55 protein-coding genes and 2 tRNA genes are annotated in these 55,159 nt (G+C 59.3%); 37 read left to right on the top strand and 20 right to left on the bottom strand.

Annotated elements, in window-relative coordinates:
• Nucleotides 1-77 precede the first annotated feature (77 nt).
• The 5 genes from ACK9YZ_RS07165 to ACK9YZ_RS07185 all read right to left on the bottom strand — a co-directional run bounded on the left by ACK9YZ_RS07165 (nt 78) and on the right by ACK9YZ_RS07185 (nt 2,872).
• A complete protein-coding gene (locus tag ACK9YZ_RS07165; RefSeq protein WP_416066827.1) occupies nt 78-452 on the bottom strand; it encodes a thermonuclease family protein in 375 nt (124 codons plus the stop codon).
• A 181-nt stretch (nt 453-633) separates the two neighbouring features.
• Nucleotides 634-1,362, bottom strand: coding sequence for an SOS response-associated peptidase family protein (locus tag ACK9YZ_RS07170; protein WP_416066126.1), 729 nt, complete (start codon nt 1,360-1,362; stop codon nt 634-636).
• A 328-nt stretch (nt 1,363-1,690) separates the two neighbouring features.
• Complete coding sequence (locus tag ACK9YZ_RS07175; RefSeq protein ID WP_416066127.1) at nt 1,691-2,005, bottom strand: hypothetical protein; 315 nt, start codon at nt 2,003-2,005, stop codon at nt 1,691-1,693.
• A 59-nt stretch (nt 2,006-2,064) separates the two neighbouring features.
• Entirely contained in the window at nt 2,065-2,454 is a 390-nt protein-coding gene (locus ACK9YZ_RS07180) for a hypothetical protein (protein WP_416066128.1), read from the bottom strand.
• Between the two features lie 178 nt (nt 2,455-2,632).
• Entirely contained in the window at nt 2,633-2,872 is a 240-nt protein-coding gene (locus ACK9YZ_RS07185) for a hypothetical protein (protein WP_416066129.1), read from the bottom strand.
• 72 nt (nt 2,873-2,944) lie between these two features.
• On the opposite strand from ACK9YZ_RS07185, the gene ligD reads away from it, so the two are divergent.
• From ligD to ACK9YZ_RS07200, 3 genes are all read left to right on the top strand, one after another.
• The gene (gene ligD / locus ACK9YZ_RS07190) at nt 2,945-3,985 is read left to right on the top strand and encodes a non-homologous end-joining DNA ligase (RefSeq protein ID WP_416066130.1); all 1,041 of its coding nucleotides are present in this window, start codon (nt 2,945-2,947) and stop codon (nt 3,983-3,985) included.
• Between the two features lie 89 nt (nt 3,986-4,074).
• Nucleotides 4,075-4,950, top strand: a complete 876-nt coding sequence (locus tag ACK9YZ_RS07195) for a DUF2971 domain-containing protein (protein ID WP_416066131.1) — start codon at nt 4,075-4,077, stop codon at nt 4,948-4,950.
• A gap of 235 nt (nt 4,951-5,185) precedes the next feature.
• Nucleotides 5,186-5,259 (top strand) — tRNA-Cys (locus ACK9YZ_RS07200).
• Nucleotides 5,260-5,332: 73 nt separating this feature from the next.
• Here ACK9YZ_RS07200 and ACK9YZ_RS07205 read toward each other — a convergent pair.
• The gene (locus ACK9YZ_RS07205; protein ID WP_216757812.1) at nt 5,333-5,623 is read right to left on the bottom strand and encodes a poly-beta-1,6-N-acetyl-D-glucosamine N-deacetylase PgaB; all 291 of its coding nucleotides are present in this window, start codon (nt 5,621-5,623) and stop codon (nt 5,333-5,335) included.
• A 472-nt stretch (nt 5,624-6,095) separates the two neighbouring features.
• Here ACK9YZ_RS07205 and ACK9YZ_RS07210 point away from each other — a divergent pair, with 472 nt between their 5' ends.
• From ACK9YZ_RS07210 to exoR, 6 genes are all read left to right on the top strand, one after another.
• Nucleotides 6,096-6,761, top strand: a complete 666-nt coding sequence (locus ACK9YZ_RS07210; protein ID WP_216757813.1) for a protein-L-isoaspartate O-methyltransferase family protein — start codon at nt 6,096-6,098, stop codon at nt 6,759-6,761.
• A gap of 231 nt (nt 6,762-6,992) precedes the next feature.
• Nucleotides 6,993-7,883 (top strand): DUF2497 domain-containing protein, encoded by an 891-nt coding sequence (locus tag ACK9YZ_RS07215; protein ID WP_416066132.1) that lies wholly within the window; start codon nt 6,993-6,995, stop codon nt 7,881-7,883.
• Nucleotides 7,884-8,000: 117 nt separating this feature from the next.
• Nucleotides 8,001-10,844: a valine--tRNA ligase gene (locus ACK9YZ_RS07220; RefSeq protein WP_216757815.1), complete on the top strand. Its 2,844-nt coding sequence runs from the start codon at nt 8,001-8,003 to the stop codon at nt 10,842-10,844.
• A gap of 390 nt (nt 10,845-11,234) precedes the next feature.
• Complete coding sequence (locus ACK9YZ_RS07225) at nt 11,235-12,515, top strand: outer membrane protein transport protein (RefSeq protein ID WP_416066133.1); 1,281 nt, start codon at nt 11,235-11,237, stop codon at nt 12,513-12,515.
• A 229-nt stretch (nt 12,516-12,744) separates the two neighbouring features.
• Nucleotides 12,745-13,209 carry a hypothetical protein gene (locus tag ACK9YZ_RS07230; protein WP_416066134.1) on the top strand — a complete coding sequence of 155 codons (465 nt, stop codon included), beginning with the start codon at nt 12,745-12,747 and terminating at the stop codon, nt 13,207-13,209.
• Nucleotides 13,210-13,228: 19 nt separating this feature from the next.
• Nucleotides 13,229-14,032: an exopolysaccharide production regulator ExoR gene (gene exoR / locus ACK9YZ_RS07235; protein WP_216757818.1), complete on the top strand. Its 804-nt coding sequence runs from the start codon at nt 13,229-13,231 to the stop codon at nt 14,030-14,032.
• Between the two features lie 75 nt (nt 14,033-14,107).
• Here the strand turns inward: exoR and xth are convergent, their stop codons facing one another.
• Together xth and erpA are read right to left on the bottom strand one after the other, a co-directional pair.
• Nucleotides 14,108-14,899, bottom strand: a complete 792-nt coding sequence (gene xth / locus ACK9YZ_RS07240; RefSeq protein WP_216757819.1) for an exodeoxyribonuclease III — start codon at nt 14,897-14,899, stop codon at nt 14,108-14,110.
• A gap of 120 nt (nt 14,900-15,019) precedes the next feature.
• Nucleotides 15,020-15,352, bottom strand: a complete 333-nt coding sequence (gene erpA, locus ACK9YZ_RS07245; RefSeq protein WP_183729790.1) for an iron-sulfur cluster insertion protein ErpA — start codon at nt 15,350-15,352, stop codon at nt 15,020-15,022.
• Between the two features lie 220 nt (nt 15,353-15,572).
• Between erpA and ACK9YZ_RS07250 the strand changes: the two genes are divergently transcribed.
• From ACK9YZ_RS07250 to ACK9YZ_RS07310, 13 genes are all read left to right on the top strand, one after another.
• The gene (locus tag ACK9YZ_RS07250) at nt 15,573-16,790 is read left to right on the top strand and encodes a deoxyguanosinetriphosphate triphosphohydrolase (RefSeq protein WP_216757820.1); all 1,218 of its coding nucleotides are present in this window, start codon (nt 15,573-15,575) and stop codon (nt 16,788-16,790) included.
• Between the two features lie 62 nt (nt 16,791-16,852).
• A complete protein-coding gene (gene argS, locus ACK9YZ_RS07255; protein WP_416066135.1) occupies nt 16,853-18,610 on the top strand; it encodes an arginine--tRNA ligase in 1,758 nt (585 codons plus the stop codon).
• Nucleotides 18,611-18,671: 61 nt separating this feature from the next.
• On the top strand, nt 18,672-21,977 hold the full coding sequence (locus tag ACK9YZ_RS07260; protein WP_416066136.1) for an SPOR domain-containing protein: 3,306 nt from the start codon (nt 18,672-18,674) through the stop codon (nt 21,975-21,977).
• 108 nt (nt 21,978-22,085) lie between these two features.
• Complete coding sequence (gene nagZ / locus ACK9YZ_RS07265; RefSeq protein ID WP_216757823.1) at nt 22,086-23,099, top strand: beta-N-acetylhexosaminidase; 1,014 nt, start codon at nt 22,086-22,088, stop codon at nt 23,097-23,099.
• Nucleotides 23,100-23,124: 25 nt separating this feature from the next.
• Nucleotides 23,125-23,985 (top strand): segregation and condensation protein A, encoded by an 861-nt coding sequence (locus tag ACK9YZ_RS07270; protein ID WP_216757824.1) that lies wholly within the window; start codon nt 23,125-23,127, stop codon nt 23,983-23,985.
• Nucleotides 23,986-24,005: 20 nt separating this feature from the next.
• Nucleotides 24,006-24,689, top strand: coding sequence for an SMC-Scp complex subunit ScpB (scpB, locus tag ACK9YZ_RS07275; protein ID WP_416066828.1), 684 nt, complete (start codon nt 24,006-24,008; stop codon nt 24,687-24,689).
• 183 nt (nt 24,690-24,872) lie between these two features.
• Nucleotides 24,873-25,064, top strand: a complete 192-nt coding sequence (locus ACK9YZ_RS07280) for a twin-arginine translocase TatA/TatE family subunit (RefSeq protein ID WP_132651313.1) — start codon at nt 24,873-24,875, stop codon at nt 25,062-25,064.
• 51 nt (nt 25,065-25,115) lie between these two features.
• On the top strand, nt 25,116-25,742 hold the full coding sequence (tatB, locus tag ACK9YZ_RS07285) for a Sec-independent protein translocase protein TatB (RefSeq protein ID WP_416066137.1): 627 nt from the start codon (nt 25,116-25,118) through the stop codon (nt 25,740-25,742).
• A complete protein-coding gene (gene tatC, locus ACK9YZ_RS07290; RefSeq protein ID WP_216757827.1) occupies nt 25,739-26,566 on the top strand; it encodes a twin-arginine translocase subunit TatC in 828 nt (275 codons plus the stop codon). Before tatB ends, tatC begins: the two co-directional genes overlap by 4 nt.
• 94 nt (nt 26,567-26,660) lie before the next feature.
• A complete protein-coding gene (gene serS / locus ACK9YZ_RS07295; protein ID WP_216757828.1) occupies nt 26,661-27,944 on the top strand; it encodes a serine--tRNA ligase in 1,284 nt (427 codons plus the stop codon).
• A 6-nt stretch (nt 27,945-27,950) separates the two neighbouring features.
• Nucleotides 27,951-28,724: a 5'/3'-nucleotidase SurE gene (gene surE, locus ACK9YZ_RS07300; RefSeq protein WP_416066138.1), complete on the top strand. Its 774-nt coding sequence runs from the start codon at nt 27,951-27,953 to the stop codon at nt 28,722-28,724.
• On the top strand, nt 28,721-29,374 hold the full coding sequence (locus ACK9YZ_RS07305) for a protein-L-isoaspartate(D-aspartate) O-methyltransferase (protein ID WP_216757830.1): 654 nt from the start codon (nt 28,721-28,723) through the stop codon (nt 29,372-29,374). The genes surE and ACK9YZ_RS07305 overlap by 4 nt, the downstream gene beginning before the upstream one ends.
• Nucleotides 29,375-29,537: 163 nt before the next feature.
• Nucleotides 29,538-31,175 carry a peptidoglycan DD-metalloendopeptidase family protein gene (locus ACK9YZ_RS07310; RefSeq protein ID WP_416066139.1) on the top strand — a complete coding sequence of 546 codons (1,638 nt, stop codon included), beginning with the start codon at nt 29,538-29,540 and terminating at the stop codon, nt 31,173-31,175.
• Between the two features lie 106 nt (nt 31,176-31,281).
• Here ACK9YZ_RS07310 and ACK9YZ_RS07315 read toward each other — a convergent pair whose 3' ends face one another.
• Nucleotides 31,282-32,154: an ATP-binding protein gene (locus ACK9YZ_RS07315; protein ID WP_416066140.1), complete on the bottom strand. Its 873-nt coding sequence runs from the start codon at nt 32,152-32,154 to the stop codon at nt 31,282-31,284.
• A 208-nt stretch (nt 32,155-32,362) separates the two neighbouring features.
• Between ACK9YZ_RS07315 and yajC the strand changes: the two genes are divergently transcribed.
• The 5 genes from yajC to ACK9YZ_RS07340 all read left to right on the top strand — a co-directional run bounded on the left by yajC (nt 32,363) and on the right by ACK9YZ_RS07340 (nt 37,048).
• Nucleotides 32,363-32,710 carry a preprotein translocase subunit YajC gene (gene yajC, locus ACK9YZ_RS07320; RefSeq protein ID WP_007813582.1) on the top strand — a complete coding sequence of 116 codons (348 nt, stop codon included), beginning with the start codon at nt 32,363-32,365 and terminating at the stop codon, nt 32,708-32,710.
• A 42-nt stretch (nt 32,711-32,752) separates the two neighbouring features.
• Nucleotides 32,753-35,269, top strand: coding sequence for a protein translocase subunit SecDF (gene secDF, locus ACK9YZ_RS07325; RefSeq protein WP_416066141.1), 2,517 nt, complete (start codon nt 32,753-32,755; stop codon nt 35,267-35,269).
• Nucleotides 35,270-35,273: 4 nt separating this feature from the next.
• Nucleotides 35,274-35,660, top strand: a complete 387-nt coding sequence (locus tag ACK9YZ_RS07330; RefSeq protein ID WP_216757834.1) for an Mth938-like domain-containing protein — start codon at nt 35,274-35,276, stop codon at nt 35,658-35,660.
• Complete coding sequence (locus tag ACK9YZ_RS07335) at nt 35,657-36,511, top strand: phytoene/squalene synthase family protein (protein WP_416066829.1); 855 nt, start codon at nt 35,657-35,659, stop codon at nt 36,509-36,511. Before ACK9YZ_RS07330 ends, ACK9YZ_RS07335 begins: the two co-directional genes overlap by 4 nt.
• Before the next feature lie 69 nt (nt 36,512-36,580).
• The gene (locus ACK9YZ_RS07340) at nt 36,581-37,048 is read left to right on the top strand and encodes a hypothetical protein (RefSeq protein WP_216757836.1); all 468 of its coding nucleotides are present in this window, start codon (nt 36,581-36,583) and stop codon (nt 37,046-37,048) included.
• Nucleotides 37,049-37,066: 18 nt separating this feature from the next.
• On the opposite strand, the gene trmFO is transcribed toward ACK9YZ_RS07340, so the two are convergent.
• The 5 genes from trmFO to ACK9YZ_RS07365 all read right to left on the bottom strand — a co-directional run bounded on the left by trmFO (nt 37,067) and on the right by ACK9YZ_RS07365 (nt 39,844).
• Entirely contained in the window at nt 37,067-38,500 is a 1,434-nt protein-coding gene (gene trmFO, locus ACK9YZ_RS07345) for a methylenetetrahydrofolate--tRNA-(uracil(54)-C(5))-methyltransferase (FADH(2)-oxidizing) TrmFO (protein WP_216757837.1), read from the bottom strand.
• Between the two features lie 76 nt (nt 38,501-38,576).
• The gene (locus tag ACK9YZ_RS07350) at nt 38,577-38,891 is read right to left on the bottom strand and encodes a hypothetical protein (protein ID WP_216757838.1); all 315 of its coding nucleotides are present in this window, start codon (nt 38,889-38,891) and stop codon (nt 38,577-38,579) included.
• Between the two features lie 4 nt (nt 38,892-38,895).
• Nucleotides 38,896-39,135 (bottom strand): hypothetical protein, encoded by a 240-nt coding sequence (locus tag ACK9YZ_RS07355; protein ID WP_216757839.1) that lies wholly within the window; start codon nt 39,133-39,135, stop codon nt 38,896-38,898.
• 124 nt (nt 39,136-39,259) lie between these two features.
• Nucleotides 39,260-39,403, bottom strand: a complete 144-nt coding sequence (locus ACK9YZ_RS07360; RefSeq protein ID WP_112568191.1) for a DUF1127 domain-containing protein — start codon at nt 39,401-39,403, stop codon at nt 39,260-39,262.
• A 294-nt stretch (nt 39,404-39,697) separates the two neighbouring features.
• Nucleotides 39,698-39,844, bottom strand: coding sequence for a DUF1127 domain-containing protein (locus tag ACK9YZ_RS07365; protein WP_003558908.1), 147 nt, complete (start codon nt 39,842-39,844; stop codon nt 39,698-39,700).
• Nucleotides 39,845-40,699: 855 nt separating this feature from the next.
• Between ACK9YZ_RS07365 and ACK9YZ_RS07370 the strand changes: the two genes are divergently transcribed.
• The 5 genes from ACK9YZ_RS07370 (at nt 40,700) to ACK9YZ_RS07390 (ending at nt 45,787) form a co-directional block, all read left to right on the top strand.
• Nucleotides 40,700-41,803 (top strand): DUF2157 domain-containing protein, encoded by a 1,104-nt coding sequence (locus tag ACK9YZ_RS07370; RefSeq protein ID WP_416066142.1) that lies wholly within the window; start codon nt 40,700-40,702, stop codon nt 41,801-41,803.
• Nucleotides 41,800-42,390: a GDYXXLXY domain-containing protein gene (locus tag ACK9YZ_RS07375; protein WP_416066143.1), complete on the top strand. Its 591-nt coding sequence runs from the start codon at nt 41,800-41,802 to the stop codon at nt 42,388-42,390. The genes ACK9YZ_RS07370 and ACK9YZ_RS07375 overlap by 4 nt, the downstream gene beginning before the upstream one ends.
• Nucleotides 42,391-42,543: 153 nt before the next feature.
• A tRNA-Leu gene (locus tag ACK9YZ_RS07380) sits at nt 42,544-42,628 on the top strand.
• A gap of 187 nt (nt 42,629-42,815) precedes the next feature.
• Nucleotides 42,816-44,312, top strand: a complete 1,497-nt coding sequence (tig, locus tag ACK9YZ_RS07385; RefSeq protein WP_216757842.1) for a trigger factor — start codon at nt 42,816-42,818, stop codon at nt 44,310-44,312.
• A 104-nt stretch (nt 44,313-44,416) separates the two neighbouring features.
• A complete protein-coding gene (locus ACK9YZ_RS07390) occupies nt 44,417-45,787 on the top strand; it encodes an IS1182 family transposase (RefSeq protein ID WP_216755122.1) in 1,371 nt (456 codons plus the stop codon).
• 187 nt (nt 45,788-45,974) lie between these two features.
• Here ACK9YZ_RS07390 and ACK9YZ_RS07395 read toward each other — a convergent pair whose 3' ends face one another.
• The 5 genes from ACK9YZ_RS07395 to map all read right to left on the bottom strand — a co-directional run bounded on the left by ACK9YZ_RS07395 (nt 45,975) and on the right by map (nt 51,898).
• Nucleotides 45,975-47,756: a B12-binding domain-containing radical SAM protein gene (locus ACK9YZ_RS07395; RefSeq protein WP_416066144.1), complete on the bottom strand. Its 1,782-nt coding sequence runs from the start codon at nt 47,754-47,756 to the stop codon at nt 45,975-45,977.
• A gap of 313 nt (nt 47,757-48,069) precedes the next feature.
• The gene (sthA, locus tag ACK9YZ_RS07400) at nt 48,070-49,476 is read right to left on the bottom strand and encodes a Si-specific NAD(P)(+) transhydrogenase (RefSeq protein WP_216757844.1); all 1,407 of its coding nucleotides are present in this window, start codon (nt 49,474-49,476) and stop codon (nt 48,070-48,072) included.
• Nucleotides 49,477-49,574: 98 nt separating this feature from the next.
• Nucleotides 49,575-50,165 carry a dual specificity protein phosphatase family protein gene (locus ACK9YZ_RS07405; RefSeq protein ID WP_416066145.1) on the bottom strand — a complete coding sequence of 197 codons (591 nt, stop codon included), beginning with the start codon at nt 50,163-50,165 and terminating at the stop codon, nt 49,575-49,577.
• Nucleotides 50,166-50,237: 72 nt separating this feature from the next.
• Nucleotides 50,238-51,053: a RadC family protein gene (gene radC, locus ACK9YZ_RS07410; protein WP_216757846.1), complete on the bottom strand. Its 816-nt coding sequence runs from the start codon at nt 51,051-51,053 to the stop codon at nt 50,238-50,240.
• An 8-nt stretch (nt 51,054-51,061) separates the two neighbouring features.
• A complete protein-coding gene (map, locus tag ACK9YZ_RS07415; protein WP_416066146.1) occupies nt 51,062-51,898 on the bottom strand; it encodes a type I methionyl aminopeptidase in 837 nt (278 codons plus the stop codon).
• Nucleotides 51,899-52,146: 248 nt separating this feature from the next.
• Here map and ACK9YZ_RS07420 point away from each other — a divergent pair, with 248 nt between their 5' ends.
• The 3 genes from ACK9YZ_RS07420 (at nt 52,147) to ACK9YZ_RS07430 (ending at nt 53,426) form a co-directional block, all read left to right on the top strand.
• Nucleotides 52,147-52,806, top strand: a complete 660-nt coding sequence (locus ACK9YZ_RS07420; RefSeq protein ID WP_416066147.1) for a TetR/AcrR family transcriptional regulator — start codon at nt 52,147-52,149, stop codon at nt 52,804-52,806.
• A 120-nt stretch (nt 52,807-52,926) separates the two neighbouring features.
• A complete protein-coding gene (locus ACK9YZ_RS07425; RefSeq protein WP_216757849.1) occupies nt 52,927-53,100 on the top strand; it encodes a hypothetical protein in 174 nt (57 codons plus the stop codon).
• Entirely contained in the window at nt 53,097-53,426 is a 330-nt protein-coding gene (locus ACK9YZ_RS07430) for a DUF6105 family protein (RefSeq protein WP_416066148.1), read from the top strand. The genes ACK9YZ_RS07425 and ACK9YZ_RS07430 overlap by 4 nt, the downstream gene beginning before the upstream one ends.
• Here the strand turns inward: ACK9YZ_RS07430 and ruvX are convergent.
• Entirely contained in the window at nt 53,366-53,857 is a 492-nt protein-coding gene (ruvX, locus tag ACK9YZ_RS07435) for a Holliday junction resolvase RuvX (RefSeq protein WP_416066149.1), read from the bottom strand. The genes ACK9YZ_RS07430 and ruvX overlap by 61 nt on opposite strands.
• 167 nt (nt 53,858-54,024) lie before the next feature.
• Between ruvX and ACK9YZ_RS07440 the strand changes: the two genes are divergently transcribed.
• A complete protein-coding gene (locus ACK9YZ_RS07440; RefSeq protein WP_216757852.1) occupies nt 54,025-54,729 on the top strand; it encodes a metal-dependent hydrolase in 705 nt (234 codons plus the stop codon).
• A 125-nt stretch (nt 54,730-54,854) separates the two neighbouring features.
• Nucleotides 54,855-55,142, top strand: a complete 288-nt coding sequence (gene gatC, locus ACK9YZ_RS07445; RefSeq protein ID WP_216757853.1) for an Asp-tRNA(Asn)/Glu-tRNA(Gln) amidotransferase subunit GatC — start codon at nt 54,855-54,857, stop codon at nt 55,140-55,142.
• Nucleotides 55,143-55,159 lie beyond the last annotated feature (17 nt).

Here is a 55,159-nt window from a genome sequence, read left to right on the forward strand (position 1 = left end):
ACTCAGCATCTGAGACAATTCCAAAGGCGCCAGCCACCGCAAATTAGTCTCGCTGCGCGGTCGCTGTGCGACAGGGCTTAGTCGCCACACCAATCGTTTCTATGATCCGGTCGCCACTCTCGAGCAAAGCCCTCATTGAGCAGCTTGGCCCCGATCTCTTCCCCATTCGTTCGGTAGATGTTGATCAGCGGGCGGTGTTTCGGGGTGTTGTCATAGCCCTTGATTTCGATCAGCAGGCCGCGTTCTTCCAAAAGCTCTTTCAGCCTTCCCTTGGCGATCAGCGCCAGCTTCCGTTCCTTGATGCATTTCGCGTGCGATCCGATTTCCGGTGTATCTATACCCCATTGGAACGGCACTCCCCCTCCTAGCAATCGCATAAGCTGTCCGTCGCAGCGCACGGTGTCGCCGTCGACGGCCGTCAGGCTGGCGCACATCATCATAGCCGCGATCATTGCGGTTTCACCGGGCCGTTTCTCGGCTCCTTGAATGGGTAATGTCCCCAGCACCACCAGCGCGTCTCCTGCGCCTTTCCGGTAGAGAATCCGAATCCACCCCATTTGCGGCAGCCGGCAACAGTGCAATAGTGCTCGACGATAATGTTGGCGCCAGGCGCCGTTGAATGTCCCTCGATACTCACGCCGTTACCTGCTCAGGCGGCAGCAGCACAAGTTGGTCGTCGCGCAACGGGCGCTGCAGCTTGCGGGCCTCCTCCCAAGGGGCGGTTAGCCACACTTCGATCTCATCGCTGGTCGTCAGGATCACCGGCATGGCCTTCTGATGGACTGGCTCAACGATGCCGTTGGGCTCGGTTGTAAGGAAGCCGTAGAGGTCATTGACCGTCAGCCCCTCCTTGACTTTCCTCACGCTCTCCCACTGCGGCACCCATATGCCGGCGAAGAACATCAGTGGACAGCTTGGGTCTGCGGCAAACCATGCGTTGGGCGTCCGGCCACCTTCAGGCTTGTTGGCTGGGTCTGGCTCTGCAAACGAAGTGACGGGGACGACGCACCGGAACTCGACGCCGTGCCAGCGCTTCCAATGCTTGCTCTCGACATTGCGGACGTTCGTCGTGCCACCATCAGGCTCCATCTTGAGGAGTTGTTGGAAGTCCACCTCCTTGCCCTTCTTGCGGAGGCCATCGGCTCTCTTTGTGGCGGCCTGGTATATCGCTTGAGATGAACTCGGCAGACCCCACCGCACGTTGGCAAGCTCGCGTCCAGATGGCGTGTTGCGGACGATCGGTGCCTTATAGTCTGGCCAGACTTCGGTGACGGGCTCCATATTACCCGTGCTGTCAATCATCGCCCTCGTAATTGAGCGAATGGCCTCCTGGTTGCTCATCATCCGGTAGAGATTACACACATCGCCCTCCTTTGGTGTCCACGCGCCCTCACGGCTTACCTCATCTACGTCAATAAACTGGCCGTGCCATCTGTCCCTAAACTGCCTAGCAGCTCCTCGATTGCTAAAGCAGAACACAAGATACTCGTCCCACTCAATCCAAGCGCTAAAGTTTTTCGAGTCCTTTTCAAGGCGTATTGCACAGGCAAGGATTTCGCCTCGCTGTCGGAGGTCATGGGCCTGCTCTCCTGTCTGATAGTTTCCCCACCAGATGGCGACATGGTGTGGCAAAAGACGATTCAAATTCGCCCAGGTGTAAGAGCTCTTTCTCCGGTCAGCCATCTTAAACCTATAGTGTCTCGTCCCGCCAAACCGGCATCCTCACTTCCTTAATGCCAGCCAAGCGGCGTACAGGAAGCTTGCCGATCTCCGACCGAGAGGGGACGTAAACGGTCACATCCATGTAGTCGCGTTTATTGCATTTCAGGCAGATGAACTTCAGGCGGTTGATGGTTGTGTCCTTGCGGAGTTTGAGGATGTCGTCGGGCAGGAAGCGCCGCGTCGTGTTGCAAAGACCGCACCGGACGACGAGGATGTGCCCGACCGCGCTCGCGTCTGTCAAAGACCAGCGCGCGAGCTTCTTCGAATGGTTCATTTCCGGCATGGTAGAGTTGGCGTCGTCTCTTAGGCTGCCAGCAGCTCGGGAAGCCGCGAGGGCGGTGACTAGGTCAGGTATCCTCTTTCCCTAACGCGGTCGTACAGAGCTTTGAAGGCTAGATCGATGTCTTCCTCGAAGGCGAACCACATCGGCTCCTTCGCGCTTATGTCGCCGCAGTCACTGTAGACCCCACAGGCACGGTCGTTAGCCTCGCCAGAGGCAACCACGAAAATCCCCATCGGGGCGCAGGTTTCCATATCGAAGGCGTGGGCCAGGTGGAGTTCGAATTGCCCCATATTTTCAAAGCCAGTTCCGACGGCCAGGGATATCGCGGCGCGAACCGCAGGGGGAAGCTCATGAACGCTCACTGGGATAGGCGGCGTCCAGTAGGTGCCAACCGGGTTCCTCTCGAAATCGTCTTCTTGGCGCAGTTCATCGATCGGCAAATTACCCATAGCCGTCATCCTTTGGTCCGAGTGGTGATGCCTGAGAGGAGGCGCTAAGGGCCGCGCGGCATTCTTTGGTGTCTAACAAGGAGGTAGCCGCGCCGTCCGTCCTATCCCTTGGGATGTTCTTATTATGTTCTCGTTTTCGACGGAGTCAAGGACGAAGATTCTGGAACGCTAAAACCAGTCAGAGGAAGCCTCGTCGTTTCAGGACGTTCAAAGCGGCCTCGACTTCTGCGTTGGCCTCCATCATCAGCGCCTGATTATCGGCAAGTTCGATCAACGAAACCAGAACCTCTTCCGGCTTCCATCCCGCCTGAACGGCCCGATCGACGAGATCCTGAAACTCGATGTGCAATGCGTCCTGGCAGCGCAGGAAGCGATCGGGGTCTTTCTCGGGAATGGTCGGCGGTGGGATCTTGCTCATCGCTTTAAACTTGCCTCCTTGCCCATCGTATCGATAGGCGGCATTTTAAGCATTTGCTGATGGAGTGGTCGCATGACCAAGCCTCCGAAGTCAACGCCGCTCCTTCACGCCGACAAGCCGCTGCGCTCGCGAGCGCGCAAGCCACGCGACCCGTCGCAGCCAGGTCTTCCCCTCGACCCTATGCCGGCGCGGATTGAGCCTTGTCTCGCACTACTGAAACCAAAGCCGCCAAAAGGCGATCAGTGGACTTTCGAAGTGAAGTGGGACGGGTACCGCGTTGCGGTCCACATCGAGCCGAAGGGTATTCGCATTCTGACACGCGGCGGCCATGACTGGACACACCGCTTCCCGACGATTGCTGCCGAGGCGCAGCAGCTCGGCGTGGCTACAGCGATCATCGACGGTGAAGCCGTAGTGCTTGATGAACGAGGCCGGTCCGACTTCAACCTGCTGCAGCACTCGCTCGGCGGCCGCGGCGGCAAGCTGAACTCCGGCGCATCGGTCTTGATGGCCTTCGATCTTCTGTATTTCGATGGTCACGATCTGACGCAGACCGAGCTTTCCACACGCCGGCACCTGCTCGAAGGCCTGATCGTTACTGGCCGGGAAAGCGCCATCCGGCTTTCGGAGGAGGTCGAGGCGGATGGCGAGCAGCTCCTGAAGGCAGCATGTGAGCACGGCCTCGAGGGAATCATCGCGAAAGATCGCAACAGCACTTATCGCGCCGGTCGGCTTGGCGACTGGCTGAAGATCAAATGCATCCAAAGCGACAGCTTCGCGATCGTCGGCTGGGAAAAGTCGATGGTGGCCCGGGGCCATATCGGCTCCCTGCTGCTCGGGGCAAAGAAGGACGACAAGCTCGTCTATGTCGGCTCGGTCGGTACCGGCATCAAAGACAGCGAGGCATGGAAGCTGCGCGGGATCATGGACAAACTGAAGGCGGCGAGGGCGCCGGTGGCCTATAGCGGGCGCCGGAAAGATATCACCTGGTTGAAGCCGAAGCTCATTGCTGAGATCGAGTACCGAGCGTGGACGAGCGACGGTAAGCTGCGGCATGCGTCTTATAAGGGGCAGCGCGAGGGAGAAGACGCTGCGGTTATCTTAGAGCTTTGAACAATTGAAAGTCTGTCCGCCTTGCAAATTGCTTACCTGGTCTTCTTAATTGCTGTCAGAGACTCAATAATTTGACCGCGGCGTTGCAGATGGCATTTTTCGACTACCGTCCTACTACAACTCTTTATCATTATTGCTCCGGGGGGAGTTTCGAGGGGATAACAACGAACGGCTCCATTTGGCTAAGCGACCTGCAATATGCAAACGATCCAAAGGAGCTTCAGCTTGCGGCGATCATAGATCGGGTCATGACCGAGATGATTCGTGACGCAACCTCATTCCGAGACCGCGAAGCATACGCTCGTCTTAAGGTGGAGTTGCAAAAGCTCAAAAACAGGCTCTGGATGCATTCATTCAGCGTTTCAACGAAACCTGATCAACTGCCAATGTGGCAGGAGTATACAGACCGCGGAAGAGGTTTTTGCATTGGGTTCAAGCCGTCCGCATTTGATGACATGTCGGTGCGTGTTCAGAAAGTTCGGTACGTGACTCCGGAGAATTTATCTGCATTACACTCTGCGATCGCTGTGATAGCGGCACCCCTTGTGGGGCATGTCAACGATCACTTCAAAAGAATTGACTGTACCACGCAACTCCTCAGTCTGATTACGGCAACGAAAGACCACTCCTGGGCACACGAAAACGAAATAAGACTGATCTTTTCCAGCATGACGCGCCCTTCGATTGACGGCCGTGTCAACGTTCCTGTCGGGATGTTGAAGGATGGGACGGAGATAATGCCCAGCGATCCGCTTATGCGGCGTCGCGGTGAAGTTGATGTGCCGTATTTCAACATGAAGTTCGGTAGATATAGACGCGGCAATTGGAATCCATACGGTGCGATAGCCGAAGTAATCGTAGGGCCCAATAGCTCCCTAACGCTGGATGAAGTGTCGGCTAATTTGCGGTCGAAAGGGTATTTAGGCGTGGCGGTACGCTCGTCTCAATGTTCGTTCAGGCCGTAGAGCCAGTACCAAACTTCTGGGGGAAACAAGCCGTTCGGGGCCGCCACTCGTTTTTGTCAGAGGTGACCTGACGTTGAAGCCTTTCGATCATAACCATGGAACGAAGGAACGTTCTGGAAACAGTTATTCAGAATGAAAAAAGGACCGAATTCAGAATGAAGCCTCTTGCGCTTCCGTTAGGATCATTCTAAATCCGCGCCACCACACGATATTTAGACATATCGGTCAGAGGTGAGGCCTCGTGGCGGAGTGGTGACGCAGAGGACTGCAAATCCTTGTACCCCGGTTCAATTCCGGGCGAGGCCTCCAACATTTTCTCACCATGACATAGAAATCCGGCCGCTTTATAGACGAGGCGCGGCACCGCTGCGTCAGTCTCGTATCACCAGATGCCGGGAACCTTTGCGAAATCGAATTGCGCTGGTGTGATCCCGGTCAGGCAATAAAGCGCCCGCAATCCACCGCTGCGCAGGCCAGCCAGATAGTTGGCATCGTCTTCTGCCGTGTCGTTCTCTATCCGCACATCGGGGCCGAGCAGCCGCTGCAGCGCCTGCGCCGAGATACGTGTGAAATTGCAGATGGCGCCGCTTTTGAACTTCACAAGCAGCAACCGCGCCTCCGGATTATAGTGAAGCGCTTCGATATCTGGCGATCGGATGGCGAAGGTTTGCATGCCGCTAACCTAGCGAAAGCCGCGACTGGCGCAACAACATGGTTGATATAGAGTTAATGATGCAATCGGCCGTGCCAGTTTGATCCGGCTGGCTGCCGAAATCCATTTCTCCGGCGCGCCGAGCAAGCGGCCAAGCAACTTTTACTGAGAGAATACGATCTGTTCAGGTCGATTTGCCGTCCAGCAGCCCGCAGCAGAATATGCCGACGAGCACTGCAGCGATGAAAATGTCGAACAGCGTGAAATATTCCAGAACGGCAGACATGGCCTGCTCCTCCTCATTTCCTCCGATTAGAACAATATCCTGAAATCGCAATTTGTTCCACGCAGAAGTTGCGGCAATCGTTTTTCAGCTGTTGCATGCGGGGAGGGGTTTCCGGGATTCTTCAAACGCGCATCCGGCAAGCCTTGAAAGCAATCGTGCCGGAGATTAAGAGACGGAAGACTGAACCGCTTTCATCGGCGAGAGGATATGATGGATTTCGAAGCAGCACGCGTAAAGATGGTCGACAACCAGGTCCGCACCACGGACGTTACCTCGCATTCGGTGCTGACGGCCTTCCTCACCGTCCCGCGCGAGACATTCGTGCCGGAGAAAGCGAAGGCGCTGGCCTATATCGACAATGATATCGAAATTGCTCCGGCTGCTGCCGGCAATCCCGGCCGTTTCCTCATGGAGGCGTCGCCGCTCGCCAAGCTGCTGCAGCTCGCAGCCATCACTAAGGATGACGCCGTTCTCGAAGTCGGCGCCGGCACCGGTTACGCGTCCGCGCTGCTGTCGCTGATCGCAGGCTCTGTTGTGGCGCTCGAATCGGACGAGACCCTTGCTGCTGAAGCCAAGGCAAATCTCGCTGGTTATGCAAATGTGCAGGTCGTAACTGGCCCGCTCGATAAGGGCAATGCCGCCGGCGCTCCTTATGATCTGATCTTCATCAACGGTTCGGTGGAAGAAGTCCCAGCGGCACTTCTCGGCCAGTTGCAGGATGGCGGCCGTCTTGTTGCCGTGCAGGGTTATGGCAATGCCGCGCGCGCGAAGGTCTTCGTCAGCGAGCGCGGCGCTGTTTCCGAAAACGTCTTCTTCAATGCGTCCGTCAAGCCGCTGCCCGGTTTCGCCAAGGCTCGCGAGTTCGTATTCTAAGGCGTTTCTGCCGCCGATTTTTTGAGCGGGCGCCATCGGCGCCCGTTTTCTTTTCGGCTGTCAAAAAAGCCTTCACAGACTTCGCTTACACTTGGGTAACAAAACTGTGCACGGCTGCATTTGTTTGATTCGCGCTGATTTTTTTCCCCTTTGGGGTATTCTAAGGTCATGGTGATTCGGATGCATACTCCACGCCGTCCGATCGTTGTTTAAGGGATAACGGGGATAGATATGGCTCAGCCAGGTGTAGTGCGTGAACCGTCCATGGAAGAGATCCTGGCCTCCATTCGCCAGATCATCGAAAGCAATGAGCCAGGCGCGGGAAAGGCGATATCCGCCTCGCTTCCCCCTGTTTACGGTGCGGAAGAGGAAAACGACTCCGAAATCCATCTGACGGTTGACGACACCTATGCTGGCATCGAGTTCCCGGAGCCTCCAGCGTTGCGTGGCGATCCGCGTTTCGTCGCTGCAAATTCCGCCGGTAGCGCTCCGGAGCCGGAAATGCCTGCTCGCGCCATGTCGCTTGCCGATGTCGCAGCCCGCGTCCGTGCCGCTTCCGAGCGCAGCGCTGTTCAGGCCGGCCAGGCTCTCCGTGACATGCCCCAGCCGTCCCGCGAACCGCAGCCGCAATTCGAGTCGCAGCCAGCCTATGAAGCGCCGCGCGCCGCTGCCGCTCCGCGTCCGGTCGAGCCAGCTACGGCTCCCCGCGTTGTTCCGATTGTTCCCGTCGCCCAATATGCTGCCGAGCCTGCACCCGTCTTTGCCGAGCCGCGCCTGCCCGAGGTTCCGCAGCCTGCGCTCGTCGAGGAGTCACCCGTGCTTCCCGCTGTTGAACTGCGCGTCGAGCCGGTAGCCTTCCAGCCCGCCGAGCTTGCGCCTGCGCGTGTCGAAGAAGCGCAGCCGTCACTTCTGTCCCAGAACACCGGCCTGCAGGTTGCCCGCTCCTTCGAAGAGCTTGCCGCTGCCATCGATGGTGCCGCCGAACGCCGCTCTCTTGATGAGATCGCCGAAGACATGCTGCGTCCGATGCTGCGCGAGTGGCTGGACGACAACCTGCCGACGCTCGTCGAACGTCTCGTGCGCGAAGAGATCGAACGCGTGGCGCGCGGCCCGCGCCGCTGATCGGACCGCTTTTCCAGGCAAGAGCCGCTCCGGTCTCCGGGGCGGCTTTTTTATTGACTTGGCCGTAGCCATCCTATTTACAAAACGCCCATCCTCGAACCTCGAATTGGTCAGAAAATGCTCGAAAAGACCTACGATTCCGCCGCCGTCGAACCGAAAATCGCTGCGAAATGGGATGAGGCCGATGCCTTTCGCGCCGGCGTCAACGCAAAGCCGGGTGCTGACAGCTTCACCATCGTCATCCCGCCGCCGAATGTCACGGGCTCGCTGCACATGGGTCATGCGCTGAACAACACGCTGCAGGACGTCATGGTGCGGTTCGAGCGCATGCGCGGCAAGGATGTTCTCTGGCAGCCGGGCATGGACCATGCCGGCATCGCTACGCAGATGGTCGTCGAGCGCAAGCTGATGGAGCAGCAGCTTCCCGGCCGCCGCGATATGGGCCGCGACGCTTTCATCGAAAAGGTCTGGGAGTGGAAGGGCGAATCGGGTGGCCTGATCTTCAACCAGCTGAAGCGCCTAGGCGCCTCCTGCGATTGGTCGCGCGAGCGCTTCACCATGGATGAGGGCCTGTCGCAGGCCGTTCTCGAAGTCTTCGTCACGCTCTATAAGGAAGGCCTGATCTATCGCGACAAGCGTCTGGTCAACTGGGATCCGAAACTGCTGACGGCAATTTCCGACATCGAGGTCGAGCAGCACGAGATCAAGGGCAATCTGTGGTACCTGCGTTATCCGCTGGAGCCGGGCGTCACCTATCAGCATCCGGTTGCTTTCGATGAAGAGGGCAAACCGACCGAATGGGAGACCCGCGATTATCTGGTCGTCGCCACCACACGTCCGGAAACTATGCTCGGCGATACCGGCATTGCCGTCAATCCAGAGGACGAGCGCTATAAGGCGATCGTCGGCAAGCATGTCATCCTGCCGATCGTTGGCCGCCGCATCCCGATCGTTGCTGACAGCTACGCTGATCCGACTGCCGGCAGCGGCGCGGTCAAGGTTACACCGGCGCATGACTTCAACGACTTCGACGTCGGCAAGCGCACGGGCCTGCGTGTCATCAACATCATGAATGTCGACGGCACGATCACCATCAAGGACAACGAGGATTTCCTCGAAGGGCTCGACCATCCGGCGGCACTGCACGGCGCCTGGGATCGCCTCGAAGGGCAGGATCGTTTCCAGGCCCGCAAGATCATCGTCGAAATCTTCGAGGAAGCCGGCCTGCTCGACAAGATCGAGCCGCACAAGCACATGGTTCCGCATGGCGACCGCGGCGGCGTTCCGATCGAACCGCGCCTGACCGAGCAATGGTATGTCGATGCCAAGACGCTGGCTGAGCCGGCGATCGCCTCCGTTCGCGAAGGCCGCACCAATTTCGTGCCGAAGAACTGGGAAAAGACCTATTACGAGTGGATGGAAAACATCCAGCCGTGGTGCGTTTCGCGTCAGCTCTGGTGGGGTCATCAGATCCCTGCCTGGTACGGTCCGGACGGTCAGGTCTTCGTCGAGAAGACCGAGGAAGAGGCGCTGCAGGCTGCTATCCAGCATTATCTCTCGCACGAAGGCCCGATGAAGGCTTTCGTTCAGGACAAGCTGGAAAATTTCCAGCCCGGTGAGATCCTGACGCGCGACGAAGACGTGCTCGATACCTGGTTCTCTTCGGCCCTCTGGCCGTTCTCGACGCTCGGCTGGCCCGACAAGACGCCGGAACTGGCGCGCTACTATCCGACCAGCGTTCTCGTCACCGGCTTCGATATCATCTTCTTCTGGGTCGCCCGTATGATGATGATGTCGCTGCACTTCATGAAGGATGAGGACGACAATCCGGTCGAGCCGTTCCACACCGTTTATGTCCATGCCCTGGTGCGCGACAAGAACGGCCAGAAGATGTCGAAGTCCAAGGGCAATGTCATCGATCCGCTCGAACTGATCGACGAATATGGCGCGGACGCGCTGCGCTTCACGCTGGCGATCATGGCCGCGCAGGGTCGCGACGTGAAGCTCGATCCGGCCCGCATCGCCGGCTACCGCAATTTCGGCACCAAGCTCTGGAATGCCACGCGCTTTGCGGAAATGAATGGCGTGAAGAGCGATCCGCATTTCGTGCCGGAAGCCGCCGAACTGACGATCAATCGCTGGATCCTGACGGAACTTGCCCGCACGGAACGTGACGTGACGGAAGCTCTTGAATCCTACCGCTTCAACGATGCCGCCGGCGCGCTCTATCGTTTCGTCTGGAACCAGTTCTGCGATTGGTATCTCGAGCTTCTGAAGCCCGTCTTCAGCGGCGAAGATCAGGGCGCAAAGGCTGAAGCTCAGGCCTGCAGCGCCTATGTTCTGGAGGAGATCTACAAGCTGCTGCATCCCTTCATGCCCTTCATGACCGAGGAGTTGTGGGCGCATACGGCGGGTGAGGGCGCCGAACGCGACGGTCTGCTCTGCCATGCCGAATGGCCGGCGCCGGCTTACGCCGACAATGCTGCGGCCGATGAAATCAACTGGCTGATCGACCTCGTTTCGGGCATCCGCTCGGTCCGTTCGGAAATGAACGTGCCGCCGTCGGCAACCGCGCCGCTCGTCGTCGTTGGCGCCAACAGCCTGACGCGTGAACGGCTGTTCCGTCATGACGCCGCCATCAAACGCCTGGCCCGTGTCGAGGTCATTTCGCTGGCTGAAGCTGCACCGAAGGGTGCCGCTCAGATCGTCGTCGCAGAAGCGACCGCCTGCCTGCCGCTCGGCAATCTGATCGATCTTGCGGCGGAAAAGAGCCGCCTTGAGAAGGCGATTGCAAAGGCCGATGGCGAAATCGCGCGCATCGACGGCAAGCTCTCGAATGAGAAGTTCGTCGCCAATGCCAATCCGGAAGTGGTGGAAGCCGAGCGCGAACGCCACGCTGAGCTGACGGGCCAGATCGAGAGCCTGAGGACTGCTCTGGCGCGAGTTAGCGAAGCGGGATAATCGCGGCTAACGAGTATAATATTCCTGAAGGCGCGTTCCCCGTGAGCGCGCCTTTTGTGTTTTAAAAGTATGATGATTCGTAAGAAACACGCTTTTTTAACCCTTTGGCCTGTGGATATCACCCATTTGAGGGATGCTGAACGCGAAAACTGCCACTGTTGTCACTTAGATACAGCTCCCATCCCTCGTGGAATGGGAATCTAATAAACCCCTCAAGATTGACGGATAGAAGAATAGAATTTTATCTATCTAATTTTTTGACGTGCCCGTCAATTATTTACGTAAATTAGCCATAACGCAACTTCGCGTCGCAGCGGAGCGCTTCGTTGCGATTTATTAAGTTCACTAGCACAGTGTGATTACTTCAATTGCTTGAGTGGGGGAGACACAATGGCAGCGCGTATGTTTTCCAGGGGCGTAACATCGCTCATCATTGTTTCGGCACTCGCTTCGCCCTCCTTTGCGGGCGGTCTGGAGCGCGGTGGTTACAATATCGATCAGTTGTTCGATACGTCGCCTTTCTCGTTCCAGTCGGGCATTATCTATGTCACGCCCCAGCGCAAGCTGAAGAATGCTCGCGATACGGATACCTCGGTATCTCCAGGGGGCGGCAATCTGAACAGCCGTTCGAGCACAGCCGACGATACCGCGAATTATACGGTTCCTTATATTGGCTTCAAGGCCGGTTTCGGCGATGCGATCGACTGCCTTGTCGACTATTCTGAGCCCTTCGGTGGGCATTCCGATCCCGGTTTGAACTGGGCTGGCGCCAACAACAATATCGAGACGGAGATCAAAACCCGCAATTATGGCGGCACTTGCTCCTATCGCTTCGATGTCGGTCCGGGGCAGCTTCGCTTCATCGGCGGCGCCTTCTATCAGGAAGTCGAGGGCTTCAAGGAGCGTCTGGTTTCGACGGTTCCGCTTCTGGTTGGTACAGGTAATGGCATCGGTCGCCTCGATCTCGAAGACAATGGTTGGGGCTGGCGCGCTGGTCTCGCATACGAGATCCCGGAATATGCGATGCGCGCGAGCCTCGTCTATAACAGCCGCGTCAAATACGACAACCTAACGGGCACGGTAGATCTGACCCAGGTTACCGCACCTTTTGCGCCGCTGAATGCTGCGCCTTACGGACGCGTCACGCCCGTTTTCGGTTCCGCCGAAGCGCCGGATTCGCTGGAACTGAAGCTGCAGAGCGGTATCGCTCCGGATTGGCTCGCTTTCGGTTCGGTCAAGTGGACGAACTGGAGCATCCTGCAGTCCGTGCCCTTCTGCCCGACGTCGACAAAGGGCCTTGTCGCCTGCACCTCCGGCGGGGCGACGGAACTGACCTCGCTCGACCTCCTCTATCGTGACGGCTGGACCATCACGGGTGGTGTGGGCCACAAGTTCAACGACCAATGGGCAGGCGCGGTCAGCCTGACTTGGGACCGTGGCACCAGCCAGGGCTACGGCTCTCAGACCGATAGCTGGACGCTTGGCGTCGGCGCTGCATTCACGCCGACCGAGCATATCGAATGGCGCGTCGCCGGTGCTGTTGGCGTGCTGACAAGCGGTTCGTCGGGCGTTGTGACCCAGGATGGCGTCACGTTTGGAGATGATGTCTCCTATTCCTTTGGCAACGATCTGGTTGCCGCGCTGTCGACCAGCATAAAGGTCAAGTTTTAATCCTTGATTTGAAGAATTGAAGAGTCCGGCTCAGTCGGACTCTTCTTTATTTACCGCCGTTAATCATCCCATCTTCTCGTCCCGTTTTGTGACGATTCAGCAACACTTTTTTACGATGGTTCGCGTATGGTGTCGGCGGGGCGAATTTGTCCATTTCCCGCCACAAAGAGGGAGCAGCGATATTGGCGGGCGAGGAGATGGCAAGTGTAGGGTATGCGTAAGCAGTAGCATGGGTCGAATTTTTTCCGGTAACGCCAGACAGTACGATAGCAGCGGCGAGAAGCCAGCGGCAGCAGCCGTTTTGCTTTCCGTCAAAGGCATTTTCGGCCGGAAATCCGCACCTTCCGCAGTGTTGCAGATTCACGTCTTTCCATCATTTTCTGTCCCCCGGCATGAAGCTTCGTTCCCCAGGGAAGGGCGCGATACCGGTTTGGTCACATTTGCTGTTTACGAAGACGATGAAGGCGGACGGGTGGCGACCTGGATCGCAGACGAAGTACCGCAGGCATCACATGCGGGCCGTGCCGGAAGCCGGATGGTTTGCATGGATGTTCTGGTTTTGAATGAGGGGCATGGGGCTGGAAGCGACGCGGGTAAAGGGGCCTTGGAGCCCGCCGCGGGATCGCTCGCCTGGAAGGAATGCATCCGCGCGGGCAGAACGGCGAACAAGGCCGCCGCCAAGCGTCTGGGATGAACGAAAGAAACCGGTAAAGATGGTAACGTCCGAGTTCAGATTGTTCAAATTCATGCTGCTCAGCATGTCGATGGCCGTTTCCCTGGCTTTAGCCTGTCCGGTCCTGGCATTCGACATCAAGACGGGCGTTACGAAAGAATCAGGCCCCTTCGATCTCTTCAAATTCGGTTTCAAAGCGTACAAGAACGGTCAGAAGGAAGAGGCTGTCGAAGCCTATAAATATGCCGCCGAAAAGGGCCACACCGGTTCGCGCTGGGCGCTCGCCAACATGTATGCCGACGGCGACGGCGTGGCGCAGGATGATTTCGAAGCCTTCAAGATCTATAGCGAGATCGCACAGCAGGGCGTGGAACCTGGTTCGGAGGATACCGGCTTCTTCATCAACGCACTGCTGTCGCTTGCCAGCTATTACAAGCACGGAATTGCCGGCAGCCCGGTGAAGATCGATCTCAATCAGGCCCGCCAGCTCTATTTCCAGGTCGCTTCCACCTTCGGTGTTCCCGAGGCGCAGTTCCAGCTTGCGCAGATGATGCTCGCAGGCGAGGGCGGCAGCGCCAATCTCAATCAGGCCAAGAAATGGCTCAATCAGGCCCGCAAGAGCGGCCACCCGGGCGCCATGTCGGTCTTCGGCAACATCCTTTTCGATGAAGGCCAGTCTGCCCGCGGTCTGGCGCTGATGACGGCGGCTCTCGACCGCTGCAAGCCGAAGGATTGCAGCTGGATGCAGTCGCTGCAGGAAGATGCTTTCTCGATCGCCAGCGAGGCGGATCGGCGCGCGGCCGTATCCCTGTCGCATACGATTGCGACCGGCTCGGACGACTGAGCTTTCGAGCAATTCCAGCAAAAGTGCGCAGCGATTTTGCGACCGGAATCGCGTAAAACGGAAATGCTTTAAAGCTCAGGCAGCAAACTCGAAGTAAGCCACGACAGGCACGTGGTCGGACGGCTTTTCCCAGGCGCGCACATGCTTTTCGATCGCCGCCGACGTCATGCAGTCGGCTGCTTCCGGCGACAGCATCAGATGGTCGATGCGGATGCCGTTGTTCTTCGGCCAGGCGCCGGCCTGATAATCCCAGAAGGAATAGAGCGCTGTCGCATCGGTTGCCGAGCGCACTGCATCGACGAGACCCAGATTTTCCAGTCGGCGGAAGGATTCGCGCGTTTGCGGCAGGAAAAGCGCATCGCTCGCCCAGACCTTCGGGTCAAAGCAGTCATGTGGCTCGGGAATGACGTTGTAGTCGCCTGCGAGAATGAAGATTTCCTCGAATTCGAGGCGTTCAGCCGCGAATTTGCGCAGACGCTCCATCCAGGCCAGTTTGTAGGGGTATTTTTCCGTTTCCGGCGGGTTGCCGTTCGGCAGGTAGAGGCAGCAGACGCGCGCCACCTTGTTGCCGGGCAGCGAGAACACGGCTTCGAGGAAACGCGCCTGCTCATCGAGTGGATCACCTGGCAGGCCACGATTGACTTCGGAAGGCGAGCTCTTGGAAAGAATGGCGACGCCGTTGAAGCCTTTCTGCCCATGCGTTTCGACATGGTAGCCAAGCGCCTCGATTTCCAGCCGCGGGAAGCCTTCATCGACGGTCTTTATTTCCTGCAGGCAGACGATATCAGGGCCGGAATCCTTCAACCACTGTGTCAGGTTGTCGATGCGCGCCTTGACGCCGTTGATGTTCCAGGTCGCGATCTTCATGGCTTGCATCCTAGCTCCGTGTGAGCGTTCTTTTATCGCGCTCCGGCGCCGGCGGACAAGACAGGAAACCGACCGAAGGAAAATCTCCGGCCGGTTATATGTGGAAAGCAAGTTGTCGGATCAGATCGCGAAGCTGGTGCCGCAACCGCAGCTTGCCACCGCGTTCGGGTTGTTGATCTGGAAGGACTGGCCGAGCAGGTTGTCGACGAAATCGATTTCGGAGCCGGCCATATAAACCAGCGAGAGACTGTCGATCAGCACTTTGGCATTGTTCTTCTCGACGACGATGTCGTCGTCAGCGGCAGCATCCACAAGATCGAACTTGTAAGAAAAGCCCGAACAGCCGCCGCCCTCGACGGAGACGCGCAGCGCGCTCTTGCCGGGATCGCTGCCGACAATAGCGGCAATACGCTTTGCCGCGGCATCGGAAAGGGTTACATTTGCTTCAGTCATTATTCCTCCTGCCGGGGTCAAGATCCGGAGAGAACCCATTTTAGACGTTTGATGTTCAAACGCATGATATCAAAGAAACTTATCATGATCTTCCCATAAAGGACAGGATCTGGCGAAGCGGTCGACAAAGCGCCTCTTTGCCGTTTCTGTAAGCTATAGGTATGAAGAGCGGAAAGCGGCGTCAATGGGCAGAGCCGCAACGCATTGGTGATGGTGAAGAATGAGCTTCGACAGGCATACATTGGGTTTCGGTTATGGCGAACGGGCGGTCTATGCGGCAGATCCATGGAACTCGCGCGGGCGCCTCTATCCAGAGAGCGGCAGCCCGACGCGCTCCGATTTTCAGCGAGACCGCGACCGCATTGTCCATACGACGGCCTTTCGCCGGCTGAAGCATAAGACACAGGTTTTCATCGCTCAGGACGGCGACCATTACCGCACACGCCTGACGCATACGATCGAGGTGGCGCAGATCGCCCGCGCGCTTGCCCGCGCCCTGAAGGCCGATGAGGACTTGGCCGAGGGGGTGGCGCTCGTCCACGATTTCGGCCACACGCCCTTCGGCCATACCGGCGAGGATGCGCTGCATGAAGAACTGCTGCCCTATGGCGGCTTCGACCACAATGCCCAATCCTTGCGCATCGTTACCAAACTCGAGCGGCGTTATGCCGAATTCGACGGCATCAACCTGACCTGGGAAAGTCTGGAGGGTCTCGTCAAGCATAACGGCCCGCTGCTGACGGCCGATGGCGTTGGCACGCGCGGACCGGTGCCGCAGCCGATTCTCGACTATTGCGAGTTGCACGATCTCGAGCTTGCGAGCTATGCAAGCCTCGAAGCCCAGGTCGCCGCCATCGCCGATGACATCGCCTACAACACGCATGACATCGATGACGGCCTGCGCTCGGGTTATCTGAGTTTCGAGATGCTGGAGGAAATTCCGTTCCTCGCCGGGCTGATGGCCGAGGTGAGAGAACGCTACCCGCATCTGGAGCCGAGCCGTTTCACGCATGAAATCATGCGCCGTCAGATCACGCGCATGGTCGAGGACGTCATCGGCGTGGCGCAGAAACGCCTCGCAGAGCTGAAACCGCAGAGCGCCGATGATATCCGCAAAGCGGATCATGTGATGGCAACATTTTCGGACGAGATGGCCGAAACAGACAGGCAGATCAAGGCGATGCTCTTCAAGCGCATCTACCGGAATCCCGACATCATGCGCATCCGCGCCGGTGCCGCCCAGATCGTCAAGGATCTCTTCGGCGCCTACATGGCCAATCCCAAGGAGATGCAGAGCCATTATTGGGTAGACCATATCGCCGGTCTCTCCGATGCGCCGAAAGCCCGCCATGTCGGCGATTACCTTGCCGGCATGACGGACACTTATGCCATCAGTGCCCACAGGCGATTGTTTGACCACACTCCGGATTTGCGATAGGCAGCGGGCGCCCGGCAGCCGCCGGCAATCCTATTGGCACAGCCTGTGCATGGAAGAGTGCGATGAACCTTTTTACCGATTTTGAAGCCAGGATTAAAAACGCCCTTGAGCAGCTCGATCTGGTCAAGGAAAAGCGATCCGAGCTCGATTTCGGTCGTATCGCCGTCGAGCCGCCGCGTGATGCGAGCCACGGCGATGTGGCGACCAACGCTGCCATGGTGCTTGCCAAGCCGCTCGGCACCAATCCGCGTGCACTGGCCGAAATCATCATCGCCAAGCTGCAGGAAGATGCCGACGTCGCCGAAGTTTCGGTCGCCGGTCCGGGCTTTATCAACCTCAGGCTTTCCGTCGGTTACTGGCAGCGCCTGCTTGGCGCGATGATCCAGTCGGGCACCAGGTACGGCCGTTCCGGTCTGGGGCAGGGCCGCAAGGTCAATGTCGAATATGTCTCGGCCAATCCGACCGGCCCGATGCATGTCGGCCATTGCCGCGGCGCTGTTGTCGGCGATGCGCTGGCGAACCTGCTCGCCTTTGCCGGTTACGATGTCGTCAAGGAATATTACATCAACGACGCGGGCTCGCAGATCGATGTGCTCGCGCGGTCCGTCTTCCTGCGCTACCGCGAGGCGCTCGGCGAGAAGATCGGCGAGATCCCGTCCGGCCTCTATCCGGGAGACTATCTGGTCCCGGTCGGGGAATCGCTTGCTGCCGAATATGGCGTGCGTCTGCACAATATGCCGGAAGAGCAGTGGATGCCGATCGTCAAGGATCGCGCCATCGAGATGATGATGGCGATGATCCGTGAGGATCTGGCCGCGCTCAACGTCCATCACGACATCTTCTTCTCGGAGCGCACGTTGCATGCCAATGGCGCAGCCGCGATCCGCACCGCCATCAACGACCTGACCTTCAAGGGTTATGTCTACAAGGGTACGCTGCCGCCGCCGAAGGGTCAGCTTCTCGAAGACTGGGAGGACCGCGAACAGACGCTCTTCCGCTCGACCGAAGTCGGGGACGATATCGACCGTGCGCTCATCAAGTCGGACGGCTCCTATACCTATTTCGCCGCCGACGTCGCCTACTTCAAGAACAAGTTCGACCGCGGCTTCGACGAGATGATCTATGTGCTCGGCGCCGATCATGGCGGCTACGTGAAGCGTCTCGAGGCGGTCGCACGCGGCGTTTCGGACGGCAAGGCGAAGCTGACGGTGCTGCTCTGCCAGCTCGTGAAGCTGTTCCGCGACGGCGAACCGGTGAAGATGTCCAAGCGCTCGGGCGATTTTGTCACATTGCGCGATGTGGTGGAGGAGGTCGGACGTGATTCGGTCCGCTTCATGATGCTTTACCGCAAGAATTCCGAGCCATTGGACTTCGATTTCGCAAAAGTAACGGAGCAATCCAAAGATAATCCGGTCTTTTACGTGCAGTATGCGCATGCCCGCTGCATGTCGGTCTTCCGGCAGGCGAAGGAAGCCTTCCCGGATCTTGCTCCGACGCCTGAGATTTTGGCGCAATCCGTTGCAGGCATTAGCGATTCCGCCGAATTGCAGCTGATTGCCAAGGCCGCGGAATTCCCGCGAATCGTTGAAAGTGCAGCCCAGTCTCAAGAGCCGCATCGCATCGCTTTTTACCTCTATGATCTTGCCAGCGCTTTCCACGCGCACTGGAACAAAGGTAAAGATCAGACTGAATTACGATTTGTTAACGATAAGAACCGAGAATCGAGTATTGCCAGACTTGGGTTGGTGTACGCCGTCGCGTCGGTTTTGAAGTCGGGACTTGCCATTACAGGCACTGCCGCACCGGACGAGATGCGATAACGTCACCATTTCCCCACAATGCGCTGGCATTGAAGTGTTTGCGTTTTTGAGTGGGATGGGCATGGCTGATAAACGACTTGCGTATGACACGCGCGGTAAAGACGATATGTTTGCCGACGATGATCCGTTGGCTGAACTTGCTCGTATCGTCGGCTTTGAACCCCGAATTGCGGCCAATACTGTAGACGAACCTCAGCGGCAGGAGCCGGTTCTCAATCTCGAGGACGAGCTTCTCCGCGAGTTCGAGAGCTATGATGCGCCGCGTCCCCTGGCTGCCTCCGATCATCAGGTGGGGCCAGTCGCTCAACAACAAGTCGAAGCCGACGACTATGTCGAGCCGGTTCAGGAGGACGTTCCCTCGATTGGTGAGGAACTTGTTCCGACGGTCGTGTCCGATTTCGAGGCGCCTGTTGTCGAGCCGGAGTTCCCGGAAGCAACTGCCGTTGCTCCCGAAGTGGCTGCTCCCGAACCGGTGGCGGTCAATCGGGAGGCACCTGGCGCTGACGATTGGGCTCCTGTTTCGACGAAGCCCGTTGCCGTTTCTGCCGATCCTCCGTCCACATTTACGACATATGGCGGCGCCCGTGATCTGATCGAAGAGCTGGAGCTCTCCATCGGCGGCGCCCTTCCTGCCGCTCCGTCCATTCAGCCGCCGGCGAAGGCGCCGCAATGGTCGGCCGCCAGCATTCGACTGCCGATCGCCAATTTCCACGCGCCGCGTCGCGAGGAACCGGTTCTCACCGAGTTGGCCATCGAGGCGCCCGTTGTTGAGCCGGCTCCCGTGGAAGCCTTTGCTGCCGAACCTGAATTTGTTGCCGAACCGGTGTCCACGGTCGAACCCGAAGTGGCTGTGCCTGATGTCGCCGAAGAGCCTCTGCCGGTCGCCGCCGTTGAAGCTGCGGATTTCGAGCCGGTTACCGCATCCTTCGGTTTTCCGGCAGAGATCGATCGCCACGAAGACGTTGCCCTTCCTAAAGAGCCCGTCGCGTCGTTCGAAGATATTGCTGCCTTTGAAGAGCCTGTTGAGCCCGCTAACTCCGGTTTCGACCTGATCGCGGCTGCAGCCGAAGGCGATGTCCATCCCGATGCTGCGCTCACCGAAGCGTTGCCGGAGCCCGCCTTCGATGCGGAAACCTTTGATCTCGACGATCTGCTGGCTGATGTCTCCCGTTATCCGGTACCGCAGCGCGCTGCATCGTCCGTTGCGTCTGAGCCTGTCGCCGCTGCACTCGAGCCTGTCGTTGCGTCGCCGGTACCGCAACCAGCGCCGGTTCCTGCTGTTCCTGTTTTCGAGGCGCCCGTCTTCGAGGCGCCGGTATTCGATACGCCCTTGTTCGCAGCGCCCGTTGCTCGCGCATCCGTGCAGCCAACGGTGATTGCACCTGTGCCGATGAGCCGTGCGACGCCCGTCCTTCGTCAGCCCGAAGCGCCGAAGCCGGTCGTTCGGGCTCCGGTGGAGCCGGTCTCGCAGCCTATCGCACCCGCGCCTGGTGTCGCGCGCCAGCCGGAACTGGAGGCTGAAGATCCTTTTGCCGGCCACGATTTCGAGCTGGATCTCGCCGGTATCGAACTGGAGCTCGCCGATCTCGACTTCGCCGAGCCGCAGTCGAAGCCTGAACCCGAACCCGTACGAGTTGCGCCTGTCATTACAGCACAGCCTGCGCCGCGTACGCAGCCGGCACCGGTTTTCGTGCCTGAGCCGCAGCCTGCTCCGGTCAGCTATGCCAAGCCGGCACCGGCAAGTGAATCCACCGACGATCTGCCCTTCGATCCGTCGATGATCTCCGATCCGGAAGATCGTCCTGAGACGGTCGAGGACATGCATGTTCCGACGCTGCCGCCTGTCGAGCATCCGGAACCGGTCGCCAAGACCGCCGACTTCGATTTCGATCTCGATGCCGAGATCGCAAGCTTCTTCGAGCCCGCCAAGCGGCAGGAGAAAGCACCGGTTGCCCCGGCTTGGGCATCCCCGGTCACCGCTGCAACGGCCACTGCTGTGGCCAAGCCTGCGAACTCCGTCTTTGCCGACGGGCTTGATGATTTCGAGCGCGCGCTGGAAGAGGATTTCCGCCGCAGTGTGCGCGAGCCGGTCGAGCGCCGCGAGAATGTTTCCGAAGTCCATATCGAATCCGCAAGCCAGACCGCGGATTTCAACCGCGCCCGCTCCATGCGCCGGCTGTTGGCTGCAGCAGCCATGCTGGTCGTTTTTGCCGGCGGCGCATATGGGGTCTACACTTGGGTTTCCAACGGTCCCGGCCTTGGCATCGTCAGCTCCGGCGAGCCGCGCGTCATAACCGCCGACAAGGATCCGGTGAAGGTCGTTCCCGAAAATCCGGGCGGCAAGACCGTGCCGAACCAGGACAAGGCTGTCTATGACCGGGTCGCAGGTGCTGCCGAAGAGCCGAAGCAGAAGGCGCTTGTTTCCTCCGATGAGGCGCCGGTCGATGTCGTTCAGCGCACGTTGACGCCGGAAGTTTCGCCCGATGACAATGAAGGTAGTGCCGATCAGGTCATGCCGACCGCCGTCGGCGAAACGCAGGATCCGCGCCTGCTGCCCGATCACGACAACACTGTGAATGCCTCCGCTTCCGACGACGATGCGGTACCGTCCGTTTCGCCTCGCAAGGTCCGCACGATGATCGTCAAGCCAGACGGCACGCTCGTCGCTCGCGAAGAGCTCGCGCCTGTCGAGCAATCCGCGCCGGCCAATGACGTGGCGGCGGCAACCCCTGCAACCCAACCGGCTGCGACGCCATCTGCTGCAAGTTTCCCGGCAAGCGCCGGCAATCAGGTCGCTTCCGCAGCAATTCCGCCTGTCGGAACTGCGCCTGCTGCTCAGGCTACGGCAAAGGTGGCTGAGGTGAATGCCGCCAACCAAAATCAGGTTGATCCGCCGGTTCGTGCAGTGAAGACGACGCCGATTGCCGACGCTGCCTCTGCCGTGGCGACCGACACGGCGCCTGTCCCCACCGCCCGCCCGGCCGAGCAGCCGGTCAATGTCGTCGGCACGGTAACCGAGAACGGCAATATTCGCCCGACGGCTCAGCAGAAGCCGACGCAGGTCGCTTCTGCACCGGCAGCAGCCGCTGCCCAGCCGGCACAGCAGGCTCCGGCCGCTGCAAGTGGTGGCTACGGTATCCAGATCGCATCGCTGCCGTCAGAGGATGAGGCGAAGAAGTCCTACGCCAGCCTGTCGAAAAAGTTCGCAGGTGTGCTCGGTGGCCGCGCCTACGAAATCCGTAAGGCAGATATCGCCGGCAAAGGTACTTTCTACCGCGTCCGCATCCCGGCCGGCTCGAAGGACGAAGCTGCCGCCCTTTGCGAGCAGTATCGCTCCGCCGGCGGAAGCTGCCTCATCTCGCGCTGAGCTTTCTGAATAATTTTATCGGAACGGCGGGCTTGTCCCGCCGTTCTTTTTTGTGGGATTGCGCTTGACCTTGCTCGCAATTCGCGGAGCGGCCCTTATGATTCGAATATGACCGAATCAAAAGCGATGATCCTCGGCTGCAGCGGCCTCAAGCTGACCGACGAAGAGAAGGCCTTCTACAAGGCTGAACGCCCTTGGGGCTTTATCCTCTTCGGGCGGAACATTTCCGAAGCCCGGCAGATCAGTGATCTCGTTGGCGAGCTGCGTGAATGCGTCGGCTGGCATGCGCCTGTGCTGATCGATCAGGAGGGCGGTCGCGTTCAGCGCATCCGTCCGCCGATCCTGCAGCACTATCCGCCGGGACAGGCGCTTGGCGATCTCTATCGCCGCGACCGCGCGCTTGGGCTGCGCGCCGCCTGGCTGATGTCGCGCCTGCATGCCTTCGATCTCCAGAGGTTCGGCATCAATGTCGATTGCCTGCCGGTGCTGGACGTGCCCATCGAAGGCAGCAGCAACGTCATCGGCAACAGAGCCTATGGCGGCGATCCCGTCACTGTCACGGAAATGGGCCGGGCTGCTTGCGAGGGGTTGAAGGCTGGTGGTTTGCTGCCGGTCATGAAGCACATGCCGGGCCATGGGCGCGGCTTTGCAGATTCGCATCTGGAGCTGCCGGTCGTCACGGTATCGCGCGAAGAACTGCAAGTTCACGACTTCCCGCCCTTTATCGCCATGAAGGATGAGTTGATGGCCATGACCTGCCATCTCGTCTTCACGGCAATCGATCCGCACAATCCGGCCACCACCTCCCGCAAGGTGATCGACCAGGTCATCCGCACTGAGATCGGCTTTAAGGGCTTGCTGCTGTCGGACGATAGCTCGATGAATGCGCTTTCCGGCACGATCGGCGAACGGGCGGCGAATATTATTGCGGGCGGTTGCGATATCGTGCTGCATTGCAATGGCCATATGGACGAGATGCTTCAGGTCGTGGCAAATGTTCCGCCGCTGGCAGGTCTTGCGCGAGAGAGAGCACGGCTGGTTGAGGACGGCTTCCCGACCGCCGATGCTGTAGACGAGGCGACGATAAGGGCGGAATTCGACGCCATGTTTGCGACGGCTTGAGAAGGGGCCGGAAAGGCAGGGTAGGGTGAACACGATCAAGGGCACGGAACGGTCCCAAGCGGCTTCAACGCCGATGGACAAGCTGTGGCAGGAGAACGGTTCGGAACGCGCCACCCATGAGCCGGCGCTGGTGATCGATGTCGCCGGCTTCGAAGGTCCGCTTGATCTTCTGCTCTACCTTGCCCGCAACCAGAAGGTCGACCTGTCGCGTATTTCGGTTCTGGCCCTTGCCGAACAATATCTGCAGTTCGTCGAAAGCGCACGGCGTATCCGCATCGAGCTTGCCGCTGACTATCTCGTCATGGCGGCCTGGCTTGCCTATCTGAAGTCGCGATTGCTGATCCCGCAGCAGATCAAGGACGACGGTCCCTCGGGTGAGGAAATGGCCGCAACGCTTGCTTTTCGCCTGAAGCGGCTGGAGGCCATGCGTCAGGTTGCCGATGGTCTCGTCAACCGCAACCGGCTCGGTCGCGATATCTTCGCCCGCGGCGCGCCGGAGCATATCCCGGATCGCCAGCAGTCCGCCTACGACGCCAATCTCTACGACCTTTTGAGCGCTTATGCGGCCTTGCGTCAGCGCCATGCGATCACTCAGGTAACAATCGAGCGCCGAAATGTCTGGTCGTTGACCGATGCTCGTGAACTGTTGACCCAGATGATCGGCGATATCGTCGACTGGACGGCGCTCGAGCAATATCTGCTGCGCTACCTCGCTAGTCCCGCCGAACGCGTCACTGCCGTCGCCAGTGCCTTTGCCGCCTCGCTGGAGCTGGTGCGCGAGGGCAAGCTCGAAATACGCCAGGATGGCGCTTTTCAGCCGATCTACATGCGCCGCGGCCCGAAACATGCCACACTGCAGGTGGTCGAACAGGAGCAGTCGGATTGATCGATGCGGAAGACGATGACATGGAAGGCGAGGGCGCTTCCCGCGATCTGCAGGCCGAGATCGAAGCGGAGCGCATAGCCGAAGCGCTGGTTTTCGCATCCGCCCAGCCAGTATCCGAAGGTTTCATCATCGAACGCCTGCCGAAGGGGTTTGATGCGCACGAGATCATGCTGCGCCTGAAGGAGCAGTATGCGCCGCGCGGCGTCAATCTCGTGCAGATCGACAGCGCCTGGGCCTTCCGCACCGCCGCCGATCTTTCCTTCGTCATCCGCCGCGACGAGAACGAGGTCAAGAAGCTCTCCCGCGCTGCGCTGGAAGTGCTGGCGATCATTGCCTATCACCAACCGGTGACGCGTGCCGAGATCGAGGATATCAGAGGTGTGCAGACCTCGCGCGGTACGCTTGATGTACTGATGGAGGCGGGTTGGGTACGTTTCCGCGGCCGCCGTCGCACACCAGGCCGGCCGGTGACGCTCGGCACGACGCGGGATTTCCTCGATCATTTCGGCCTTGAGGAATTGCGCGACCTGCCTGGTCTTGAAGAACTGAAGGGCGCCGGCCTGTTGTCCGGCCGGATACCCGCCAATTTCAACATTCCATCGCCCCTCATGAACGACGAACTGACCGACGACGAGGATCCAATTACACAACTGGACCTTGAAGAGCTTGGACTGCTCGCCCCGGGTGGCGCCTCCGAGGAATGATGAAGGTTGGTCTTGCTTTTGCCACGCCCTCGCAAAACAATGTCGATCACAACTTTTCGATGGATGAATGGCTTGTCACAAAGGCCGATACCGTGACATTAAGCTCAGTCCAGAAGGATTGATGTTGGAAACCGGATCGGAAATTCTTACATCGAGGGAATACCGAAACAGGGAGTATGCGTAATGGGTTCTTTTAGCATGTGGCACTGGTTGATCGTTCTGGTCATCGTGCTTTTGTTGTTCGGTCGCGGCAAGATCCCGGAACTGATGGGCGACGTTGCCAAGGGCATCAAGAGCTTCAAGAAGGGCATGAACGACGAAGACGCGCCTGAAACCGCAAAGACCGTCGATCACAAGGCCGACGAAACGAAATAACCACGTACGGGAAGAGGCGCAGCCCCCGCGCCGCCCGTTCAGGAGCCTTGCATGTTCGATATTGGCTGGACCGAACTCTTGGTTATCGCGGTCGTTCTGATCGTGGTTGTCGGTCCGAAGGATCTGCCGCCGATGCTGCGCGCTTTCGGCAAGATGACGGCACGTGCCCGCAAAGTGGCGGGCGATTTCCGCGCTCAATTCGATGAAGCGTTGCGCGAAGCCGAACTTGACGATGTGCGCCGCACGATCAGCGACGCCCAGAGGCTGAACCCGGTCAACAGTCTGCGGGAGGCGATGAACCCGCTGCGCCAGATGGGCAACGAGATCAAGTCCGATCTGCAGAACGCGACGAAGGTTGACAAGCCGGTCGAGCAGGGCGCTGAAAAGAAGACGGAAGTGCCGCTTGCGGAAGTCTCTGCACCGGCGCCGTCCCTGAGCTTGCCGGAAACGCCGCCAGTCGTTCCCGCGCCGCAGCCGGTTGCCGCCGCAGCCGTTGCGCCGGTCGTCGCTGCTGAAAAGCCGAAGACGGCGCGCAAGCCGAGGGTGAAGGCAGCAGACAAGGCCGATGCGGTGGCCCTTGTTGCCGCACCTATCGAAAAACCGAAGCGCGCTGCTGCAACGAAGAAGCCGACCGAGGTCAAGAAGCCGGCCGTAAGAAGAAAGAAGGATGAGGCATGAGCGGTGATATCGAAGACAAGCCGCAGCCGTTGATCGAGCACCTGATGGAGCTGCGTAAGCGGCTTATCTGGTCGATCGGGGCGTTCTTCATCGCCTTCATCGCGTGCTTCATTTTCGCCAAGCACATCTTTAATTATCTCGTCTTTCCCTACAAGCTTGCCGTCAGTTGGGCTCACCTCGATGTCGAGAAAGCGCAGCTCATCTACACCGCGCCGCAGGAGTTCTTCTTCACGCAGGTCAAGGTTGCCATGTTCGGCGGTCTTGTGATCGCCTTCCCGATCATCGCAGCACAGATCTACAAGTTCGTCGCTCCCGGCCTCTACAAGAACGAGCGCCAGGCCTTCCTGCCGTTCCTGATCGCATCGCCGATCCTGTTTCTCCTGGGCGCCGCGCTGGTCTATTTCTTCTTCACGCCGATGGTCATGTGGTTTTTCCTGTCGATGCAGCAGGCGCCGGGCCATGACGAAGTGGCGATCTCGCTCCTGCCGAAGGTCTCCGAATATCTGAGCCTCATCATGACGCTGGTCTTCTCCTTCGGTCTCGTCTTCCAGCTTCCCGTCATCACCACGCTGCTCGCCCGCGTCGGTCTTCTCACATCACAATGGCTCGTTGAGAAGCGCAAGTTCGCGATCGTGCTCGCCTTCGTCGTGGCTGCGGTCCTGACGCCGCCCGATCCGATGTCCCAGATCGGTCTTGCGCTGCCGACGATCCTTCTCTACGAGATTTCCATCTACGCGGCACGACTCGTGGAGCGTCAGCGTTCCAAACAGGCGCTTGAAGAGACCAGTGAATCCTCCGATGTCGCCAAGACGGACAGCGTCTGAGCGCATCAGGACATTTCTCTGAGTTCTGCCGTTTCCCATCCGGTCGGGGTTTCCTCCGACCGGTTCATTTCTGTTGAAACGATCTGGAACGACGATGCTCGATATCAAATGGATCCGTGAGAATCCCGAGGCTCTCGATGCTGCACTTGCCAAGCGCAGCGCGGAACCTCTGTCGCAATCTCTCATCGCCCTTGACGAAAAGCGCCGCTCCGCCGTGCAGAAGGCGCAGGATCTGCTCTCCCGCCGCAACGCCGCCTCCAAGGAGATCGGTGCTGCCATGGCGCAGAAGAACGCCGAGCTTGCCGACAAGCTGAAGGCCGAGGTCGCCGAGATCAAGGAAATGCTGCCGGCTGCTGAAGAGGAGGAGCGTGCGCTTTCCGCCGAACTCAGCGACCAGCTCTCGCGTATTCCGAACGTGCCGTTTGACGACGTACCTGTTGGTAAGGACGAGCACGACAATGTCGTTACCCGCATCGTCGGCGAAAAGCCACGCTGGAACCATACGCCGAAAGAGCATTTCGAAATCGGCGAAGCTCTCGGCTACATGGATTTCGAGCGCGCCGCCAAGCTCTCGGGCTCGCGTTTCACGGTCCTGACCAGCCAGCTTGCGAAGCTTGAGCGTGCGCTTGGTCAGTTCATGATCGACCTGCATACGACCGAGCATGGTTATACTGAGGTATCTTCACCGTTGTTGGTTCGTGGCGAGGCTGTGTTCGGCACTGGCAGCCTGCCAAAATTCGAAGAGGACCTCTTCAAGACGACGGACGGCCGTTACTTGATCCCGACTGCGGAAGTCACACTAACCAACCTGGTGCGCGAGGAAGTCGTCGACCAGGAAAAGCTGCCGCTGCGCTTCACTGCGCTTACCCCCTCCTTCCGTTCGGAGGCAGGTTCGGCAGGCCGTGATACCCGCGGCATGCTGCGCCAGCACCAGTTCTGGAAGTGCGAACTCGTCTCGATCACCGATGCCGAGAGCTCGATTGCCGAACATGAGCGCATGACGGCCTGCGCCGAAGAAGTGCTCAAGCGCCTCGGCCTGCATTTCCGCACGATGACGCTCTGCACCGGCGACATGGGCTTTGGCTCGCGCAAGACCTATGACCTCGAAGTCTGGTTGCCGGGACAGAACACCTTCCGCGAAATCTCGTCCTGCTCCGTCTGTGGCGATTTCCAGGCGCGGCGCATGAATGCTCGCTATCGGGGCAAGGACGACAAAGCGACGAAGTTCGTCCACACGCTGAACGGCTCCGGCACGGCGGTCGGCCGCTGCCTGATTGCGGTTCTCGAAAATTATCTGAACGAGGATGGCTCGGTCACGATTCCGGACGTTTTGCTGCCCTATATGGGCGGTCTGACGAAGATCGAACGGGCGGCTTGAGACACAATGCGCATCCTGCTGACGAATGACGACGGTATCCATGCCGAAGGCCTGGGTGCGCTGGAACGGATCGCAAGGGCGCTTTCAGATGATGTCTGGATCGTCGCCCCCGAAACCGACCAGAGCGGCCTTGCTCATTCGCTCAGCCTTTCGGAGCCGCTGAGGCTCCGGAAGATTTCCGACAAGCATTATGCGCTGCGCGGCACGCCGACCGATTGCGTCATCATGGGCATCAAGCAGGTGCTCGACATCAAGCCGGATCTCGTTCTGTCAGGCGTCAATTCCGGCTCCAACGTCGCCGACGACGTGACCTATTCCGGCACGATCGCCGGCGCCATTGAAGGCACGATGCAGGGCGTGCGTTCCTTTGCCCTCAGCCAAGCCTATATCTACGATAACGGCGCTCGCATTCTGCCCTGGGAGGTTTGCGAGGCGCATGCGCCGGCACTGCTCGAAAAGCTGATGGCGGTCGATCTGCCTGAGGGTACCTTCCTGAACCTCAATTTTCCGAACTGTCGTCCCGACGAGGTCGAGGGCGTCGAGGTGACGGCGCAGGGCAAGCTTGCTTTCAACCTGCAGGTCGATGCGCGCACGGATGGCCGCGGCTTTCCCTATTACTGGCTGAAATTCGGCGAGCGCGCCGGCGCCTTCACCGAGGGCAGCGATATTCACGCGCTGAAGCATAATAAGATTTCGGTAACACCTTTGAAACTGGATCTGACCGATTATTCCGTGACGGACCGCGTGGCGCGGGCCATCGGACACGGAGTGAAGGGGTGACGGCGAAACTGGCCGAGAAGGAGGGCTTTGCGGCTCTGGTCCTCAGATTGCGCGCAGAAGGCATTTCCGACATCGATTTGCTGACGGCAGTCGAGCAGACGCCGCGCTCGCTCTTCGTGCCTGCGCAATTTGCAGAGAATGCCTATTCCAGCCGCACCATTCCGATTGATTGCGGCTCCTTCCTCGAAGGCGTCGATTTTGCCGTCCGTCTTCTGCATCATCTGAAAGTCCGCCCCGGCCAGCGCGTGCTCGAAATCGGCACCGGCAGCGGATTTACTGCGGCGGTCATCGGTCGCATTGCCGAACGCGTGCTCACGGTCGATCGCTATAAGACGCTGACGCTTTCGGCGCAGCGCCGCATGGAATCGCTGAGCTTGCGCAACATCATCATCCGTCAGGCCGATGGCAGCGCCGGCATGCAGGGCGAGGGCACCTTCGACCGTATCCTGGTCACGGCTGCCTTCAATTCCATGCCGCGCTTCTATGCCGATCAGCTTGTTTCGGGCGGCTCTATGATTGCGCCGCTGATCATATCCGAAAACGAATGCCGCATGGTTCGATTGACCAAAACCGGCAGCCGCTTCGAGCGGGAAGAGCTCTTCGACGCTCCCTATCTTCCGATCGTGCCCCGCCTCGCTTCCCAGCTTTAAGTTAGGCAAGACTCCAGGGCCTGTGGGCTATGACTTTTCGCCTGCAAACCTATGGTTATCAAGTTCTCAAAAATATAGCACTGATTCCAGCGCCTTAACCGCATGGTAACACTAACGCGCTTTAATAGATTCACAAATGGTTGCGTTCTAAGTGGGTCGAGTCATGCGTTTTAGTTTTTCGCCGAAGTTCGGGAAGTCGGCCGGGAATCTTCTGGTGGTCGCCTTGCTGGCGAGCGCAGCTACGGGCTGCAGCTCCGATGTGACGCGTTTCGGCAGTCTGTTTTCCTCCTCCGGGCAGGATCAGATGACGACAAATTCCATCCCGCGCAGGAGCTTCAACGGTCCGCAGGGTGACCCGGTGCCACGCGCCGATCTCGGCGGCTCAGGCATTCAGCCGGCTTATGCCGCGAACAATCAGGGTCAGCCAGCGTATGGCGCGAATAACCAGGGAGTGAGCCAGCCCTATCCGGGTCGCCCGAACTATGAGCCGGTCGGCTCCAGCGCACGGATGGCATCCACCCCGGTTTCCGTTCAACGCTCCGATCTGTCGCCGCCAAGCGCAGGCTCGGTTTCCTCACGTCAGCGAGAGAGGGACGTTGCTCTCGCCCAACCGTTCCCGGCCGCTCCGAAGCCTGACCGTATTGCACCGGCTGCTGCGTCGGCTCCGAGGGTTGCGCCCGATGCGCTGACGACAGGCACGACACCGAAGGTCTCCGGCTGGTCCGGCACCAATGCGCCGTCCGTCACCCTGCGTCCCGGCGAAAACATCGCCATCCTTTCCCGTCGATACGGCGTTCCGGAAAAGGAAATCCTGCGCGTCAACAATCTGAAGACGGCATCCGCCGCACAGCCCGGCCAGGCGATCCTCATCCCGACCTTCAATGGTGGCAACAATGCCGCCAAGGCCGCAGCCCAGTCCGCCGACCTGTCCAAGCCCGGCAACCTGCCGCAGCCGACAAAGGGTCAGGAACAGAAGGTGGCCGTTGTTCCAGGCGCCAATTCCGCTCGCGACAAGACCGTCGCAAGCGCGGACCCGGCAGGCAAGGTTCCCTCGGGTGCCGGTAAGGATCCGAAGGGCGCTGGCGGTACTTACACGGTCAAGCAGGGTGACTCGCTTACCAAGATCGCCAAGGCGACGGGCGCCAATATCGACGCTATCAAAGCGGCCAATAATCTGTCGGCAGGCTCGATCCGCATCGGTCAGGAGTTGAAGATCCCGAACGGCGCGGCTTCCGCTGACGCGATCAAGACCGCGTCCATCCCGGCGCAGAAGGTCGATCAGGTAAAGCCCGCCCAGGCAGCGAGCGCTCCGGTCCAGACCGCTTCCGCGCAGCCGGCGCCTTACAAGGCTCCTGCCGCCACGCAGACGGTCGACGACGTCGAGAAGAAGTCCGATGTCAGCGCAGCCGCTCCGGAAGCCACCGGCATTGGCAAATATCGCTGGCCGGTTCGCGGTCAGGTGATTGCCGCCTATGGTGCCAACGTCAACGGCAGCCGCAATGACGGTATCGACATCTCGGTTCCGCAGGGTACTGCGATCAAGGCTGCCGAAAATGGCGTCGTCATCTATGCCGGCAACGGCCTGAAAGAACTCGGCAATACCGTTCTCGTCCGTCACGATGACGGCACCGTCACCGTCTACGGCAACGCCGATACGCTGAGCGTCACCCGCGGCCAGAAGATCCAGCGCGGCCAGACGGTCGCCGTGTCGGGCATGAGCGGCGACGTAAAGCAGCCGCAGGTGCACTTCGAGGTCCGCAAGGATGCGGCCCCGGTCAACCCAATGACCTTTCTTGAATAAGCGATATTTCTTGAGCAGGTAGAGCGTCTCAGGGAAATGCAAAAGCCCGGTCGGTGACCGGGCTTTTGTCGTTTCGGTTTGCGATAACGACACGCGTTGGGAATGTCTAAGCACGGTCGAGATGGATGCGCAGCCGACCCGCCAGATCCTGGATATACTGCCATGCGACGCGGCCGGAGCGGGCGCCGCGGGTCGTTGCCCATTCCAGCGCCTCGGCATGCATCTTCTCACGATCGAGGCCGAGCTTGAAGTGGTCGGCATAACCGTCGATCATCATCAGGTAGTCTTCCTGGCTGCATTTGTGGAAGCCGAGCCACAGCCCGAAACGATCGGAGAGCGACACCTTTTCCTCCACGGCTTCGGACGGATTGATCGCCGTCGACTGCTCGTTCTCCATCATGTGGCGCGGCAGCAGATGGCGCCGGTTGGAGGTGGCATAGAACAGCACATTGTCCGGCCGCCCCTCCACGCCGCCATCGAGCGCGGCCTTGAGCGACTTGTAGGCGGTATCGTCGTGGTCGAAGGAAAGATCGTCGCAGAAGACGATGACGCGATGCGGCGTATCTTTGAGAAGGTCGAGAAGTGTGGGCAGGCTGGCGATATCCTCGCGATGCACTTCGACGAGCTTCAGCGATACGCCACTCTCGCGGCGCACGTCTTCGTGCACGGCCTTGACGAGAGACGACTTGCCCATGCCGCGCGCGCCCCAGAGAAGGACGTTATTGGCCGCATAGCCCTCGGCAAAACGCACGGTATTTTCGTGCAGGATATCGCGCACATGATCGACCCCGCGGATGAGCTTCAGCGCTACGCGGTTAGGGCGCTTGACAGGCTGCAGATACTGGCGGGCAGGGGACCAGACGAAACAGTCGGCAGCATTCCAGTCGTTGACGGCAGGCGCCGGTCCCGCCAGCCGCTCCACCGCATTCGCGAGCCTCTTCAGCTCCTGAAGCAGAACGCTATTGATTTCCTCGGCCATCGGGTGCCTCCTTCATAGATTGCAGCGATAATCCGCTTTCGTTTTTTGATGCCGGGTAGCATGGCCTTTCCACAGCGGAAAGGTTATGAGGCAACGGAATCGGTACGGTCTCCGGCTGTTTTTGTTGCATTCATCAAGGCTGCAACTATAGTCCGGCGACTTGAAAAGAGAGGCGGGGTTCCGCCGCCCACAGCCTGAGGAGCTTAGCATGTTTATCACCCCGGCATTTGCCCAGAGCGCAACTGACGCCACGAGTGCTTTCGGCGGCTCAGGCCTCGAAATGATCATCCTGTTCGTGCCGCTGATGGTGGTCTGGTATTTCCTGCTTATCCGCCCACAGCGTGCGCAGGCCAAGAAGCGTGAGGAAACTCTGAAGGCAATCCGTCGCGGCGACCAGATCGTCACCGGCGGCGGCCTCGTCGGCAAGGTCACGAAGGTTGTCGACGAGAAGGAAGTGGAAGTCGAGATCGCCGAAGGCGTGCGCGTGCGGATCGTCCGTACCGGAATTTCCGAAGTCCGCGTGAAGGGCGAGCCGGTCAAGGCTGACGCCGCATAATATGCGATAGCAACACCGCCGGATCGGAAGATAGTCGAGAGAATGCACCATTTTTCCCGCTTGAAAACACTTCTGATCTGGTTGGTCGCGATTGCCGCTATTGTCGTCGCTGCGCCTAATCTTCTAAGCCAGGCGCAGCTTTCCTCCCTGCCAGGGTGGGTCCGGCAGGACCGTATCACCCTCGGTCTCGATCTGCAGGGCGGCTCCTACATCGTATTTCGCCTCGAGCGCTCGGATATCATCCGGGACCGGCTCGAAAAAACGGTCGCCGGCGTTCGTGACAAGCTCCGTGGTGCCGGCATCCGCTATACCGGGCTCACCGGAACCGGCCAGACGGTGACGGTCAAGGTCACCGATCCGGCCCAGATTCAGGCTGCCGCCGATCTTCTGAAATCGCTGACATCGGCCGATGTTGCTCTCCAGCAGAGCAATGATGGCCAATTGACGCTGCAGATCTCCGACAAGGCGATTGATGCCGATACGGTCGCGGCACAGACGCGCTCCCTCGCTATCGTCGCCCGCCGCATCGCCGGCTTCGGAAGGGAGAACTTCACCGTTCGTCCTGACGGGAACCACCGTATTGCCGTGCAGGTGCTGGGCTCCGTCGACGCCGAGCGGTTGAAGAACCTGCTGAACGAGCCTGCGGCCCTCTCCTTCCATCTGATTGATGAAAGCATGACCGGCCAGCAGGCGCTCGCCGGCCGCTGGCCCGCGACATCGCAGGTGCTTTATTCGCTGGATGATCCGCCGATCCCCTATCTCGTCGATCGCTCCATAATTGCGACAGGCGCAGATTTTGCCGAGGTCGATACGAAGACTGACCTGCAGACGCAGGACAGCGCGCTCGTCTACCGGCTGAATGCCGAGGCTGCGCAGCGCCTTGCACAGGCAACGACCGCCAATGTCGGAAAGCATCTCGCCATCGTCTTCGACGATCAGGTGATGGCAAGCCCCGTCATCGAAGCGCCGATCACAGACGGACGCGGTGAGATTGCCGCCAATTTCTCCGAAGAGGGCGTTGAGGATCTGACCGTCATGCTTCGGGCCGGCGCGCTGCCTGCGACGTTGACGGCCGTCGAGGAGCGCACCGTCAGCCCGCTCTTCGGTTCCGAATCCGTTTTCTCCGGTCTGGTTGCCGGCATTGTCGCGGTGGTGCTCGTCGCTGCGCTGATGATCGCGCTCTATCGTATGCTCGGCATCATCGCCGTCGTTTCACTGATCTTCAATCTGGTGCTGATCGTTGCGGTCCTAAGCGTTGCCGGTGCGACGCTGACGCTTCCGGGCATTGCCGGCCTCGTATTGATCGTCGGCATGGCGGTGGATTCCAACGTGCTGATCTATGAGCGCATCCGCGAAGAAGAGAGGGTGCCGCATACGACCTTCGCCCAGGCGGTCGAGCGCGGCTTCTCGCGTGCTTTCGCCACCATCGTCGATGCTAACGTCACGATCTTCATCGCCGCCGTCATTCTGTTTTTCGTCGGCAGCGAATCCATTCGCGGCTTTGCCGTGACGCTGACCGTCGGCATCCTAACGACCATCCTGACGGCTTTCACGCTGACGCGCGGCTTCGTGGCGGCCTGGCTGGCGAAGCGTCATCCGCGCCATCTGCCGAAGAGCGCGACAAGCCTGTTCGAGCATGCCAATATCCGTTTCATGGGCATTCGCCGCTACGTCTTCACGGCATCGGCGGCACTTTGCATCGCCGCAATGCTCGCCTTCGCCTCGGTCGGCCTGCACCTCGGCATCGACTTCACCGGCGGTTCGCTGGTCGAGGTCAAGGCGAAGCAAGGCAATGCCGATATTGCCGATCTCAGTGCCCGTCTGAACGAGTTGAACCTCGGACCGGTGCGCGTCGAGCGAATCGGCGAGGCCACCAACGCCCTGATCCGCGTCGGCTCGCAGGATGGCGGCGAAAATGCCGAGCAATCGGTGGCGACGTTCATTCGCGGCGAACTGGCCGAGGACTATGATTTTCGCCGCGTCGAGGTCGTCGGGCCGGCCGTCTCCGGCGAGTTGACGATGCTGGCGACGATCGGCATCCTTTCCTCGCTGTTCGCCATCCCGGTCTATATCTGGATCCGCTTCGAATGGCAGTTTGCGGTCGGCGCGATCGTCGCGACGCTGCACGATGTCATCATCATGCTCGGCCTCTTCGTACTGACGGGCATGGAATTCAATCTGACGAGCGTGGCCGCATTGCTCACCGTCGTGGGCTATTCGCTGAACGATACCGTCGTCGTCTATGACCGCATGCGCGAAAACCTGAAGCGCTACAGGAAAATGCCGCTGCCGATCCTGATCGATGCGGCGATCAACCAGACGCTCTCGCGCACCGTTCTGACGGCCGCCACGACCTTGATTGCGCTGCTTGCGCTTTACATCTTCGGCGGCGCCGTCATCCGCTCCTTCACCTTCACCATGCTCTTCGGCGTTGCGCTCGGAACATTCTCCTCCATCTATATAGCAGCGCCTGTCCTCATCATCTTCCGGCTGCGTCGGAACACGAACGGTGAGGACGAGGGCGACACCAGCATGAAATCCGGCAAGCCGGCGGTATAGATCCATGGCAAAAGGCATTGAAATCCGCGACGCCCATTTCCCGGGCCGCGCTCCCATCGACACCTATGGCAACGGCGGTTTCCGCTTTGCGGAAATGTCGCATCGTGGTTCCATCCTCTGCCTGCCATCGGGCATTCACGGCTGGGATATGGACATGACGAAGCCGCTGTCGGTGGAGAATTTCCGCGGAGTGCTCGATGAAGCCGCCGATATCGAAGTGCTGCTTGTCGGCACGGGCACGGAGCTTCGCCGCCTGCCTGCAGAATTGCGTGCCGCCCTCAAGGCGCGCGGTATTTCCTCAGATCCGATGAGCACGGGTGCCGCCGTGCGCACCTTCAACATCATGCTTTCCGAACAGCGCGCCGTCGCCGCCGCCCTGATCGCGGTCTGATCATGTCCGATGTAAAGACGAACCAGGATATCAGCCTGGCGATGCTGCGCGATACCGATCGCGACCGCTATCTTGCCTGCTTGCTGTCGCCCGAGGCCAAGCGCGGTGCGCTCGCCGCCCTCTATGCCTTCAATGCCGAGCTCGCCCGCATCCGCGATCTCGTCCACGAGCCGCTGCCCGGCGAGATCCGCATGCAGTATTGGCGCGACCTTCTGGAGGGGAATGCGCACGGTTCGACCGAGGCCAATCCTCTTGCCGCGGCACTTCTTACGGCCGTTGAGACGCATCGGCTTCCGCGCCAGACGCTCGTCAACATGATCGAAGCGCGGATATTCGACCTCTACGACGACCCGATGGAAAGCCGCACCTCGCTGGAAGGCTATGCAGGTGAAACGGCCTCGGCGCTGATCCAGCTTGCGAGCCTTGTCCTCTCGCCGGAAGACGCGACAAAATCCGCCGATGCCGCCGGTCATGCCGGTGTGGCGCAGGCGATATCAGGCATGCTGCTCCTGATGCCGCTCCATCAACGTCGCGGCCAGGTCTATATCCCGCTTGAAGTTCTCTCGGCGACGGGCCTTGACCGGGAGGCGTTCCTGGCTGGTACGGACAAGCCGCGCATCTCGGCCGCCATCGAAGCTTTTGCCGGGCTCGGTCGCGATCACCTAGCCAAGGCGAGGGCCTCTGCGCTGTCGCCGGTTATCGTGCCGGCCTTCCTGCCGGTTGCGCTTGCGGAGCCGGCGCTGGTGAAAGCGCAGAAGCGCGGTGCCGCCGTTTTGGAAGGCTCTCTGCAGGAGCCGCAATGGCGTCGCCAGATGCGCATGGCTTTTGCGGGTATGCGCAAGAAAATATGACGACGGTCAAACTCGCGCAAGTCTCGCGCGTTATGTCAGGCATAACCCCATTCTAAACGGAGAATCCGCGTGGGCATTATCGTCTGGTGCGTTCTTTTCGCCATCGTCATTCTCTTCGCCTTCGTCGCGACGCGCATGGCTGCTCAGAACAAGGAAGATGGCCTGCACGACACGGGCCTTGCCATCATCGAGTTCGGTCGCGCATTCCCCAATGAAGCGATCCGCCAGCTTCAGGCGACGGTTGACGGTCAGGCCGTCTTCGTGCGCCTGCATGACAACAAGGCTGGCTTCATGCGCAACATGTCGCGCCACTTCGCCTGCCATCTGATCGAGCCGGGGACGGTGCGCGTTCTTGCTTCCGAAACGGGCAGGGGCCTGAGCATCGAATTTGTCAATGCGCCCTATCACAATGGTACTTACGAGTTCGCTTCGGCCAAGGAGGCGTCGGAAGTGTCGCTCTGGCTGCTCGGCAACTATGTTGCCGAGCCGGATAAGGAATTGCCTGCGCCGAATTCGTCCGCCGCAAACGGCCATTAGTCGAAACAGAATATAGGCTCAGACGCTTTCGGCGAGCTTGACGTCCTGCCCCAGCCAGGCGGCGCAATCAGCAAGCGCTCGCTTGGCAATCAACTGTCGCTTCATGATCGTTTTGTCTTTGCCGCGGAAGCGCTTGACGCCTTCAGGCTTGACGATCGAACCGGGTTGAAGCTCCGGAAACAGGCCGAAATTGATGTTCATCGGCTGGAACGAGCGCTTGCCCGGCTCCTCGTCGGTGACGAGATGTCCGCCGGTGATATGGCCGAGCAGCGAGCCGAGCGCCGTCGTTACGGGGGGAAGCGAAACCGGCTCTCCCTTGCGTTCCGCGGCTGCAAAACGGCCGGCCAGCAGACCCACGCTTGCGCTCTCGACATAACCTTCGCAGCCGGTGATCTGGCCGGCAAAACGCAGGCCCGGCCGTGACTTCAGCATCAGCGACGGATCGAGCAAGGTGGGCGAGTTGATGTAGGTGTTGCGGTGCAGGCCACCAAGCCGGGCGAATTCGGCATTCTCAAGCCCTGGGATCATGCGGAAGATATCAGCCTGCGCACCATATTTCAGCTTTGTCTGGAAGCCGACCATATTGTAGAGCGTGCCGAGCGCGTTGTCTTGGCGGAGCTGCACGACGGCATAGGCTTTCACGGTCGGGTTATGCGCATTGGTGAGGCCCATCGGCTTCATCGGCCCGTGCCGCAACGTCTCGCGCCCGCGCTCCGCCATGACCTCGATCGGCAGGCAGCCGTCGAAATAGGGCGTGCCTTCCCATTCCTTGAAGCCGACCGTATCGCCGGCAATCAGTGCGTCGACAAAGGCATTGTACTGCTCTTCGGTCATCGGGCAGTTGATATAGTCCTTGCCGGTGCCGCCGGGGCCGACCTTGTCGTAACGCGATTGATACCAGCAGATATCCATGTCGATGCTGTCGCGATAGACGATCGGCGCGATGGCATCAAAGAAAGCAAGAGAATCCTCCCCTGTTTCCGCCTGGATGGCGCTCGCTAGCGATGGCGCAGTCAGCGGACCGGTGGCGATAATAGCCAGATCCCACTCCCTCGGCGGCAGGCCGGAGATCTCCTCGCGCACGACCGTGATCAGCGGATGCTCGTGGATCGCCTTGGTCACGGCATCGGAGAAGCCATCGCGGTCGACGGCGAGTGCGCCGCCGGCCGGCACCTGATGTTTGTCGGCCGACGCCATGATCAGCGAACCGGCCATGCGCATTTCCGCATGGATGACGCCGACGGCATTGCTGGTCGCATCATCCGAGCGGAAGGAGTTGGAGCAGACAAGCTCGGCAAGTCCGTCGGTCTTGTGCGCATCCGTGCCGCGCACGCCGCGCATTTCATGCAGGATCACAGGAACGCCGGCATTGGCGATCTGCCACGCAGCTTCAGAGCCGGCCAGCCCGCCGCCGATGACATGGATAGGGGAGTAGGAGGGATTGTTGGTCATTGGCGGCTGATATCACGCCAGCACATGCGATCCAACAATAGAATCGAAAACGGCGCCTGCCGGCGCCGCAGCGTGATTAGCTCTGCTCTCGTGTTCCAGGCGATGCTTCGCGCTGGTCAGCATCTTCGAGATCGGCATCGACCACATAGGCGTCGCCATGTTCCCGCGCCGCTTCGCGTTGCGCGGCAAGGTTGGGGCGATCGTCAGAGGTCGTTTCTTCCGTATGTTCGTTGAAGGTGTCTATCTCACCTTTTGGTGATGGAGCGTCCTTACGTCGGGCATTCAGCGCCCGGGAGGTTTGGTCCGCAATTTCGAGCCGACGTGCGTCGGCGGACGGGCTGTCTTCCGCCCGCGCATCGTCAGTTGCTTTTTCGAAAATGGTTCTGGCCATGATGTCACCTCCAGAAGCGGCTGGTCTCGACTGATTGGCGACCGAGCAGATAGCCGATGCTGAAAGCCAGCACGCCGATACCCACAACAACGGAGCTGGCGGTATGGGGATGATCGGCCGCACCCGTTGCAACGGCTTGCACCTCGCGCCGGACCGCGGAGGCGGTGTTCAACGCAGTCTTTCGAATGCCCTCGGGCTTGTTCGCCGGCTGGCCGGTAAAGCCGGCATTGAGTCGATTTGCCATGATAGTCTCCTTTCGTGAAGGAGAACTGACGGAAGGCAGTAGGGTTCCGATAAAGAAAGAGCAAAGCCCAAAAACGAAAACGGCGCCTGATGGCGCCGTCTTGGAGAATGGTTCGCTCGATGTATTAGCGGAACGAGCGGGATGCGATGTTGCGGATGTCGTAACGGCTGACGCCGATATCGGCAAGCGTCTGGTTGGACAGGTTGCCAAGTTCGTTGAGCGTGCGGCGATAGCTAATCCAGCTCTTTGCAATGCGGATCGGGTTCATGATCTTTTTCCTCAGATGTCTTGTGCAGGCAGCGGGATCGCTGTCTCTGCGGTTGACATCTATATAATCGAGGTCATCGACATTGTGCAGTGCAAATAAAAGGCGTCTGCTATGCAATTGTGCAATCTGATGCTCGCTAATTATGCAGAGCACGATTTTTGAGCGGGCCAAGAATTAATGCTTCCGCAACTTTTACGGCAATCCGACCGATAGGCAAAAAGAAAACGCCCGCTGCGGAGGCAGCAGGCGTTTTGGGAAGGTAATCTGCTTGGGAGGAGCAGCGATTACCCGTACTTAGCGGGCAGAAGCTTCGCGAGCAACGCGATGGATGTCCGAACGGTCGATGCCGAGGTCATGCAATTCGCGGTTAGTCATGCGGCCGAGTTCGGTAACGGTCTGACGATACTTGCGCCAGTTATTGAAGGAGCGAGAGAAGTTCATGTTAATCCCCTTTCCTAGGGTTTGATCCTGCCAGCAGCCTGTCTTCGGCGCTGACCTCTATTTGATGACCGGAATATATGTTGCGACGCGAAGAACTAACAGAGCCAAGATTTCAAGCCACCTATGCGTGATTCGCAGGGCTAGAGCCGAGATTCACACGCTTTAGCCATTTTCTGGTCAACGAATAGGCAGAATGATTTTTTCTCAGCCTCTCGGTTTTCACGGATAGATATTTGGCCAGCTTCCATACCCGCGAAGGGCCTTTTCTCCCGCTGCTGCCTTCCTCGCCACATCCTGGTAACTGGTCGTTGATCGAGCTTCGACAGCCGTGTCGTTGGCTCTCTGCCGCGGCTAAACGAATGCTTCACCTTGATTCTCGCGAAGGCTCGGAAGGGCAGGGTGCTAATCGTTTAATCATTCATTAAGCAAAACGCCCACCGGGGGAGGATCCGGTGGGCGTCATGATGGTGACTGGCAACTGGGAGGAGGAGTGTTGCCAGTCTATCGCAGGGCGCTGGGAGGAGGAGTGCGCATCTGCGAATCTCGTCACGGCCAAATGGTCCGCGGGCATCCGGTAACCCGGGCCGGGGCGCCATCCCCGTGCTTCGATAAACAGGTAAATAGTATGACTTTTGGTCTTTTTGCAGTGCAATATGATCATGAGGGCTATGCGTTTAATGCATGCCTTTTCTGCGGTGATCATATATTAGCAATGCCGCGGTTAGTGTTTCGTTAACGGCCGCCCCAATTTAGACCAGTGAGGAATTTGCATATTTCAAATGTCGACGTTTCCGTGCGCCGATCCTGCGCTATAAATGCGTCAGCCGAATATGGCGGATCATTGCGGGGTAGGGCATGTATCGCGGCAGGTTGGAGCGGGATCTCTCGCTCTGGGTGGAGAAGGGACTGCTCGAGGAAAAGACGGCGGAGACGCTGCTGGGCGAATATGACGCGCGCCCGGCGAGTTTCAGCCTCGGCCGCGTGCTGATGGGGCTGGCGGCGATATTGCTTGGCGCGGCCCTGCTGCTGCTCGTCGCCTCGAACTGGGAGTACATTCCGCGCCTCGTGCGCGTAGGTCTCATGCTGGCGCTCATCTGGGCGGTTCATATCGGTGCCGCACTTCTTTTTGTACGTGGTGCGCTGGCGACCGCTAACGGTTTGCTTATCATCGGTGCCCTCAGCTTCGGCGGCGCCATCTCCCTTATCGGCCAGATGTATCATCTCTCAGGCGACGAGCAGACGGTCATGTATCTCTGGTTTGCGGTTGCAGCTGTTTCGGCGATCCTTTTCCGCTCGGCTGCGGTGACAGTTGTCGCCGGCTTCCTCTCCTGGGCCTCCTTTGCCGTATACCTTGAAAATTACGATACGCGTTGGGTCGGCTTCGGCCCCTACGCGCCGCTGGTGATGGCGGCTGTTATTCTCGGGCTGGTGCACTTTACGGGCGCCGATCTCGCCCGCCATCTCGCCTATCTGTTGGTAATCGGCTGGCTCGCATGGCTTTATGTACTTTTTGACGAGATTTCCGTGGCGATCGCCTTCGCAGTTCTCGGCATGGCGACGTTCCTGCTGACAGCCTTGCCCCTCCGCCCGATTTCCACACTCGTGAGAACGGCGGGTGCCGCTCCGGCATTCTATAGCTTCGTCGTCGCTATTATGGGGCTGTTCTTGCTGCATATGGAAATGGACGAAGGCGGGCGCATGGTTCTGCTTGGCCTGCTGACGCTGGGTGCTGCGGTTGTGGCGATTGTGCTGCATGGCCGCAACAATGGCGCTGTACGCTACCTGGCCTACGGCGCTTTCGCCGCAGAGATGCTCTATCTGGCCTCGGTGACGGTTGGCACGATCCTCGGCACATCGAGCCTCTTCCTGTTTTCCGGCCTGGTGGTGGCAGCCGTTGCTTGGGTCGTCATCCGCCTTGAAAAACGCTTCTCGGCAGGTCGAGTGAAGGAACGCGCATGAGCTCTGCCTTTGCAAGACCGCAATCCACCCGCTTCTACATTATCGCTGCGATTCTGGCCGCTGGCCTGCAGACGCTAATCCTTGGCTATATCATCCAGAGCCGCGCTTCGATTCTGGCCGGAGGCACCGAGGTATTGCTCAAGACGGCTCCGGTCGACCCGCGTGACTTCCTGCGTGGCGACTATGTGGTGCTGAATTACGACATATCTTCCGTCCCGGTCTCGACAGTGACAGGCGGCATTCCGGCAGGAGCAGGCGAGCAGACGCTCTGGGTGCGTCTCAGGCGCCAGCCGGACGGCTTCTGGGGTATTGTCGAATCGTCGTTTAAGCAATTGCCGGCAGCGTCAGACACAGTCGTGATGCGCAGCCTGCCTTTCTACAGCTATGGTCCCGATAGCGGCGAAACCATCCGGGTCGAATATGGGATCGAGCGCTATTACGTGCCGGAAGGCAATGGCAAGCCGCTCGAGGAGGCCCGCAACGAGGGTGTCGTTTCGATTGCCGCCAGCGTTTCGTCCTCGGGTGCCGCGCAGATCCGCAGCCTCGTCGTCGACGGTAAGCCGGCCTACGAGGAGCCGCTCTACTGAGAGGCGAGACGAGTGATGGTAGGGGCGCGCTTTTACCCGAAAATCCCTGTCATTTGCCGTTCATTTTTCCTTTGCCTGTTCTAAATCGGGTGATATAGAGACGCGCGCTCCGGAAGGCCTCATGCGCAGGCATATGCATGCGGTTTTGCGAACGCGGGTATGGTGAAATTGGTAGACACGCCAGATTTAGGTTCTGGTGCCGCAAGGCGTGGGAGTTCAAGTCTCTCTACCCGCACCAAGCTGCCTTGCAGGGCGGGAGGACTGGAACTTGGTTGTCCCGGATACCCGGAAAGCGAGTGCTGTTCCGCTTCGAACGGAACGAACAGGAATTGAGAAAAAGCCACGCGCGGCAGTTGGCCGGCGTCGTGCTCACCGAAACGAACGGCGTCTGGGCACGGCCGCCACTGAAATGAAGGTAGGAAGACATGCAGGTTATCGAAACGCTCGCTGAAGGGCTGAAGCGCGAAATCAAGGTCGTTATCCCGGCCAAGGACATGGAAAACAAGCTGAACGAGCGCCTTGCCGACGTGAAGGACAAGGTTCGCATCAACGGCTTCCGTCCGGGCAAGGTTCCGGCCGGTCATCTCAAGAAGCTTTACGGCAAGTCCGTCATGGTCGACCTCGTCAACGAGATCGTCCGCGACCAGCCGACCCAGATCCTGTCCAGCCGCGGCGAAAAGTCGGCCACCCAGCCGGAAATCGACATGACGGAAGACCAGGCCGAAGTGGAAAAGATCCTCGCCGCCCAGCAGGATTTCGAATTCACATTGTCTTACGAAGTTCTCCCGCCGATCGAACTGAAGTCCAACACGGGCATCAAGGTCACGCGCGAAGTCGTCGACATCTCCGACGACGAAGTCAACGAGCAGGTTCTGAAGGTCGCTGAAAGCGCCCGCGACTACGCTGAAAAGAAGGGCAAGGCTGCCAACGGCGACCGCGTCAAGATGGACTATGTCGGCAAGGTCGACGGCGTTGCCTTCGATGGCGGCACCGATCAGGACGCTGAACTGGTTCTCGGCTCCGGCCGCTTCATCCCGGGCTTCGAAGACCAGCTCGTCGGCCTCAAGGCTGGCGACGAGAAGACCATCACCGTAACCTTCCCGGCCGATTATCCGGCGAAGAACCTCGCTGGTGCGGAAGCCACCTTCGACGTCACCGTCAAGGAAGTTGCCGCTCCGGCCGATGTCGAGATCAACGACGAACTCGCCAAGAAGCTCGGCCTCGAATCTGCCGATCGTCTGAAGGAAATCGTCCGTGGCCAGATCGAATCCCAGTACGGTTCGCTGACGCGCCAGAAGCTGAAGCGCCAGATTCTCGATCAGCTCGACGAACTGTACAAGTTCGAAACCCCGTCCAAGCTCGTCGAAGCCGAATATAACGGCATCTGGAACCAGGTCAGCAATGACCTCGCCCAGTCCGGCAAGACCTTCGAAGACGAAGACACGACCGAAGAGAAGGCCCGCGAAGAATATCAGAAGCTCGCCGAGCGCCGCGTCCGCCTCGGTCTCGTTCTCTCCGAGATCGGCGAAAAGGCCGGCGTCGAAGTCAGCGAAGACGAAATGCAGCGCGCGATCTATGAACAGCTGCGTCAGTATCCGGGCCAGGAAAAGCAGATCCTCGAGTTCTTCCGCAGCCAGCCGGGTGCCGCCGCTTCGATCCGCGCTCCGATCTTCGAAGAGAAGGTCATCGACCACCTGCTGACCGAAATCGACGTCACCGACAAGAAGGTGACCAAGGAAGAGCTGCTCGCCGACGAAGAAAGCGAAGCTTCCGACAAGGCCGACGCCAAGAAGGCCGCACCGAAGAAGAAGGCTGCTGCCAAGGCCGAGGCTTCTGCCGAAGCCGCTGAAGGCGAAGAAGCCGCTGCTCCGAAGAAGAAGGCAGCTCCGAAGAAGAAGGCTTCTGAAGACAGCGCCGAGTAATCGGCCCTTTCCTGCCGAAATTCAAAAGCCCTGCCGCATGCGGCAGGGCTTCAGACTGCTGACAAACCCCTGGCCACAGCCAGGGGTTTGTGATTCACTGGGACATGTTGAAGAAACCTGCTCCCGAACAAACGGCTCTCGAGATGGTGACGCTCGACAGCCTGGTGCCGAAGGATCACCTGCTTCGCAAGATCGATGCGGTGATCGACTTTTCCTTCATCCATGATCGTGTTGCCGGGCTCTACTGCGCCGACAACGGGCGTCCGCCGCTCGATCCTACCTTAATGTTCAAGGCTCTGTTCATCGGCTACCTGTTCGGGGTTCGCTCGGAGCGGCAGTTGGTGCGCGAGATCGAGGTCAATGTCGCCTATCGCTGGTTCCTTCGGATGAAGCTGACTGAGCCGGTCTTCGATGCCTCGACGCTGTCGCAAAACCGTCGCCGCCGCTTCAACGATACGTCCGTGGTCCAGGACATCTTCGATGCGATCGTGAAGCAGGCGATCCGGCACGGCCTGGTCGACGGCACGGTACTGTATACGGATTCCACGCATCTGAAGGCCAATGCCAACAAGGGCAAATATGATCTTGAGATGCTCCAGAAATCGCGGGCCGATTACTGGGCCGATCTTGACCGGGCGATCGAGGCCGAACGGGCCGCGCATGGCCAGAAGCCGCTGAAGGAGAAGGCGCGCGAGCCCGAGGTGAAGGAAACCAAGGTCAGCCGCACCGACCCTGAAAGCGGCTACATGGTGCGCGACGGCAAGCCCAAGGGCTTCTTTTATCTCGATCATCGGACCGTCGATGGTCGCCATGCCATCATCACCGACACGCATGTGACGCCGGCCAATGTGCATGACTCGATCGTCTACCTGGAGCGGCTGGACCGGCAGCGCGACCGCTTCGACTTGCATGTCGGCGCGGTCGGGCTCGATGCGGGCTATGCGACATCAGGCATCGCCAAGGGACTGGAGGACAGAAAAATCCTCGGCGTCACCGGCTATCGCAATCCCACCCCACCCAAGGACGGGATGATGCGCAAATCGAAGTTCGTGTTCGAGCCCGAGACGGACGGCTATCGCTGCCCCGAGGGCCAGTTGCTGACCTATGCCACCACCGACCGCAACGGCTACAAGCACTACCGCTCCGATCCTGCCATCTGCCGAAACTGCCCGCTGCTTGCCTCCTGCACGTCCAATGCCAAGGCTGAGCGCACCATCACCCGCCATGTCTGGCAAGACGCCCGAGAACGAACAGATGCCAACAGAAAGACACCCTGGGGCAAGGCAATCTATAAGCGGCGAAAAGAGACCGTCGAACGTTCCTTTGCCGACGCCAAACAACTTCACGGCCACCGCTACGCCCGCTTCCGAGGCCTCGTCAGAGTCCGCTGCCAATGCCTGCTGGCCGCTGCCGCCCAGAACATCAAGAAGATCACCATAGCGCTGACCAAGACCCCAAAGCCAGCCTGGGGATAAGGCCAGACAGCCGTAATTCTCATCAGACCAACCTCATCGGCAAAACGTCACTTCACCGGGCGTTCCGACAAAAAACCGCCGACAAAATCGACGGGTTTGTCAGCGGTCTGAAGCCCTGCCGCATGCGGCAGGGCTTTTTTATTGGGCTCTGAAACCAGGCAGGCTGTGCGCAGGCCCGACGGCCCTGTCAGACGGCTTTGCGTGTGTGGGTCAGCTCGGCAACCTTCTTGATGTGGCTGACGGCAGCCGTGCCGCCCGCCGTCTTGGTGAAGAGATCGAGAACGTCTTCGTCATCGTCACCGACGGGAGTCAGAGCCTTGTCCATGTAGGTCTTGGCGTCGGCGCCACGCGCAATCAGGAAAGCCGAAACGCTGAGGCCGATGATTGTGCCGGCAAGCGAGAGATGCTTGCGGGCGGTATCGAAGGCAAAACGCGGCCAGAACAGCAGCGGATGTTCGCGCTTCAGGCCAGGGCGCCGCTCCGAGGGATGTTTCAGGCGCAGAAGGCCGCTCTGCAACGGATGGACATTCTCCAGCGGTACGGTGGTCGCAAACGAGACCAGAACCTTGACGAGACTGCTCAGCTTGATGTCGGTCGCCACAGCGCGGCGCAGCAAGGTCTTCATATGGTCAGGCGAGTAGTAGAGCGACCAGGCCTCCTGGTAGATATCTTCCCACTCCTGCTTGCTCATCTTCGGATGCGCTGTGCAGACATGCTCGACATCATAGATATTGAGATCGGCATCCATCTCGACGCCCTTCTTCCAGAGAACCTGATGGTCCTCGGAGCCGGGGAGCGGCGTCAGAACGAAGAATTCGATGACGTCGAGCGGAAGCTCTTCCTGAATGATCTTGATGTCGCGGCGGATCGATTCCGGCGTGTCTGCCGGAAAGCCCAGAATATAGCCGGCGAGCGTCATGATGCCCTGCGCCTTCCAGGCAAGCAGCATCTTGCGATATTCCGTGATCTTGTTCTGGTTCTTCTTGGCGGCGGTCAGATTGTCCGGATTGACATTTTCCAGACCGATGAAGACGCGGGTGACGCCGGCGCGCTTCGATTTTTCGATGAAGTTCGGGATCTTGTGGCAGAGCGTGTCCACCTGGATCATCAGGCCGAGCGGAATGCCGTCTTTTTCTCTCAGCTCGATCAGCCGGTCGAAGATCGCTTCCCAATCCTTGTTACGGGCAAAATTGTCGTCGGTAATGAAGAATTTATGGATACCCTGCGCCCAGTTCATGCGCACCAGCTTCTCGACATCGTCGGCGGAGCGGAAACGGGACTTGCGGCCCTGCACGTTGATGATCGTGCAGAAAGAACATTGATAGGGGCAGCCGCGGCCTGCATCGAAACTGGTGCTGAGGCCAAGCGTGCGCTGGATATTGTCTTTCGGCAGGAAAGGCACCGGAGTGCCGCCGATGCCGGGAAGGTCATTCATGAAATTGTAGAGCGGCTTCAGTTCACCGGCGGCCGCATCACGCAGCACCAGCTCCAGCCGTCCTTCGGCTTCGCCGGCAAACATCGAAACGCCCATCTTGCGGCATTCCTCAAGGCCGATCGCATCGCCGTCGAGCATCGACAGGCATCCCGATATATGGAAGCCACCCATCGAAACCGGCAGTCCGGCATCGCGGAACGGACGGGCGATATCAAGCGCGCGGGGATACTGGTTGGATTGCACGCCGATAAGCGCGATCATCCCGAAGTTGTCGTTGCGCTTGAACTGCGACAGCAGCGCCGCAAAATCGATGCGTGTATTGGTCTCGTCTATGACTGTAATGTCGATTGCGGTATCGGCGCCAAGAATTTGCCGCTCGGCACAATCCGCGGCAATCCCGTAGATGGCTGCCAGCGAATTGGAGGGGATCATTGCCCGCCACCAACGGATCACATAGCCGTCGTCGTCATAGTGCGACGGCTTTATCAGGATGAGCTGAAACCGTCTGCGAGCAGCCTCTGAAGTATCGGACAAAATATCTATCTTTCGTTGTGGTCTGCATTGCTGGACTTACTGGTACCGCAGGCCGGTCTAAGACATGGATTTCAGGCTGTCGAAAGGCGCACCCCATACTTGGGAAGGTGATAAGCAAAGCGCAACAGAACAATGTAAGGTGCGAACACGCTGACTTTACCAATATCTTTTGACATAGGATATAGGTAGTTGGCGCGGGGCACAGGCAATCACCAGTAGCGTGCAACGAGACGCCCCGCGGAAAAATGAAAATTAAATATCAGCGGCTTACGTTCTGCCGCCTGGAAAGGCGAGGGTCCTTCCCCGCGTTTCTTTAAAGTTCGGACTTTATATCGCCCATGCGGTTCCACGCATCGAGGCCGGCGATTTTGTAAGCTTCGGCAAGCGTCGGATAGTTGAAGGTATTTTCGACGAAATATTCGACTGTACCCTTCAGGTTCAGCACGGCCTGGCCGATATGCACCAGTTCGGTCGCACCTTCGCCGACGATGTGCACGCCGAGCAGCCGGCGCGTCTTCAACGAGAAGATCAGCTTCAGCAAGCCGGTATCGAGGCCCATGATGTGGCCGCGCGAGGTCTCGCGGAAGCGGGCGATGCCGCATTCATAGGGAATGCCGCGCTCCTTCATTTCCTCTTCCGTCAGGCCGCAGGTGGAGATTTCCGGCACGGCATAAATGCCGTAGGGGAAGTATTTCTGCGGCTCCTTGGCGACGGCGCCGATCGCCACGCGCGCTGCAATACGGCCCTGTTCCATCGAAGTCGAGGCAAGGCTCGGGAAACCGACGACGTCGCCGGCGGCGTAGATGTTCGGTACCGAGGTCTGGAAAGTCTCGGGATTGACCTTCAGACGGCCGCGGCTGTCGGCTTCGATACCAACGGCCTGCAGGTTCAGCGTATCGGTGGCGCCCATGCGCCCGGCGGCAAACAGCGCCATGTCGGTCACGAGATGCCGGCCGCTGTCGAGCGTCAACTGCACCTTGCCGGTATCAAGCCGCTCGACCTTCTCTGCCTTCGTGCCGAGCAGCAGCTTCATGTTGCGGTCGCGCAGTTGATAGGTGAAGTCCTCGACGATTTCCTTGTCGATGAAGTCGAGCATGGTCGACTTCGGATCGATGACGGTTACGGCCGTATCCAGCGCCGAAAAGATTGTCGCATATTCGATGCCGATAACGCCGGCGCCGATGACGACCATCGTGCGCGGCAATTCTTCGATATCGAGCAGTTCGTCGCTGTCGAGCACGGTCTTGTTGTCGAACGGTATATAGTCAGGCCGGAAGGGCTTGGTGCCGACGGCGAGCAGAATGCTGGCGCCGGTCACCGTCATCGTGTCGCCGTCGTCCTTGATGACCTGCAGGGTATTGGTATCGACGAAGCTTGCCTTGCCGCGGATGTGCTGGACGCGATTGCGGGCGAACTGGTGTTCGAGCACTTCGACTTCATGATCGAGCGTGATCAGCAGGCGGCGGCGCAGATCTTCGGCACTGATCTCCTGCTTCACGCGGTAACTGCGGCCGTAGAACCCGCGCTCACGCCAGCCGGAAAGATTGAGTGCGGTCTCGCGCAGCGTCTTGGAAGGGATCGTGCCGGTGTGGACGGAGACACCGCCGACACGCTTTCCTTGCTCGATGACCAGCACTTTCTTGCCGAGTTTTGCAGCCTGGATCGCGCCACGGCGCCCTGCCGGACCGCTGCCCACTACCACGAGATCGTACTGGAACATTCTTTAGCCCCGAACTGGAATTGGAATCATATTGCGACGCGAAATGTCGCGCGTTCATCGGTAGCCGGTCAATGTTACAGTTTGTATTCCGGTGCAGTTTAGGAGTTCAAAAAGCCAAACATCGGCTCGAGCCGCTCGAATGTGCGGTCCATCGCATAGGCGCCGATGAAGAAAAGCGACAGATGGCCGTATGTCAGCGAGATCTGCGACTCCGCCGCCATCTCTCCCTCCTTGGCAACGCCGGCGACGTAGATGGCTGAAGCCAGTCCCGTACGGTCGGCGCCGGCCTTGCAGTGAATGAGCATAGGCTTGGGCGCAGCCGCCATGATCGCCATCAACTGGCGACCTTCTTCGACGGATAGTTCTTTGGTCGCTGACATGCGGAAATCGATGTGCTGGACATTGAGGCCCTTTGCAGCCGCGACCTCGTTGTCGTACCAGGTCTCGCCGCTGCTGTCGCCGCGCAGGTTCAGTACGGTTTTGATGCCGTACTCCTTGACGAGTTCGCCAAGCTTTGCGGGGGAGGGTTGGGCGGAGCGGTAGACCTGGCCATCGACGACCGCATGCACATTGGTCGAAAGCTGTAGGTAGCCGAGATAGAGACCGGTTATGAGCAGCAGCAGAAGCGTCAGTCGTATCAGCGATCGAAGGCTCGGCGGCGCGTATAAGCGACCAGGAGAAATGCCCATAATTCCCATCCTGTTGTCAGTCATTCAGCTTGGAGAACGCCATGATGGCTTTTTCATGCCCTCGCCGGAGTCCTATATCAAACGCAGGCCTTTGAGGCTCGCTTGTCCGTCTTTGCCGATGATGATGTGATCGTGGATGGCAATACCGAGCGGCTTTGCAGCATCGATGATCATCTTCGTCATGTCGATATCGGCGCGCGATGGAGTGGGATCGCCCGACGGGTGATTGTGGACCAGAATCAGTGCCGTTGCCGAAAGCTCGAGCGCTCGCCTTACTACCTCACGCGGATAGACGGGTGTGTGGTCCACCGTGCCATGCCCCTGCACCTCGTCGGCGATCAGCGCATTGCGCTTGTCGAGGAAGAGAATGCGGAACTGTTCGCGCGTCTCATGCGCCATGGCCGCATGACAATATTGGATGACCGACGACCACGAGGAAAGCACCTGCTTGCCCCTGAGTTCGCTCTTCAGTGCGCGATGGCCAATGGCGGATATCAGCTTCAGATCCAGCGCCACCGTCTCTCCGACGCCTTTGATTTCCTGCAGCAGTGCTGCCGGTGCACCGAAGACGCCGGCAAGTGATCCGAAGCGATCGATCAGCGCCTTGGCGATCGGTTTCGTGTCGCGGCGCGGGATCAGCCGGAAGAGCAGGAGTTCGAGGATCTCATAGTCGGCGAGCGCCGTATCGCCATTCTCACGGAAGCGGTTGCGCAGCCTCTCGCGATGGCCGTGATAATGCTCTTCCCTGACGGGCAGGGCGGCTTTTTTTGCAGGAACCACCGCCTTTGCCGGCTGTCCGAAAAACGCCCGTTCGTCCACGGCGATATCCTCGTCCATGTCGAAAGGCAATTCGTCATCGCCAGCCTGCGGAACGGGGTCTTTCGCCATGGAGACCGTCATCCGTTCAGCGGCGGCAGGCCCGGCCGGTCGAGACCGGCGGGCGAAAGCGTAAAGATCTCGCAGCCATTCGCGGTCACGCCGATCGTATGTTCGTACTGCGCTGACAGCGAGCGGTCACGCGTCACGGCGGTCCAGCCGTCCGCCAGCACCTTCACATGCGGGCGTCCGAGATTGATCATCGGTTCGATGGTGAAGATCATGCCCTCACGCAATTCCGGTCCTTCATTGGCGCGACCGTAATGCAGGATGTTCGGCGAATCGTGGAAGAGACGGCCGACACCGTGGCCGCAAAAATCGCGCACGACGGAGCAGCGCTCCGCTTCGGCATAGGTCTGGATCGCTTCACCGATCGCGCCGGTGCGCGCGCCGGGATGAACAGCGGCGATGCCGCGCATCAGCGACTCATAGGTCACTTCGAGCAGCCGCTCGGCAGCGCGTTTGATTTGGCCGACCGGATACATGCGGCTCGAATCCCCATGCCAGCCGTCGACGACAAAGGTCACGTCGATATTGACGATATCGCCTTCGCGAAGCGCTTTGTCATCGGGAATGCCGTGGCACACCACATGATTGATCGAAGTGCAGGTGGATTTCGTATAGCCGCGGTAGTTCAGCGTCGCTGGATAAGCGCCGTGATCCATGCCGAATTCAAAAACGAAGCGGTCGATTTCATTGGTTGCGAGACCCGGCTTGACGATATCGGCAAGCGCATCGAGACAGCGCGCGGTTAGCTGGCACGCATTGCGCATTCCCTCGAATGCTTCCGGACCATAAAGCCTGATGGCGCCGGTATTTTTCGGCGGCGCGGAGGAGGCTTCGATATAATTCACCATTGCAAGGCCTTAGCAGAAATTGTCGTCTCTTTTCATAATGCAGCTATGCCGGGTTCGTCCATCGCGATCAACCGCATGGGCAAGATTTATCGAGCGCGTCATACCGGGTGAAAAGATGTCGCCGGGCCGCCCACCAGCGTCAGCAGAGCTGCAGACCATCAATATCCACAGTCTTGTCAATTAGATAGGATTGTAGGCGGAAAATTCCACTGTTACTCACCGATTGGTGACAGACCGGGGTTGACCGAATGCTGAATGAAACTGCCGTGGCCGCGCTCGAACAGACGGGTGCCACTGAGCCTGAAAAGCGTATCCGCGACAGAGGCGCCACCGAGCGCGCTATTCTGAAGGCGGCCAAGAGCCTGCTGGCGGAAGAGGGTTTCCAGAATTTCGGCATCAATGCCGTCGCCCGCCGCGCCGGCTGCGACAAGCAGCTCATCTACCGCTATTATGGTGGCCTCGAAGGCCTCATCGAGGCGATCGGCGCCGATCTCGGCAACTGGGTCAAGGACCGCATCCCCGAAGATACCGGCGGCATGTTCCTGCTGACCTATGGCGACCTGATGGAGCGGTTGTCGCTGCTTTTCCTGGAAGCGTTGCGCGACGATCCGCTGATGCGCCGCATCGTCGCCTGGGAGGTGTCCGAAAATACCGAACAGGTGAGGCGCCTTTCCGAAGCGCGCTCCAAGGCGCTTGGCCAGTGGCTCGATCGCATGCGCGGTTCGCTGACGCCGCCGAAGGGTGTTGACGTCGTTTCCGTCAATGCCCTGATCTTCGCCTCCATCCAGCATCTTGTGCTTGCCGCCGCCGCCGGTGGGCAATGCGCGGGTCTGGTTTTGAAGAACGGCAAGGACTGGGAGAAGGCGGCAGGTGCGTTGAAGCGGCTGGTGCGCGGCGTCTACGGCTGAATAATCCACAGCCGGCGCCCAGACATTAACCTTAACAATTGGTTTACGTTGCGTGATGCTGGTTAACCCGCCAGTGTGGTGTCAGGTAGAAATGCAACGAGTGTGGACCCGAGTTCAGTGATGGAAACCAGTATCGCCAGAACCGCGTTGCTTGTCGCGGCAATGATGTTTTTTGCCGTGCTGGCGCTGGATATCGCCGTGCCCACGCTCGTACTCTGCATCATGGCATCGTCGGTCTGGCTCGTTTCTCTTGATATGCCGGTCCTGCGCAATCACGAAGGAGAGGCCGCATGAAGTGGTTTCTGATCTTCTGGGCCGGTCCGATCGTCTTCCTGGCGGGATGGTACTGGCTTTCCTATTACGATCTGAACTTCGGCATCTTCATGCTGACGCGGCAGGTCCATGACCTGACATTCCAGGTTTACGGCAAGGTGCTCGGCCTGCCGCCGGAGGAAATTCCGCCGCTGGTCGCTCGCGCCATCGCCATCGACAGCCTCGTCGTCTTTGCCATCATGGGCTTCCGTAAGCGCCGTCAGATTGCGGCATGGTGGAGGGCGCGTCACGCCTCCATATCGTCTGCCGATCTCGCCAGCAAGGAAAGCCTGTCAAGCGCTCCCTGAAGGATGAAGCTTGCCGCAGCCGAATCGATCCGTTCGGCGCGTTTTGCCCGCGAAACATCCATTTCCAGCAAGGCCCGTTCTGCCGCCACCGTCGATAGCCGCTCATCCCAATAGACAAAGGGAAGGGCGGTTTTCTGCTCCATGTTGCGCACGAAGGCCCGCGTCGCCTGAACGCGCGGCCCTGCCGATCCATCCATATTCATCGGCAGGCCGATGACGAAGGCTGAGACCTTTTCTCTCGTTGCGAAGGCCAGCAGGGTCTCGGCATCGATGGTGAATTTCTCGCGCTTGATGACCGGACGCGGCGTCGCAAAGCGGCGTCCGAGATCGGACATGGCAAGACCGATCGTCTTCGTGCCGAGATCGAGGCCGGCGATTGCCTGTCCGGGACCGAGCGCTTCGGCCAGTTCCTCGATCGTCAGCACCGTCATTGTCGTGTCATCCTGTCAAAAGAAATTGAAGCGCCCACCGCTTTTCTTTGCGGCCATATCGGCTATGTCCTTAGAGCAATTCCAGAAAAAGTGCGAAACGGTTTTCCGGCCGGAATTGCTTTGGCTCCAAAATCGTCTTTTGCATCACGTAATAAAGGAGACTTTTCATGAAGATCACCTGGCTTGGCCATGCTGCTTTCCGCATCGAGACGAAAGCCGCCAAAATCCTGATCGATCCCTTCCTGACTTATAACCCATCCTTCACTGGCCAGGATATCAAGGACGTAACCAAAGGCATCACCCACATCCTGCTGACCCACGGCCATGCCGACCATGTCGGTGATACGATCCAGATTGCCAAGGACACCGGCGCCGTCGTTCTTGCCAATGCCGACCTTGCTTCTTGGCTTGGCTCCAGGGGTGTCGAGAAGCTCGAAATGGGCAATACCGGAGGCACCGTCTCGCTCGGCAGTTTCAGTGCGACCTTCACCAATGCACTGCACTCCTCCGCCCAGATCACCGAAGATGGCGTTTCCCATTCGCTCGGCAACCCGAACGGCCTCGTGCTGCATTTCGAGGACGAGCCCAGCCTCTTCCATATGGGCGACACCGATATCTTCTCCGACATGGGGCTGATCAACGAATTGCATCAGCCGGATATCGGCATCGTCCCGATCGGCGACCGCTTCACCATGGGCGGTGCTGTCGCAGCGCTTGCCTGCCAGCGCTACTTCAACTTCAAGACGGCCATCCCCGGCCACTACGGAACCTTCCCGATCATCGACCAGACGCCGGAGAAATTCATTGCCGGCATGGAGGCCTCCAAAACCGAAGTGAAGGCGCCGAAGCCCGGCGAGAGCTTCTCGCTCTGATGCATAACTCCTCGAATCCAGGTGGATTTGGGGAGAGGAATTCTGCGTTGCCGAAAAGGCAAACCCGTTGCACAGGACGGACATGGTCTTTATAGCGATAGGAAAATTCCTATCCGGAGAATGCCATGTCCGTCGATCTCGCCACCGTTAAGCGCGTTGCGCGCCTTGCCCGTATTGCTGTCTCGGAAGAAGAGGCAAATCGCATGGTCGGTGAGCTGAATGGCATCCTCGGCTTCGTCGAGCAGCTTTCCGAAGTCGACGTCGAAGGTGTCGAGGCTATGACCTCGGTAACGCCGATGGACATGAAGAAGCGGCCCGATGTCGTCAATGACGGCAACAAGGCCGCCGATGTCGTTGCCAATGCGCCTATCACCGACCACAATTTCTTCCTGGTACCTAAAGTCGTCGAATAGGGCGCTCAACGCCTCTT

The organism is Rhizobium sp. ZK1, from assembly GCF_047782645.1.
Classification (GTDB): domain Bacteria; phylum Pseudomonadota; class Alphaproteobacteria; order Rhizobiales; family Rhizobiaceae; genus Rhizobium.

Excerpts from the sequence above, each read along its gene's own strand:
- ACK9YZ_RS07165 (WP_416066827.1), bottom strand. The coding sequence starts at position 452 with ATGATCGCGGCTATGATGATGTGCGCCAGCCTGACGGCCGTCGACGGC.
- ACK9YZ_RS07175 (WP_416066127.1), bottom strand. The coding sequence starts at position 2,005 with ATGCCGGAAATGAACCATTCGAAGAAGCTCGCGCGCTGGTCTTTGACA.
- ACK9YZ_RS07180 (WP_416066128.1), bottom strand. The coding sequence starts at position 2,454 with ATGGGTAATTTGCCGATCGATGAACTGCGCCAAGAAGACGATTTCGAG.
- ACK9YZ_RS07185 (WP_416066129.1), bottom strand. The coding sequence starts at position 2,872 with ATGAGCAAGATCCCACCGCCGACCATTCCCGAGAAAGACCCCGATCGC.
- ligD (WP_416066130.1), top strand. The coding sequence starts at position 2,945 with ATGACCAAGCCTCCGAAGTCAACGCCGCTCCTTCACGCCGACAAGCCG.
- ACK9YZ_RS07195 (WP_416066131.1), top strand. The coding sequence starts at position 4,075 with ATGGCATTTTTCGACTACCGTCCTACTACAACTCTTTATCATTATTGC.
- ACK9YZ_RS07205 (WP_216757812.1), bottom strand. The coding sequence starts at position 5,623 with ATGCAAACCTTCGCCATCCGATCGCCAGATATCGAAGCGCTTCACTAT.
- ACK9YZ_RS07210 (WP_216757813.1), top strand. The coding sequence starts at position 6,096 with ATGATGGATTTCGAAGCAGCACGCGTAAAGATGGTCGACAACCAGGTC.
- ACK9YZ_RS07215 (WP_416066132.1), top strand. The coding sequence starts at position 6,993 with ATGGCTCAGCCAGGTGTAGTGCGTGAACCGTCCATGGAAGAGATCCTG.
- ACK9YZ_RS07220 (WP_216757815.1), top strand. The coding sequence starts at position 8,001 with ATGCTCGAAAAGACCTACGATTCCGCCGCCGTCGAACCGAAAATCGCT.
- ACK9YZ_RS07225 (WP_416066133.1), top strand. The coding sequence starts at position 11,235 with ATGGCAGCGCGTATGTTTTCCAGGGGCGTAACATCGCTCATCATTGTT.
- ACK9YZ_RS07230 (WP_416066134.1), top strand. The coding sequence starts at position 12,745 with ATGGGTCGAATTTTTTCCGGTAACGCCAGACAGTACGATAGCAGCGGC.
- exoR (WP_216757818.1), top strand. The coding sequence starts at position 13,229 with ATGGTAACGTCCGAGTTCAGATTGTTCAAATTCATGCTGCTCAGCATG.
- xth (WP_216757819.1), bottom strand. The coding sequence starts at position 14,899 with ATGAAGATCGCGACCTGGAACATCAACGGCGTCAAGGCGCGCATCGAC.
- erpA (WP_183729790.1), bottom strand. The coding sequence starts at position 15,352 with ATGACTGAAGCAAATGTAACCCTTTCCGATGCCGCGGCAAAGCGTATT.
- ACK9YZ_RS07250 (WP_216757820.1), top strand. The coding sequence starts at position 15,573 with ATGAGCTTCGACAGGCATACATTGGGTTTCGGTTATGGCGAACGGGCG.
- argS (WP_416066135.1), top strand. The coding sequence starts at position 16,853 with ATGAACCTTTTTACCGATTTTGAAGCCAGGATTAAAAACGCCCTTGAG.
- ACK9YZ_RS07260 (WP_416066136.1), top strand. The coding sequence starts at position 18,672 with ATGGCTGATAAACGACTTGCGTATGACACGCGCGGTAAAGACGATATG.
- nagZ (WP_216757823.1), top strand. The coding sequence starts at position 22,086 with ATGACCGAATCAAAAGCGATGATCCTCGGCTGCAGCGGCCTCAAGCTG.
- scpB (WP_416066828.1), top strand. The coding sequence starts at position 24,006 with ATGGAAGGCGAGGGCGCTTCCCGCGATCTGCAGGCCGAGATCGAAGCG.
- ACK9YZ_RS07280 (WP_132651313.1), top strand. The coding sequence starts at position 24,873 with ATGGGTTCTTTTAGCATGTGGCACTGGTTGATCGTTCTGGTCATCGTG.
- tatB (WP_416066137.1), top strand. The coding sequence starts at position 25,116 with ATGTTCGATATTGGCTGGACCGAACTCTTGGTTATCGCGGTCGTTCTG.
- tatC (WP_216757827.1), top strand. The coding sequence starts at position 25,739 with ATGAGCGGTGATATCGAAGACAAGCCGCAGCCGTTGATCGAGCACCTG.
- serS (WP_216757828.1), top strand. The coding sequence starts at position 26,661 with ATGCTCGATATCAAATGGATCCGTGAGAATCCCGAGGCTCTCGATGCT.
- surE (WP_416066138.1), top strand. The coding sequence starts at position 27,951 with ATGCGCATCCTGCTGACGAATGACGACGGTATCCATGCCGAAGGCCTG.
- ACK9YZ_RS07310 (WP_416066139.1), top strand. The coding sequence starts at position 29,538 with ATGCGTTTTAGTTTTTCGCCGAAGTTCGGGAAGTCGGCCGGGAATCTT.
- ACK9YZ_RS07315 (WP_416066140.1), bottom strand. The coding sequence starts at position 32,154 with ATGGCCGAGGAAATCAATAGCGTTCTGCTTCAGGAGCTGAAGAGGCTC.
- yajC (WP_007813582.1), top strand. The coding sequence starts at position 32,363 with ATGTTTATCACCCCGGCATTTGCCCAGAGCGCAACTGACGCCACGAGT.
- secDF (WP_416066141.1), top strand. The coding sequence starts at position 32,753 with ATGCACCATTTTTCCCGCTTGAAAACACTTCTGATCTGGTTGGTCGCG.
- ACK9YZ_RS07330 (WP_216757834.1), top strand. The coding sequence starts at position 35,274 with ATGGCAAAAGGCATTGAAATCCGCGACGCCCATTTCCCGGGCCGCGCT.
- trmFO (WP_216757837.1), bottom strand. The coding sequence starts at position 38,500 with ATGACCAACAATCCCTCCTACTCCCCTATCCATGTCATCGGCGGCGGG.
- ACK9YZ_RS07350 (WP_216757838.1), bottom strand. The coding sequence starts at position 38,891 with ATGGCCAGAACCATTTTCGAAAAAGCAACTGACGATGCGCGGGCGGAA.
- ACK9YZ_RS07355 (WP_216757839.1), bottom strand. The coding sequence starts at position 39,135 with ATGGCAAATCGACTCAATGCCGGCTTTACCGGCCAGCCGGCGAACAAG.
- ACK9YZ_RS07360 (WP_112568191.1), bottom strand. The coding sequence starts at position 39,403 with ATGAACCCGATCCGCATTGCAAAGAGCTGGATTAGCTATCGCCGCACG.
- ACK9YZ_RS07365 (WP_003558908.1), bottom strand. The coding sequence starts at position 39,844 with ATGAACTTCTCTCGCTCCTTCAATAACTGGCGCAAGTATCGTCAGACC.
- ACK9YZ_RS07370 (WP_416066142.1), top strand. The coding sequence starts at position 40,700 with ATGTATCGCGGCAGGTTGGAGCGGGATCTCTCGCTCTGGGTGGAGAAG.
- ACK9YZ_RS07375 (WP_416066143.1), top strand. The coding sequence starts at position 41,800 with ATGAGCTCTGCCTTTGCAAGACCGCAATCCACCCGCTTCTACATTATC.
- tig (WP_216757842.1), top strand. The coding sequence starts at position 42,816 with ATGCAGGTTATCGAAACGCTCGCTGAAGGGCTGAAGCGCGAAATCAAG.
- ACK9YZ_RS07390 (WP_216755122.1), top strand. The coding sequence starts at position 44,417 with ATGTTGAAGAAACCTGCTCCCGAACAAACGGCTCTCGAGATGGTGACG.
- sthA (WP_216757844.1), bottom strand. The coding sequence starts at position 49,476 with ATGTTCCAGTACGATCTCGTGGTAGTGGGCAGCGGTCCGGCAGGGCGC.
- ACK9YZ_RS07405 (WP_416066145.1), bottom strand. The coding sequence starts at position 50,165 with ATGGGCATTTCTCCTGGTCGCTTATACGCGCCGCCGAGCCTTCGATCG.
- radC (WP_216757846.1), bottom strand. The coding sequence starts at position 51,053 with ATGGCGAAAGACCCCGTTCCGCAGGCTGGCGATGACGAATTGCCTTTC.
- map (WP_416066146.1), bottom strand. The coding sequence starts at position 51,898 with ATGGTGAATTATATCGAAGCCTCCTCCGCGCCGCCGAAAAATACCGGC.
- ACK9YZ_RS07420 (WP_416066147.1), top strand. The coding sequence starts at position 52,147 with ATGCTGAATGAAACTGCCGTGGCCGCGCTCGAACAGACGGGTGCCACT.
- ACK9YZ_RS07425 (WP_216757849.1), top strand. The coding sequence starts at position 52,927 with ATGGAAACCAGTATCGCCAGAACCGCGTTGCTTGTCGCGGCAATGATG.
- ACK9YZ_RS07430 (WP_416066148.1), top strand. The coding sequence starts at position 53,097 with ATGAAGTGGTTTCTGATCTTCTGGGCCGGTCCGATCGTCTTCCTGGCG.
- ruvX (WP_416066149.1), bottom strand. The coding sequence starts at position 53,857 with ATGACGGTGCTGACGATCGAGGAACTGGCCGAAGCGCTCGGTCCCGGA.
- ACK9YZ_RS07440 (WP_216757852.1), top strand. The coding sequence starts at position 54,025 with ATGAAGATCACCTGGCTTGGCCATGCTGCTTTCCGCATCGAGACGAAA.
- gatC (WP_216757853.1), top strand. The coding sequence starts at position 54,855 with ATGTCCGTCGATCTCGCCACCGTTAAGCGCGTTGCGCGCCTTGCCCGT.